This is a genomic window from Roseateles chitinivorans (assembly GCF_002761755.1).
Classification (GTDB): Bacteria; Pseudomonadota; Gammaproteobacteria; order Burkholderiales; family Burkholderiaceae_C; genus Roseateles; species Roseateles chitinivorans.
In genome coordinates this window covers 1-51,766 of record NZ_PEOG01000040.1, presented here as the reverse complement: position 1 = coordinate 51,766, position 51,766 = coordinate 1, and the positions used below count along the sequence as shown (strand labels likewise).

At 67.6% G+C, this 51,766-nt stretch carries 36 protein-coding genes and 6 tRNA genes; 30 read left to right on the top strand and 12 right to left on the bottom strand.

Features of this window, described 5'->3' with window-relative positions:
- From CS062_RS25855 to CS062_RS15410, 3 genes are all read right to left on the bottom strand, one after another.
- On the bottom strand, positions 1-681 hold a 681-nt coding region (locus CS062_RS25855), incomplete at its 3' end, for a DUF3106 domain-containing protein (RefSeq protein WP_143742359.1).
- Between the two features lie 8 nt (positions 682-689).
- Positions 690-1,208 (bottom strand): DUF3619 family protein, encoded by a 519-nt coding sequence (locus CS062_RS15415; RefSeq protein ID WP_099862489.1) that lies wholly within the window; start codon positions 1,206-1,208, stop codon positions 690-692.
- Positions 1,205-1,771 carry an RNA polymerase sigma factor gene (locus tag CS062_RS15410; protein WP_091722747.1) on the bottom strand — a complete coding sequence of 189 codons (567 nt, stop codon included), beginning with the start codon at positions 1,769-1,771 and terminating at the stop codon, positions 1,205-1,207. Before CS062_RS15410 ends, CS062_RS15415 begins: the two co-directional genes overlap by 4 nt.
- Before the next feature lie 259 nt (positions 1,772-2,030).
- On the opposite strand from CS062_RS15410, the gene CS062_RS15405 reads away from it, so the two are divergent.
- The 7 genes from CS062_RS15405 (at position 2,031) to pbpG (ending at position 11,318) form a co-directional block, all read left to right on the top strand.
- On the top strand, positions 2,031-3,827 hold the full coding sequence (locus tag CS062_RS15405) for an acetolactate synthase 3 catalytic subunit (RefSeq protein ID WP_099862488.1): 1,797 nt from the start codon (positions 2,031-2,033) through the stop codon (positions 3,825-3,827).
- Positions 3,828-4,004: 177 nt separating this feature from the next.
- Complete coding sequence (gene ilvN, locus CS062_RS15400) at positions 4,005-4,496, top strand: acetolactate synthase small subunit (protein ID WP_099862487.1); 492 nt, start codon at positions 4,005-4,007, stop codon at positions 4,494-4,496.
- Between the two features lie 50 nt (positions 4,497-4,546).
- Positions 4,547-5,563: a ketol-acid reductoisomerase gene (gene ilvC / locus CS062_RS15395; protein WP_099862486.1), complete on the top strand. Its 1,017-nt coding sequence runs from the start codon at positions 4,547-4,549 to the stop codon at positions 5,561-5,563.
- Positions 5,564-5,655: 92 nt separating this feature from the next.
- Positions 5,656-6,504 carry a CDP-diacylglycerol--serine O-phosphatidyltransferase gene (pssA, locus tag CS062_RS15390; RefSeq protein WP_099862485.1) on the top strand — a complete coding sequence of 283 codons (849 nt, stop codon included), beginning with the start codon at positions 5,656-5,658 and terminating at the stop codon, positions 6,502-6,504.
- A 276-nt stretch (positions 6,505-6,780) separates the two neighbouring features.
- On the top strand, positions 6,781-8,475 hold the full coding sequence (leuA, locus tag CS062_RS15385) for a 2-isopropylmalate synthase (protein ID WP_099862484.1): 1,695 nt from the start codon (positions 6,781-6,783) through the stop codon (positions 8,473-8,475).
- Positions 8,476-8,562: 87 nt separating this feature from the next.
- Complete coding sequence (locus CS062_RS15380; RefSeq protein WP_099862483.1) at positions 8,563-10,104, top strand: 2-isopropylmalate synthase; 1,542 nt, start codon at positions 8,563-8,565, stop codon at positions 10,102-10,104.
- A gap of 182 nt (positions 10,105-10,286) precedes the next feature.
- Positions 10,287-11,318: a D-alanyl-D-alanine endopeptidase gene (gene pbpG, locus CS062_RS15375; RefSeq protein ID WP_099862491.1), complete on the top strand. Its 1,032-nt coding sequence runs from the start codon at positions 10,287-10,289 to the stop codon at positions 11,316-11,318.
- Positions 11,319-11,387: 69 nt separating this feature from the next.
- Here the strand turns inward: pbpG and CS062_RS15370 are convergent, their stop codons facing one another.
- From CS062_RS15370 to hpnC, 4 genes are all read right to left on the bottom strand, one after another.
- Entirely contained in the window at positions 11,388-12,155 is a 768-nt protein-coding gene (locus CS062_RS15370) for an IclR family transcriptional regulator (RefSeq protein ID WP_099862482.1), read from the bottom strand.
- A 120-nt stretch (positions 12,156-12,275) separates the two neighbouring features.
- Entirely contained in the window at positions 12,276-13,559 is a 1,284-nt protein-coding gene (hpnE, locus tag CS062_RS15365; RefSeq protein ID WP_099862481.1) for a hydroxysqualene dehydroxylase HpnE, read from the bottom strand.
- Position 13,560: 1 nt separating this feature from the next.
- Positions 13,561-14,463: a presqualene diphosphate synthase HpnD gene (hpnD, locus tag CS062_RS15360; protein ID WP_099862480.1), complete on the bottom strand. Its 903-nt coding sequence runs from the start codon at positions 14,461-14,463 to the stop codon at positions 13,561-13,563.
- Positions 14,460-15,332 carry a squalene synthase HpnC gene (gene hpnC / locus CS062_RS15355; protein ID WP_099862479.1) on the bottom strand — a complete coding sequence of 291 codons (873 nt, stop codon included), beginning with the start codon at positions 15,330-15,332 and terminating at the stop codon, positions 14,460-14,462. Before hpnC ends, hpnD begins: the two co-directional genes overlap by 4 nt.
- A 212-nt stretch (positions 15,333-15,544) precedes the next feature.
- Here hpnC and CS062_RS15350 point away from each other — a divergent pair, with 212 nt between their 5' ends.
- The 13 genes from CS062_RS15350 to CS062_RS15290 all read left to right on the top strand — a co-directional run bounded on the left by CS062_RS15350 (position 15,545) and on the right by CS062_RS15290 (position 28,750).
- Positions 15,545-16,768 (top strand): efflux RND transporter periplasmic adaptor subunit, encoded by a 1,224-nt coding sequence (locus CS062_RS15350; RefSeq protein WP_099862478.1) that lies wholly within the window; start codon positions 15,545-15,547, stop codon positions 16,766-16,768.
- A gap of 16 nt (positions 16,769-16,784) precedes the next feature.
- On the top strand, positions 16,785-19,925 hold the full coding sequence (locus tag CS062_RS15345; protein ID WP_099862477.1) for an efflux RND transporter permease subunit: 3,141 nt from the start codon (positions 16,785-16,787) through the stop codon (positions 19,923-19,925).
- A gap of 222 nt (positions 19,926-20,147) precedes the next feature.
- Positions 20,148-20,234 (top strand) — tRNA-Leu (locus tag CS062_RS15340).
- Positions 20,235-20,260: 26 nt separating this feature from the next.
- Positions 20,261-21,571 carry a trigger factor gene (gene tig / locus CS062_RS15335; protein WP_099862476.1) on the top strand — a complete coding sequence of 437 codons (1,311 nt, stop codon included), beginning with the start codon at positions 20,261-20,263 and terminating at the stop codon, positions 21,569-21,571.
- 222 nt (positions 21,572-21,793) lie between these two features.
- Positions 21,794-22,402, top strand: a complete 609-nt coding sequence (gene clpP / locus CS062_RS15330; RefSeq protein WP_091722797.1) for an ATP-dependent Clp endopeptidase proteolytic subunit ClpP — start codon at positions 21,794-21,796, stop codon at positions 22,400-22,402.
- A gap of 305 nt (positions 22,403-22,707) precedes the next feature.
- Positions 22,708-23,976 carry an ATP-dependent Clp protease ATP-binding subunit ClpX gene (gene clpX, locus CS062_RS15325; RefSeq protein WP_099862475.1) on the top strand — a complete coding sequence of 423 codons (1,269 nt, stop codon included), beginning with the start codon at positions 22,708-22,710 and terminating at the stop codon, positions 23,974-23,976.
- A 130-nt stretch (positions 23,977-24,106) separates the two neighbouring features.
- A complete protein-coding gene (gene lon, locus CS062_RS15320; RefSeq protein ID WP_099862474.1) occupies positions 24,107-26,533 on the top strand; it encodes an endopeptidase La in 2,427 nt (808 codons plus the stop codon).
- 252 nt (positions 26,534-26,785) lie between these two features.
- Positions 26,786-26,861 (top strand) — tRNA-Gly (locus CS062_RS15315).
- Between the two features lie 92 nt (positions 26,862-26,953).
- Positions 26,954-27,027 (top strand) — tRNA-Cys (locus CS062_RS15310).
- A gap of 13 nt (positions 27,028-27,040) precedes the next feature.
- A tRNA-Gly gene (locus CS062_RS15305) sits at positions 27,041-27,116 on the top strand.
- A 46-nt stretch (positions 27,117-27,162) separates the two neighbouring features.
- Positions 27,163-27,238 (top strand) — tRNA-Gly (locus tag CS062_RS15300).
- A gap of 103 nt (positions 27,239-27,341) precedes the next feature.
- Positions 27,342-27,429, top strand: a tRNA-Leu gene (locus tag CS062_RS15295).
- 28 nt (positions 27,430-27,457) lie between these two features.
- Positions 27,458-28,750, top strand: coding sequence for an MFS transporter (locus CS062_RS15290; protein ID WP_099862473.1), 1,293 nt, complete (start codon positions 27,458-27,460; stop codon positions 28,748-28,750).
- A gap of 55 nt (positions 28,751-28,805) precedes the next feature.
- Here the strand turns inward: CS062_RS15290 and murI are convergent, their stop codons facing one another.
- The gene (gene murI, locus CS062_RS15285) at positions 28,806-29,657 is read right to left on the bottom strand and encodes a glutamate racemase (protein ID WP_099862472.1); all 852 of its coding nucleotides are present in this window, start codon (positions 29,655-29,657) and stop codon (positions 28,806-28,808) included.
- A gap of 258 nt (positions 29,658-29,915) precedes the next feature.
- On the opposite strand from murI, the gene CS062_RS15280 reads away from it, so the two are divergent.
- The 7 genes from CS062_RS15280 (at position 29,916) to CS062_RS15250 (ending at position 42,052) form a co-directional block, all read left to right on the top strand.
- Positions 29,916-30,665: an electron transfer flavoprotein subunit beta/FixA family protein gene (locus CS062_RS15280; protein WP_099862471.1), complete on the top strand. Its 750-nt coding sequence runs from the start codon at positions 29,916-29,918 to the stop codon at positions 30,663-30,665.
- Between the two features lie 29 nt (positions 30,666-30,694).
- The gene (locus tag CS062_RS15275) at positions 30,695-31,624 is read left to right on the top strand and encodes an electron transfer flavoprotein subunit alpha/FixB family protein (protein ID WP_099862470.1); all 930 of its coding nucleotides are present in this window, start codon (positions 30,695-30,697) and stop codon (positions 31,622-31,624) included.
- A 101-nt stretch (positions 31,625-31,725) separates the two neighbouring features.
- A complete protein-coding gene (locus tag CS062_RS15270; protein WP_099862469.1) occupies positions 31,726-33,519 on the top strand; it encodes an acyl-CoA dehydrogenase in 1,794 nt (597 codons plus the stop codon).
- Between the two features lie 67 nt (positions 33,520-33,586).
- Positions 33,587-34,585 carry an NAD(P)H-dependent flavin oxidoreductase gene (locus tag CS062_RS15265; RefSeq protein ID WP_099862468.1) on the top strand — a complete coding sequence of 333 codons (999 nt, stop codon included), beginning with the start codon at positions 33,587-33,589 and terminating at the stop codon, positions 34,583-34,585.
- 279 nt (positions 34,586-34,864) lie between these two features.
- On the top strand, positions 34,865-36,406 hold the full coding sequence (locus tag CS062_RS27295) for a methyl-accepting chemotaxis protein (RefSeq protein WP_099862467.1): 1,542 nt from the start codon (positions 34,865-34,867) through the stop codon (positions 36,404-36,406).
- Positions 36,407-36,636: 230 nt separating this feature from the next.
- Complete coding sequence (locus CS062_RS15255) at positions 36,637-39,318, top strand: 2-oxoglutarate dehydrogenase E1 component (RefSeq protein ID WP_233218078.1); 2,682 nt, start codon at positions 36,637-36,639, stop codon at positions 39,316-39,318.
- Between the two features lie 274 nt (positions 39,319-39,592).
- On the top strand, positions 39,593-42,052 hold the full coding sequence (locus tag CS062_RS15250) for a hybrid sensor histidine kinase/response regulator (RefSeq protein ID WP_143742358.1): 2,460 nt from the start codon (positions 39,593-39,595) through the stop codon (positions 42,050-42,052).
- A 114-nt stretch (positions 42,053-42,166) separates the two neighbouring features.
- Here the strand turns inward: CS062_RS15250 and CS062_RS15245 are convergent, their stop codons facing one another.
- From CS062_RS15245 to CS062_RS15235, 3 genes are all read right to left on the bottom strand, one after another.
- Positions 42,167-43,789, bottom strand: a complete 1,623-nt coding sequence (locus tag CS062_RS15245) for an ABC transporter substrate-binding protein (protein ID WP_099862465.1) — start codon at positions 43,787-43,789, stop codon at positions 42,167-42,169.
- Positions 43,790-43,967: 178 nt separating this feature from the next.
- On the bottom strand, positions 43,968-45,587 hold the full coding sequence (locus tag CS062_RS15240) for an ABC transporter substrate-binding protein (protein ID WP_099862464.1): 1,620 nt from the start codon (positions 45,585-45,587) through the stop codon (positions 43,968-43,970).
- Positions 45,588-45,658: 71 nt separating this feature from the next.
- Positions 45,659-46,081: a hypothetical protein gene (locus CS062_RS15235; protein ID WP_368372858.1), complete on the bottom strand. Its 423-nt coding sequence runs from the start codon at positions 46,079-46,081 to the stop codon at positions 45,659-45,661.
- 113 nt (positions 46,082-46,194) lie between these two features.
- On the opposite strand from CS062_RS15235, the gene CS062_RS15230 reads away from it, so the two are divergent.
- Positions 46,195-47,322 carry a branched-chain amino acid ABC transporter substrate-binding protein gene (locus tag CS062_RS15230; RefSeq protein ID WP_099862463.1) on the top strand — a complete coding sequence of 376 codons (1,128 nt, stop codon included), beginning with the start codon at positions 46,195-46,197 and terminating at the stop codon, positions 47,320-47,322.
- 55 nt (positions 47,323-47,377) lie between these two features.
- On the opposite strand, the gene CS062_RS15225 is transcribed toward CS062_RS15230, so the two are convergent.
- Complete coding sequence (locus CS062_RS15225; protein ID WP_099862462.1) at positions 47,378-48,220, bottom strand: isopenicillin N synthase family dioxygenase; 843 nt, start codon at positions 48,218-48,220, stop codon at positions 47,378-47,380.
- A 345-nt stretch (positions 48,221-48,565) separates the two neighbouring features.
- Here CS062_RS15225 and CS062_RS15220 point away from each other — a divergent pair, with 345 nt between their 5' ends.
- Positions 48,566-51,418: a 2-oxoglutarate dehydrogenase E1 component gene (locus CS062_RS15220; RefSeq protein WP_099862461.1), complete on the top strand. Its 2,853-nt coding sequence runs from the start codon at positions 48,566-48,568 to the stop codon at positions 51,416-51,418.
- Between the two features lie 118 nt (positions 51,419-51,536).
- Positions 51,537-51,766 (top strand): biotin/lipoyl-containing protein (locus CS062_RS15215; RefSeq protein WP_303645159.1); only part of this gene is annotated, 230 nt, incomplete at its 3' end.

Genomic DNA, 51,766 nt, shown 5'->3' with positions numbered 1-51,766 from the left:
GACGATGGTCGGCCCGGTGGCGGCGGTCAGCGGTGCGCGCTGGATCGGAGCTTTGGCACGATGCGACACGGCGGAGGCCGGCACATCGCGGCCGGCGGCGGAGGCCTTCTCGGCTGCGCGCTCGGCCAGGCGCTGGCGCTTCTCCGCGGGCAGCGCCTGATAGGCGTCCCACTTCTCGCGCAGCTTCGATTCCTGCTCAGGGGCGCGCAGTTCGCCGGCATGCTGGTATCCGATGCGCGCGCGCTGGCGCTCGGCGGGCGACATGCGGGTCCACTCGACCATCCGCTCGCGCAGCCGCCGTTGTTGCTCGGCGGGGAGCGTCGGATAGCGGGCGGCGATTTCCAGCCATTTGCCCTTGCGGGCGCCGTCCAGCTGGTCCCATTCCTTCGACAAGGGGGCGAGCGCTTCCTTCTGCGAAGCGCTCAGGGACGCCCAATTCACGTTGGCGACGAGCACGCCGGGGGCGGCGGGTCGCACGGCAGCGGACGCCGAGGGCGGCGGGGAGGAGGAGGCGACAGAGGAGGGTGCGGGTGCGGAAGCTTCGCCCTCCTGCGCCGAGGCGGAAGCACAGGCCAACGCGGCGCAGACCGCAGTCGTCATCAGCCGACGCATCGTCGAGAAATCAGGGAAAACGCCGAGACGGGCGAGCAGACTCGAAGAGAGGCAGAACGATCGGGCCACGCGCCGCCTCACTGCGACGATTTCGCTTCGTCGGACTTCTCGCCCTCGTCTGGGCTGTTGGCGTTGCTCGGATCATTCGGAGTCTCGTTGAGGTACTCGCGGAAGCCCGGGTCGCTGTATGCCGCGGGAGGCAGCGGCTTGGAGAGCATCTCGGTGTCGAGTTCAGCCGCGCTGCGGATCTGCTCGTACCACTGGCTGTGCTGGATCAGCAGCAGCCCACCCAGCAGCAGCGCCAGGGGCAGGAGCGCCGCGGCCTTGCGCCAGCGCGGCGTCTTCTCGCCGCCGCCTAGGGCCAGGGTGGCGTTGCCCACATGGCGGGTTTCGGACGCGGTCCGGGTCGGTGCGGCGGCGCGTGCGGCCATTGCCTTGGCGAGCGCCTGCTCACGCGCGAAGCGCAATCTTTCCTGGATGTCTCCGGACAGGGTCTCGCTCTGCTCCGTCAAACCCGCAGCGACGCGGAGGCCGAAACGGGTCACGCGCGCGTCCGCCTCCAGCGGCAGCGGCGTTCCTGGCGTGTTCTTCTTCATAGCGAGATTCCCTTGGCTTTCAGCGTTTTGGCCAGCGCATGCACGGCGCGGGAGCAGTGTGTCTTGACGCTGCCCTCCGAGCAACCCATGACCGCCGCCGTTTCGGCAACGTCGAGTTCTTCCCAGTAACGCAGGAGGAAGGCTTCCCGTTGACGCGCGGGCAATGCTGCAACCTCCTGTTCGATGGCGGCCAGCACCTGAACGCGCGAGACCTCGTCCGCGGCGGACAGGGCTCCCATCGAGCCTTCCTGCGTTTCCAGCATTTCCAGCAGGTCGAAGTCCTCGCCGGACTCGCCTCCCTCGAAATCCGACAGGTTGCTGAAAACCGCGTTGCGGACCTTCTGACGCCGGAACCAGTCCATCGTCGCGTTCGACAGGATGCGCTGGAACAACAGCGGCAGCTCCGCCGCCGGGCGATCGAAGTATTTCTCCGCCAACCGGATCATGGCGTCCTGGACGATGTCCAGTGCGGCATCCTCGTCTCGCACCATGTACACGGTGCGCTTGAAGGCGCGCCGGTCGACGGTCTTGAGAAAGTCGTTGAGTTCTTTGTCTGTGGCCAATGGGCTGGCGCCGGAAAGGGCGGTCGGGCAGGCAAAACGGCGCGGATTATCGCACCAGCGCTACAGATCGCCACCGGTGCCCGAGTCTTCGCGGGTTTGCGTGCATAATCGGCCCCTCGCACACCGCAGTTTTTGTCTCAAGTAGGCCGCCCGACCCGGGCGCCCCTGTTTTTGACGCGACGTTTCAAGTCCGCCTCACAAGGGCGAGAGGAGAAGCACCGATGGTTTTTCGTCAGAGAAAATCTCAGAGGTTCGACATATGGACATGTCTGCCGCGGACATCAAACGTGCAGCGATCACGGAAGCTCGCTCACAACCGCACCCCCATTCCGTCAGTTCCGGACAGGAACTGAATGGCTCCGAAATCCTGGTTCAGAGTCTTCAGGCCGAAGGCGTGAAGTTCCTCTGGGGCTATCCAGGCGGTGCCGTTCTCTACATCTACGACGCGCTCTACAAGCAGGACGCCATCCAGCATGTGCTGGTCCGTCATGAGCAGGCCGCCGTGCACGCCGCCGACGGCTACGCCCGGGCGACCGGCGAAGTCGGCGTGGCGCTGGTGACCTCCGGCCCAGGCGTCACCAACGCGATCACCGGCATCGCGACGGCGTACATGGACTCGATCCCGATGGTGATCATCACCGGTCAGGTCCCGACGCCCGCCATCGGGCTGGACGCCTTCCAGGAGTGCGACACCGTCGGCATCACGCGCCCGATCGTCAAGCACAACTTCCTGGTCAAGGATGTCCGCGATCTCGCCACGACGCTGAAGAAGGCGTTCCACATCGCGCGCACCGGCCGGCCCGGCCCGGTCGTCGTGGATATCCCCAAGGACGTCTCGCTCAACCGCACCGCGTTCCACTACCCGGAGCGTGTGGAGATGCGCTCGTACAACCCGGTGAAGAAGGGCCACAGCGGCCAGATCCGCAAGGCGGTCCAACTGCTGATGGGCGCCAAGCGGCCTTATATCTATACCGGTGGCGGCGTGATCCTGGGCGAGGCCACGGCCGAACTGCGCCAGCTGGTCGAACTGCTGGGCTATCCCTGCACCAACACGCTGATGGGCCTGGGCGCGATGCCCGGCACCGATCCGCGCTTCCTCGGCATGCTCGGCATGCACGGCACCTACGAGGCCAACATGACGATGCAGCACTGCGACGTGCTGCTGGCCGTGGGCGCGCGCTTCGATGACCGCGTCATCGGCAATCCGAAGCACTTCGCGTCGGTCGATCGCAAGATCATCCACATCGACATCGACCCGTCGTCCATCTCCAAGCGCGTGCGCGTGGACATCCCGATCGTGGGCGACGTCAAGGACGTGCTGCAGGAGCTGATCGCGCAGATCAAGGAGGCGCAGGCACGACCCGACGCGGACTCGATCAACGCCTGGTGGAGCCAGATCAACGACTGGCGCAAGCGCGACTGCCTGGCCTACAAGCATTCGACGGATGTCATCAAGCCGCAGCACGTCGTCGAGACGCTGTGGAACCTGACCCGCGACCGCGACACGTACATCACCTCCGACGTCGGTCAGCACCAGATGTGGGCCGCGCAGTTCTACCGCTTCAACGAGCCGCGCCGCTGGATCAACTCCGGCGGTCTGGGGACGATGGGCGTGGGGCTGCCCTATGCGATGGGCATCAAGCTGGCCAAGCCGGAGGCGGACGTGTTCTGCATCACCGGCGAGGGCAGCATCCAGATGAACATCCAGGAACTGTCCACCTGCCAGCAGTACAAGACCCCTGTGAAGGTGGTCTCGCTGAACAACCGCTACCTGGGCATGGTGCGGCAGTGGCAGGAGCTGGACTACGGCAAGCGCTACTCGCACAGCTACATGGATGCGCTGCCTGACTTCGTCAAGCTGGCCGAGTCCTATGGGCATGTGGGACTGCTGGTGGAGAGACCTTCGGATGTCGAGCCCGCGCTGCGCGAGGCGATGCGGTTGAAGGACCGCACCGTCTTCCTGGACGTGCGCACCGACCCGACCGAGAACGTCTGGCCGATGGTCCAGGCGGGCAAGGGCATCTCCGAAATGCTGCTGGGGTCCGAGGACCTCTGAGACTGGCGACGGCCTGAAGCCGTGTCCGGCGTGCCGCGCGTTACCGCGTGCGGCGCGACCGGCGGCGGACGGCCTGAACCGCTCGGAGCGATCCGGCCCATTCCCTGAATCGAAGAGCGTGGCCAAGGGCCGCCCGGTTACCGCCGGCGGTCTGAAGAGCGCGAAGGACGAGATTCCATGAAACACATCATTGCTTTGCTCATCGAGAACGAGCCGGGCGCGCTGTCGCGCGTCGTGGCGCTGTTCTCCGCCCGGGGCTACAACATCGAGAGCCTGACCGTGGCGCCGACCGAGGACCCGTCGCTGTCGCGAATGACCATCGTCACCAGCGGCAGCGATGACGTGATCGAGCAGATCACCAAGCACCTGAACCGGCTGATCGAGGTCGTCAAGGTCGTCGACCTGACCGAGGGCCGCTACATCGAGCGCGAGCTCATGCTGATCAAGGTGCGCGCCGTCGGCAAGGAGCGCGAGGAGCTCAAGCGCACCTCCGACATCTTCCGCGGCCACGTGATCGATGTCACCGAGAAGACCTACACCATCGAACTGACCGGCGACGCCAGCAAGCTCGATGCCTTCATCGATGCGATCGACCGCACGGCGATCCTCGAGACGGTGCGCACCGGCACCAGCGGCATCGGCCGCGGCGAACGCATCCTGCGCGTCTGAACGCGCGCTTCACTGAACCCCCTGTACTGATTTCCCCCGGAGAGACCACCATGAACGTGTATTACGACAAGGACGCCGACCTCAGCCTGATCAAGGGCAAGAACGTCACCATCATCGGCTACGGCTCACAAGGCCACGCCCATGCCCAGAACCTGAACGACAGCGGCGTGAAGGTCACCGTGGGCCTGCGCCGCGGTGGCGCGTCCTGGGCCAAGGCCGAAGGAGCCGGCCTGAAGGTCGCCGAGATCGCCGAGGCGGTGAAGGCCGCCGATGTGGTCATGATCCTGCTGCCGGACGAGCAGATCGCCGACGTCTACAAGAAGGACGTCGAACCGAACATCAAGCAAGGCGCGTCGCTCGCCTTCGCCCACGGCTTCAACGTCCATTACGGTCAGGTGCAGCCGCGCGAGGACCTGGACGTGTGGATGGTCGCCCCGAAGGCCCCCGGCCACACCGTGCGCAACACCTATCGCCAGGGTGGCGGCGTGCCGCACCTGATCGCCGTCTATGCCGACAAGACCGGCAAGGCGCGCGACCTGGCCCTGAGCTATGCCGCGGCCAACGGCGGCGGCAAGGCCGGCATCATCCAGACCTCGTTCCGTGAAGAGACCGAGACCGACCTGTTCGGCGAGCAGGCCGTGCTGTGCGGCGGCGCCGTCGAACTGATCAAGGCGGGTTTCGAGACGCTGACCGAAGCGGGTTACGCGCCGGAGATGGCCTACTTCGAGTGCCTGCACGAGCTCAAGCTGATCGTCGACCTGATCTATGAGGGCGGCATTGGCAACATGAACTACTCGATCTCCAACAACGCGGAGTACGGCGAGTACGTCACCGGCCCGCGCGTGGTGACCGCCGCGACGAAGGAAGCGATGCGCCAGTGCCTGAAGGACATCCAGACCGGCGAGTACGCCAAGTCCTTCATCCTGGAGAACAAGGCCGGCGCCCCGACGCTGATCAGCCGCCGCCGCCTGACCGCGGAGCACCCGATCGAGCAGGTCGGCGAGCAGCTGCGCGCGATGATGCCCTGGATCAAGGCCAACAAGCTGGTCGACAAGTCCAAGAACTGATCCGCGCAGATCGCGTCAGATCAGTCCAGAAGGCCGCGCGGGTCGCACCGCGCGGCCTTTTCCATTGATGTGGTGAGTTATCCTCGCGCCCCATGAATTCGACCGAAAACAAGAACGTGGACCTGCTCGACGAGGACGAGGCGGATGCCCTCGACGCCCCGCAGCGCCCGCGCCACAAGGGCATCTACCTGCTCCCCAACCTTTTCACCCTGGCCGCGCTGTTCAGCGGTTTCTACGCGATCGTGATGGGCATCGGCGGCCGCTTCGAGCAGGCGGTCTACGGCATCTTCGCTGCGATGGTGCTCGACAGCCTGGACGGCCGCGTCGCGCGCATGACCAACACGCAAAGCACCTTCGGCGAGCAGATGGATTCGCTGTCGGACATGGTGTCCTTCGGCGCGGCCCCGGCGCTGATCATGTATTCCTGGGCGCTGCAGGGCCTGGGCAAGTGGGGCTGGTTCGCCGCCTTCGTCTACATCGCCGGCGCGGCGCTGCGCCTGGCCCGCTTCAACACCAACATCGCGGTCGTGGACCGGCGCTTCTTCCAGGGCGTGCCCAGCCCCGCGGCCGCGGCACTGGTGATGAGCCTCATCTGGGCGCTCGACAGCGCCGGCTACAAGGACATCCATCGAGATCCGTCGCTGGCCTGGCTCGCTTTCGGCTTCACGCTCTACGCGGGTTTGACGATGGTGACCAACGCGCCGTTCTACAGCTTCAAGGACATCACCTTCAAGCGCTCGGTGCCCTTCATCGTGCTGGTGGTGATCATGCTAGCCATCGCGGCGATCAACATCGACCCGCCGCGGGTGCTGTTCGGCGTGTTCTGCGCCTATGGCATCTCGGGCTACATCGTCTACGCGGTGCGGCGCGCCAAGGGCAAGCCGGCCAGCGTGATCGCGATGTCGACCGACGAGCCGGATGAAGCGGGCCTTCACCGATAGCGAATGCTTGCGGCGCGTGCATTCGCCCATCCGCGTTGACGCCTGTCGTGCCGCGCCCCTATATTCGACGCCCATGACGTTCGTGTCCGCCTCCACCAGCAATGCCTCCGGCATTTCGCTGCTACTACTAGGTGAACCTCGGGTTCGCTAGATCGCGCACGTCCGTCCATCCAGACGCTCATCCCAGATCAACGGCCCGAATGCAACTCGCAGCGGGCCGTTTCTGTTTCTGGAGAGTCTGCGAGTTGCGCCCCTGAACCCACCAGGAACGCTTCCATGCTCAAGCAACCGCAGACCAAGTACCGCGCCTTCGCCCCCATCGCCCTCCCGGACCGCCGCTGGCCCGACGCGCAGATCACGCAGGCGCCGCTGTGGCTGAGCACCGACCTGCGCGACGGCAACCAGGCGCTGATCGAGCCGATGGACCCGGAGCGCAAGCTGCGCATGTTCCAGATGCTGGTGAAGATCGGCTTCAAGGAGATCGAAGTCGGTTTTCCGTCCGCGTCGCAGACCGACTTCGATTTCGTCCGGCTGCTGATCGAGCAGGGCCACATCCCCGACGACGTCACGATCCAGGTGCTGACACAGGCCCGCCAGCCGCTGATCGAGCGCACCTTCGAGTCGCTGGTCGGCGCCAAACGCGTGATCGTGCATCTGTACAACGCGGTCGCGCCGGTGATGCGGCGCGTGGTCCTGGGCATGAGCGAGGACGAGATCGTCGAGCTGGCCGTCACGCACACGAAGCTGATCCGCGACATGGCCGATCGACAGGCCGCGGAGACCGGGACGGACTTCCGTTTCGAGTACTCGCCGGAGATGTTCTCGGGCACCGAGCTGAGCTTCTCCAAGCGCGTGGTGGATGCGGTCACCGCCGCCTGGGGGCCGACGCCCGAGCGCAAGATCATCATCAACCTGCCGACGACGGTCGAGCATTCCACGCCCAACATCTATGCCGACATGATCGAGTGGATGGGCCGTCATATCGAGTCTCGTGACAGCGTGATCCTGTCGGTGCATCCGCATAACGACCGTGGCACCGGCACGGCCGCTGCCGAGCTCGCGATCATGGCCGGCGCCGACCGCGTCGAGGGCTGCCTGTTCGGCAACGGCGAGCGCACCGGCAACCTCGACCTGGTCAACGTCGCGCTGAACCTGTACACCCAGGGCGTGCATCCGGGCCTGGACTTCTCCGACATCGACGAAATCCGTCGCTGCGTCGAGCACTGCAACCAGCTGCCGGTGCATCCGCGCCACCCGTATGTGGGTGAACTGGTCTACACCTCGTTCTCGGGTTCGCACCAGGACGCGATCAAGAAGGCCTTCGCCGCCCGCAAGGAGGGCGACATCTGGGAGATCCCCTATCTGCCGGTCGACCCGAAGGACCTGGGTCGCAGCTACGAGGCGGTGATCCGCGTCAACAGCCAGTCGGGCAAGGGCGGCATCTCCTACCTGCTCGAGGCCGAATACGGCATCGAGCTGCCGCGCCGCCTGCAGATCGAATTCAGCCAGATCGTCCAGGGCGTGATGGACACGAACGGCAAGGAACTCGGCGCGGCGGATCTGTGGCGCATCTTCGACCGCGAGTACGGCGTCAAGCAGGCGCCGGCGCTGCACCCGCAGATCGACACCGCCGAGGACGGCCAGACCCGCGTGCAGGCGCAGGCCGATCTCTGCGTGCGCATGGTCAGGATCGATGGCCACGGCAAGGGGCCGATCGACGCGTTCGTGGAGGGCCTGAACAAGCTGCTGAAGACCCAGGTCCGGGTGCTTGACTACCACGAGCATGCGATGGGCAGCGGCGCTGATGCGCAGGCCGTCGCCTACCTGGAACTGCGGGTGGGCGAGGCGACGCTGTTCGGCGTCGGCATGGACGGCAACATCGCCTCGGCCTCGCTGAAGGCGATCGTCTCGGGCCTGCGCCGCGCCTCGCAGCGGGGCGTGCTCAAGCTCGCTGACCGCATCGCCGCCTGAGGCGCCGGGGCGGCCCGTCGGCCGCCTAAACTCGCGAACCGGGGCCCGGATCACCGGGCCCGCGCCGCCATCGCAAGGAAGCATCCCATGTCCGACCAGCTGATCATCTTCGACACCACCCTGCGCGACGGTGAGCAGTCGCCCGGCGCGTCCATGACCAAGGACGAGAAGCTGCGCATCGCGCGGCAGCTGGAGCGGCTGAAGGTGGACGTGATCGAGGCCGGCTTCGCGGCGGCCAGCCACGGGGACTTCGAGGCGGTCAAGGCGATCGCCGACGCAATCCGCGACAGCACCGTCTGCTCGCTGGCGCGCGCGAACGACCGCGACATCGCCCGCGCCGCCGAGGCGCTCCAGGGCGCGGCACGCCGACGCATCCACACCTTCATCGCCACCAGCGAACTCCACATGGAGAAGAAGCTGCGCATGACCCGTGAGCAGGTGCTGGAGCAGGCGATCCAGGCGGTGCGTTTCGCCCGCAACCTGACCGACGACATCGAGTTCTCGCCCGAGGACGGTTACCGCTCCGATCCGGAGTTCCTCGCCCGTGTCGTCGAGGCGGTGATCCGCGAGGGCGCCCGCACGATCAACATCCCGGACACCGTCGGCTACGCGATCCCCGAGCTCTATGGCCAGTTCATCAAGACGCTGCGCGAGCGCGTGCCGAACTCGGACCAGGCGATCTGGAGCGTCCACTGCCACAACGACCTGGGCATGGCGGTGGCCAACTCGCTGGCCGGCGTGAAGATCGGCGGCGCGCGCCAGGTGGAGTGCACGATCAATGGGCTGGGCGAACGCGCCGGCAACTGCTCGCTGGAGGAGGTCGTGATGGCGGTGAAGACGCGCCGCGACTACTTCGGCTTGGAGGTGCGGGTCGATCCATCGCAGATCGTGCCGGCGTCCAAGATGGTGTCGCAGACGACCGGTTTCGTGATCCAGCCCAACAAGGCGGTGGTGGGCGCCAATGCCTTCGCGCATGCCTCGGGCATCCACCAGGACGGCGTGCTCAAGGCCCGCGACACCTACGAGATCATGCGCGCCGAGGACGTGGGCTGGAGCGCCAACAAGATCGTGCTGGGCAAGCTCTCGGGCCGCAATGCGTTCAAGCAGCGGCTGCAGGAACTGGGCGTGGTGCTGGAGTCGGAGGCGGAGATCAATGCCGCCTTCGTCCGCTTCAAGGACCTGGCCGACCGCAAGGCCGAGATCTTCGACGAAGACATCATCGCGCTGGTGATGGACGAGTCGGTCACCCAGGACCAGGAGCACTACCGGCTGGTGGCGCTGGCGCAGCGCTCCGAGACCGGTGAACGCCCGCAGGCGCAGGTCGTCTTCGCTGCGGGTGAGGTCGAGTACCGCACCGAGAGCGATGGCAACGGGCCGGTCGACGCGGTGCTCAAGGCGATCGAGAGCAAGGTCGGAAGTGGGGCGGAAATGCTGCTGTATTCGGTCAGCGCGATCACCAGCGGCAGCACAGAATCCCAGGGCGAAGTGACGGTGCGCCTGCAACATGCCGGACGCGTGGTGAACGGCGTGGGGGCAGACCCCGATATCGTCGTCGCCTCGGCGAAAGCATATTTGAGCGCTCTGAACAAGCTTCAAAGCAAAACGGAGCGGGTCGCCGCCCAAGGTTGACAGGACAGCGCACGCCGGCCGCCCGGCCGCGTCGGATGGCACGGATTCAGGCACTTTAAGAGCCTGCGTTAAGTCATTGATCTTGCCGGTCTTTCAGCGATCCCCTAAACTCGCGCCCACTTCTGGGGACTGGATTGAAGACCATTGCGACATTGCTGTCTGGTGCCGCGCTCAGCGGCGTCATGTTGCTGACGGGCCTGACCGCCAGTCTCGTGCCGGTTCAACCGGCGCAGGCGGCCACGGCGTCGTCCTCCAAAGCCAAGGTGAAGAGCGTGCGCAAGGCCAAACCGGCCCCGCGCTCTCCCCGCAAGGTGGCCGCCCGTGCGGCGGCACCGGCCCGGGAAGTCATCCCGTCCAAGCCGTCCTTCGGGACGATGTACGGCCTGCATGACACCGAAGACCCCCTCGACCTGAAATCCAGCGTCGCCTATGTCGTCGACCAGGACACGAACGAAGTCCTGTTCTCGAAGAACCCGTCGGCGGTGCTGCCGATCGCGTCGATCACCAAGCTGATGACCGCCTTGCTGGTGGTCGAGGCCAACCAGTCGCTCGACGAGAAGCTCGAGATCACCGACGAGGACAAGGACACCGAGAAGTTCACCGGTTCGCGGCTGGCGATCGGCACCGAGTTGACCCGCGGCGAACTGCTGCACCTGGCGCTGATGTCCTCGGAGAACCGCGCGGCCCATGCGCTCGGGCGCAACTACCCGGGCGGCCTGGAAGCTTTCGTCGCGGCCATGAACGCCAAGGCGCGCGCGCTGGGCATGATGGACACCCATTACGTCGAGCCCACCGGGTTGTCCAGTCGTAATCAGTCCAGCGCGGCCGACCTGGCCAAGCTGGTCAAGGTGGCCCATGCCTTCCCGCTGATCCGCGAGCTGTCGACCTCGTCCGAGTACACCGTCGCCCTGGGTCGCCGGCAGGTCCGCTTCGGCACCACCAATGGCCTCGTCCGCAAGGGCGATTGGGACATCGGCCTGCAGAAGACGGGCTTCATCAATGAAGCCGGACAGTGCCTGGTCATGCAGGCGCAGCTGGCCGGCCGCAAGCTGATCATGGTGTTCCTGGATTCCGCCGGAAAGTACTCCCGGATCGGCGATGCGGAACGCGTCCGCAAGTGGCTCACCGGGGCGGCCTCGCCGCTGGCGGGCGTGGCGACGGGCACCTCCGCCGCGACGACCTCGGCCGTGATTCCGGCGGTGTCGGCGAAGTAAGCGCCGGATCGACTCCGATCGAATGCAGAAGCGGACCCTCGGGTCCGCTTTTTCGTGGTCGCGTGGGGCTCAGCCGCGGAAGCCCAGCGCGGCGGAGATCCGCGTCGCGGTCTCCTTCAGACGCGGCAGCCAGCCTTCCTCAAGCCGGTCCGCGGGGGCGGAGATCGACAGCCCGGCCACCAGCTTGCCCTGGTCGTCATAGATGCCGGCCGCCATGCAGCGCACGCCGAGCTCCAGCTCTTCATCGTCGCGGGCGACGCCGCGCTGGCGGACCAGCGCCATCTCCCGCTCGAGCTGGCTGATCTCCGTCAGGCTGTTGCGGGTGTGGCCGGACAGCCCGGTGCGGGTCGCGTAGGCCCGCACCCGCTGGGGATCGTCGCTGGCCAGGAAGAGCTTGCCGACCGAGGTCAGATGCAGCGGTGCCCGACCGCCGACCGCGCGCACGACCTGCATGCCGCTGCGCTCGGAATAGGTCCGCTCGATGTAGACGATCTCGTCGCCCTGGCGCACCGAGAGGTTGACCGGCTGATGGGTCAGCTTGTGCAGCTCGCGCATCGGGCCGATCGCCGCCTCGCGGACGTCCAGCCGCGCCTTGACCAGGTTGCCGAGTTCCAGCAGGCGCATGCCGAGCCGATAGCTTCCGGCCTCCGGCCGGTCGACGAAGCGGCCCAGCGCCAGGTCGTTCAGGATGCGGTGGGCCGTCGACGGATGCAGGCCGGTGGTCTCGCTGATCAACTTCAGCGACACCGGATCCTGATGCTGGGCCAGGACGTCCAGCAGCGCGAAGGTGCGCTCGAGGACCTGGATCGCGGGGGTCTGGAGCTCCTTGGACTTCATGGCGGACGATTGTGAAGGATTTCGCTTGGTTTTTGCATGGCGAAACCGAGAGCCGCATCTAGCGGGCGCATTCCGTCGCTTTTGCCCATCAGCGGTGCGTCCCGCTGGGGCGGGAACTCCTTAGGAGGAGGCGTCGGCTCCCAATTGCCGCATTGCGGAACGTGCCGCGGCGAGGCCGCTGCGCACGGCGCCCTCCAGCGTCGCCGGGTAGGGGCCAGCGAGGTAGTCGCCGGCGGCCCACAACGCTGGCGCGATCGCGGCGTCGGGGCGGACCCGTCCGGGCGTGCAGGCGAAGGTCGCGCGCTTCTCGCTGAGCACGCGGACCAGCCGCGGCGGGTGCTCCCAGGGCAGGCGCCGGACGGCTTGCTCGAGCGCCGCGGCACCGGTCGCTTCCAGGCCGCGTTCGACCCAGGACGCCGCGCCGCTGACGACCAGGCTGAACAGCCCCGGGTGCTGGCCCAGTTGGCCGAGGTCAAAGGCGAATTGCGCCGGCTCGGTGGCCGATTCCCGCAGCGCGATCATCGGTGCGGGCAGCGCCGTGCCGGCGCTTTCCAGGTAGACGGTGACGATGGGCTGGAACTCGAAGGCGCCTGCGGTGGCGCTCCAGCGCGGTGCGAGGTCGCGCGTGAGCCGGGCCGCCTCCACCGAGCTGCACGCGATGATGACCGCATCGGCCGGCTCATCGTCGACCCGCCAGCCGCGTCCCGACGCTGCCAGCCGTTGCACGCGCTGCGTGCGGAGCTGGGCGCCGCGCGCAAGCAGCCAGTCGCGCGCCGGTGACGGCAGCAGCGCGCTCAGGCCGCGCCGCGGGAGCAGCAGGTCGGCGCTGCCCGGACCGCTGAACAGCGCATCCTTCAGCACGCGCAGGAAGACCTGCGCGCTCGCCTGCGTGGCCGGGGTATTCAAGGCCGCGACACACAGCGGGTCGATCAGGTCGTCGCGGATGGCGCGGGGCAGGCCGGCGCAGAGCTCGGCCACTGTCAGCGCGGGGTCGCAGCGGAAGCCGCGCATCGTCCAGCCGCTGCTGGCCTTGAGGAATTGGAGCCGGTCGCGCCATGACCAGGCAGCGCAGCCCAGCACGCCGCGGAGGAAGGCGAGGGTGGGCGGCCCGCCGGGCAGGCTGAGCGTCTCGCGGTCGGGATAGCGCAGCCGCAGCGGCATGCGCAGCAGATCCGCCTCGGGGTCGGCGCCGACACGTCGCATCAGCGCCAGCGCGTCCGTATAGGCGCCGATCAGGATGTGCTGGCCGTTGTCGAGCGCCGGCTCACTGCCTTCGAGGCTGCGCGCCCGGCCGCCGAGCGTCGGGGCCATCTCGAACAGGGTGACGGCGGCACCCAGCGAGACCGCCTCCGCGGCCGCGGCCAGGCCGGCCCAGCCGCCGCCGATGACGGCGATGCGGGTCACCTCAGCGCCCGCGCCAGTTGGTCTTCATCGCGATCCACAGCTTGCGCAGCGGCGTCAGCGCGATGCGTTGCTGCAGCACCTGGAACTGCTCCGCCTCGATCTCGCGCAGCAGCGTGCGGTAGATGTTGGCCATCATGAGGCCGGGCTTCTGCGCCTTGCGATCGGCCTCGGGCAGCAGCGCCATCGCCTCGTCGTAGAGGCGGTGCGCGCGCTCGGCCTGGAACTTCATCAACGCCAGGAAACGGTCGCTGTAGCCCCAGGGCGCGTCGCGCTTGAGGATCTCGTGCGCCTTGACGTCGAACTGCTGCAGCTCGCTCACCGGCAGGTAGATGCGACCGCGGCGGGCATCGTCGCCGACGTCGCGGATGATGTTGGTCAGCTGCATCGCCAGGCCGAGCTTGTGGGCGTAGGCGATGGTCTGGGCGTCGGTGCGGCCGAAGATGCCCGAGGCCACCTCGCCCACGACGCCCGCCACCAGGTGGCAATAGCGCTGCAGGCCGGCGAAGTCGAGGTAGCGCGTCTGTTCCAGGTCCATCTGGCAGCCGTCGATCACGGCCAGCAGATGCTCGACACGGATGTCGTAGGCCTGGACATGCGGCAGCAGCGCCTTCATCGCCGGATGCGAGGGCTGTCCGTTGAAGGCGCTCATGACCTCCTTGCGCCACCAGGCCAGCTTCGTGGCGGCCACGCCGGGGTCCGAGACCTCGTCCACGACATCGTCGACCTCGCGGCAGAACGCGTAGAACGCGGTGATCGCCGCGCGTCGCGGCGGCGGCAGGAAGAGGAAGGCGTAATAGAAGCTCGAGCCGCTCGCGGCGGCCTTCTGCTGGACGTACTGCTCCGGGGTGGAGGCGCCGCCGGCGGCGGCCGTCGCATCGGGGGTCTTGTCGGTCTTGGTGCTCATCGCGCCGTCCCTTCGCGGCGGGTGTTGCTGGGGTTCGCGTTCATCGTCAGCGCGCGCCACAGCAGAAGTGGCGCATCGGCGGCGCCGATGGCGGGACGCCGCAGCAGGGCGGCGAAGCGCATCGCCTGCAGCCTGTCGAGAATGCGAAGGCCGCCTTGTACCACCAAGCGCAGCTCCCAGCCGGCCCGGCCGGGGATCCGGTGGACCAGCGGCGCCCCGTCCATCATCAGCGCCCGGGCCCAGGCGCAGAGGTCGGCGATCAGCGCGCGGGCCGCCGGGCTGTCGCGCAACGACAGCAGGTCCTGTCCCTCGACGCCGTGACGCCGGCGGTCCTCCAGCGGCGCGTAGATCCGGCCGCGCGGACCGTCGACGGTGAAGTCCTGCCAGAAATTGATCAGCTGCAGCGCCGAGCAGATCGCATCCGATTGCCTCAGCGCGACCGCGTCATCGATGCCATACAGATGCAGCAGCAGCCGCCCGACCGGGTTGGCCGAGCGCCGGCAATAGTCCAGCAGTTCGGCGCGGGTGGCGTAATCCGTCTTGACCAGGTCCTGCTCGAAGGCGTCGAGGAAGTCCTCCAGCAAGGGCAGCGGCAACTGGTGCTGGGCGATCGCGCGCGCCAGCGGCGTGAACACGCGGGCAGCCCAGCGCGGCGAGGGCGCCCGGCCGGCCGCGACCGCCCGCAGGTCCGCGCGGTAGTCGGTCAGGTCGCGCAGGCGCTGGGCGGCGCCCGCGTCGCCTTCGTCGGCCAGGTCGTCGGCGGTGCGCGCGAAGCCGTAGATCGCCATGATCGCGGGACGCAGCGCCGGTGGACACAGCCAGGAAGCGACAGGAAAGTTTTCGTAGTGCTCTATGCTCACGGCCGGCATTCTCCGCTGAGCCAGCGATGCCGTTTCCGACAACTTGACGCCCCGACGACCGCGCCGTTTCCGGGGAACGTCAAAAACCGCAGTACACGAGCAGTACCCCGGCGAACCGTACGCCGTCGGTTTGACACGTCCGGACACGCTGAATACATTACTGACCGGTCAGTCAGTTACTCCGGTGCCCTGTGGGGCGCCGCGGCTTTGTCGAGGTGTTCATGCCCCAACGGTCTCTTGTGTCCCTGCCCGCCGCCGCGCCCGGCCTGGCGTCCATCGCGCCGTCCGGGCGCGCCGTTTCCGGAACCTGGAAGCGCGCGCTGGCCGGGGGCACCGCGGCGATCGCCGTCGTGGTCCTGGCGGCTTGCGGCAAGCAGGCGCCGCCGCCCGAACCGGAGCGCTATGTGCGCACGCTGGTGCTGACACCGCAATCGGCCGGCCTGCAGCGTGAATTCGCCGCCGAGGTCCGTGCTCGCGTCGAGTCCCGGCTGTCCTTCCGTGTCGCCGGCAAGATCCTGGAGCGCCGCGTGGACCTGGGCTCGGTGGTGAAGCCCGGCCAGACGCTGGCGCGCATCGACAGCTCGGACCTGGTGCTCGCGCAGGAGGCCGCCAAGGCCTCGGTGCTGGCCGCCCGTGTGAACCGCGACCAGCTCGGCGCCGATTACCGGCGCTACATCGATCTGCACCGGCAGGGCTTCATCAGCGCCGCCGAACTGGACCGTCGCGATGCCGCCTTCAAGGCTGCGCAGGCGCAATATGAATCGGCGCGCGCGCAATCCGACGTGCAACGCAACCAGGCGCAGTACTCCAGCCTGGTGGCGGACGCGCCGGGCGTCGTGACCGGCATCGACGCCGAGCCCGGCATGGTCGTGGCCGCTGGCACGCCGGTCGTGCGCGTTGCCAACGACGGCCCGCGGGATGTCGTCTTCTCCGTGTCCGAGGACCAGGTCGCGCTGGTACGCGCCGCCGCGGCCCGCCCCGACGGCCTGAAAGTGCGCCTGTGGGCCGACACCAAGGCCGAGCCGCAGCCGATCAAGCTGCGCGAGCTGGCGGCCGCCGCCGATCCGGTGACGCGGACCTTCCTGGTGAAGGCCGAACTGAACGATCAGAACGTCCGCCTGGGTCAGACCGCCACGGTGATCCTGACCGGCACGCCGTCGGACAACGCGATCAAGCTGCCGCTGAGCGCGGTGATGGAGTCGCAGGGCAAGAGCGCCGTGCTGCTGCTGGATCCCAAGACCATGACGGTGCAGCCGCGGCCGGTGACGGTGGTCGGCGCCGAAGGCAACGAGCTGGTGGTGCAGGGCCTGACGCCCGGCATGGAGATCGTGGCCGCGGGCGGTCATGTGCTGACGCCCGGCCAGAAGGTCAAGCGCTTCCGCCCGCCGGGCACGCCGACCGAGGGCTCGCCGTCGCCCGCGCCGGCCGCCGCCGCGTCTCGCTGATCCTCGGGAGCGCTGAATGAGCAACCCGAGCCGCGCCGGTTTCAACCTCTCGCGCTGGGCGCTGGAGCATGCCCCGCTGACGCGCTACCTGATGGTGGTGCTGATGGTGCTGGGCTTTGCCGCCTACTTCCAGCTGGGCCAGGACGAAGATCCCCCGTTCACCTTCCGCGCGATGGTTGTGCAGGCCTACTGGCCCGGCGCGACGCCGCAGCAGATGGCCGAGCAGGTCACCGACAAGATCGAGCGCACCCTCCAGGAGGTGCCGCATGCCGACAAGATCCGCAGCTACACCAAGCCGGGGGAGTCGCTGACCATCTTCCAGGTGAAGGACAACACCTCGCCGGGCGAGGTGCCCCAGCTCTGGTACACGGTCCGCAAGAAGATCGGCGATCTCAAGCCCACCCTGCCACAGGGCGTGATGGGGCCGTTCTTCAACGATGAATTCGGCGACGTCTACGGCTCGATCTTCGCGCTGTCCTCCGACGGCGGCTTCTCCCTCGAGGAATTGCGCCAGCAGGCCGAGGCGGTGCGCTCCGAGCTGCTCCGGGTGCAGGACGTGGCCAAGGTCGACCTGTTCGGCGTGCAGGCGGAGAAGCTGTTCATCGAGATCTCGCAGAAGCGCCTGGCCGAGCTCGGCCTGGACTTCAACCAGGTCGTCTCCCAGCTCAATGCGCAGAACGCGGTCGAGAGCGCCGGCGTCATGGATGCCAGCAGCGCCAATGTGCAGATCCGCATCGAGGGGCAGCTGAATTCCGTCCAGGCGCTGAGCGACTTCCCGATCCGCGGCACCAACCCGACGACCGGCGCCGCCAGCAGCCTGCGCCTGGGCGACATCGCCACGGTGCGCCGCGGCTATGTCGACCCGGCCACCACCATGGTCCGCTACAACGGCAAGCAGGTCGTGGCGCTGGGCGTGTCGATGGGCAAGGGCGGCGACATCATCGCCCTGGGCAAGGCGCTGCAGGCCACCGTCAAGCGGCTGCAGCAGCAGTTGCCGGCCGGCATCACGCTGCAGCAGATCCAGGACCAGCCCAGTGCCGTGAAGACCTCGGTCGGCGAATTCGTGCACGTGCTGATCGAGGCCGTCGTCGTGGTGCTGGGCGTGAGCTTCATCAGCCTGGGCCTGCACACCAAGCCGCTGCGCATCGATGTGTGGCCGGGCCTGGTCGTGGGCATCACGATCCCGCTGGTGCTCGCGATCACCTTCGTGGTGATGCTGTATGCCGGCGTGGGGCTGCACAAGATCTCGCTGGGGTCGCTGATCATCGCGCTCGGCCTGCTGGTCGACGACGCGATCATCGCGGTCGAGATGATGGTGCGGAAGCTGGAGGAGGGCTACGACAAGATGCATGCGGCGACGTATGCGTATGACGCCACCGCCAAGCCGATGCTGACCGGCACGCTGATCACCGCGGTGGGCTTCCTGCCGATCGGCCTGGCCAAGTCGACCGTCGGCGAGTACACCTTCGCGATCTTCGCGGTGACGGCCGCGGCGCTGGTGATCTCGTGGATCGTGTCGGTCTACTTCGTGCCCTACCTCGGCGCACTGCTGCTCAAGACCCGCGCGGGCCATGAGGGCGAGGCCCACGAGGTCTTCGACACGCCGTTCTACAACCGCTTCCGCCGCTGGGTCGCCTGGTGCGTGTACCACCGCTGGAAGACCATCGGCATCACCATCCTGGTGTTCGTGCTCGGCCTGGCCGGCATGGGCAAGGTGCAGCAGCAGTTCTTCCCGGACTCGAGCCGGCCGGAGATCCTGGTCGACCTGTGGCTGCCCGAGGGCGCCACGATCGAGCAGAGCAATGTCGTGGCCAAGCGCTTCGAGGCCCGCATGGCCAAGGAGCCGCTGGTGGGCAGTATCGCGACCTGGGTGGGCTCGGGCGTGCCGCGCTTCTACCTGCCGCTGGACCAGATCCTGCCCAACACCAACGTCAGCCAGGCCATCATCCTGCCCAAGACCCCGGCCGACCGCGAGACGCTGCGCCACAAGCTGCCGCAGATCCTGGCCGAGGAGTTCTCCGAAGTGCGCGGCCGCGTGAAGCTGCTGCCCAACGGCCCGCCGGTGCCGTACCCGGTGCAGTTCCGCATCGCCGGCGACGACCCCGCCCAGTTGCGGATCTACGCCGATCGCGCCAAGGAGCAGATGCGCGCCAACCCCAACATGGTCGGCGTCAACGACAACTGGAACGAGGCCATCAAGGTCCTGCGCCTGCAGGTCGACCAGGACAAGGCGCGGGCGCTGGGCGTGACCAGCCAGAGCATCGCGCAGGCGGCGCGCATCCTGGTGTCGGGCACCACGGTGTCGCAGTACCGCGAGGCCGACCGGCTGATCGACATCGTCCTGCGCCAGCCGGTGCAGGAGCGCGACACGCTGTCGGAACTCGCCAATGCCTACGTGCCCACCGCCTCGGGCCGCTCGGTGCCGCTGACACAGATCGCCAAGCCCCAGTTCACCTGGGAGCCGGGCGTCATGCATCGCGAGAGCCGCCAGTTCGCGATCACCGTGCAGGGCGACGTCATCGAGGGCCTGCAGGGCGCGACGGTGACCAGCCAGCTCTGGCCCGCGCTCGACGCGATGCAGAAGGAGATGCCGCCCGGCTATTCGATCTCGATCGCCGGTGCGGTGGAGGAAAGCAGCAAGGGCACCGGCTCGATCGCCGCCGGCGTGCCGATCATGCTGTTCATCACCTTCACGCTGCTGATGCTGCAGCTGCACAGCTTCTCGCGGGCGATGCTGGCCTTCCTGACCGGCTTCCTGGGCATCGCCGGCGTGTCCGCCGCGCTGCTGCTGCTGAACCGGCCTTTCGGCTTCGTCGCGCTGCTGGGCGTGATCGCGCTGATGGGCATGATCCAGCGGAACTCCGTCATCCTGATCGACCAGATCGAGCAGGACCGCGGTCGCGGCGTCCCGCCGGCGCAGGCGATCGTGGAGTCGGCCGTGCGGCGGCTGCGCCCGATCGCGCTGACGGCCGCCGCCGCGGTGCTGGCGATGGTGCCGCTGTCGCGCAGCGTGTTCTGGGGCCCGATGGCGGTGGCCATCATGGGCGGGCTGATCGTCGCCACCGTGCTGACGCTGTTGGCGCTGCCGGCGATGTACGCGGCCTGGTTCCGTGTCGAGCGCGACAAGGACGCCGGCATCGCTCCGTCGACGCATTGAGCCGGCGCCGCCGGAGGCTGCCGAGCCTCCGGCCTTCGGGGGTTAACCCCCGCCCGGGAGGGGCGGGGGCGGCCGTGGGAATCGGCCGAATCCTTGATTACAATCGCCGGTTTTCCGGATCGCGGACGGCAGGGCCCTGGGCTCTTCTCTCGCATCTCCGAATTACCAAGGGCCCGCCGCGCAGGACTGCGCGCAGCGATCGCGACGAGCCCCCATCACCCGGCGCGGGTGGCGAAATTGGTAGACGCACCAGGTTTAGGTCCTGACGCCTTCACGGGCGTGCCGGTTCGAGTCCGGCCCCGCGCACCACACTTCCAACTGATTCCGAGTCCACTATGGCTGTCACCGTCGAAACTCTCGAAAAGCTCGAACGCCGCATCACGCTCACGCTGGCGGCCGCCGACATCAACACCGAGGTCGAGTCCCGCCTGAAGAAGCTGGCCCGCACCGTCAAGGCCGACGGCTTCCGTCCCGGCAAGGTGCCGATGTCCTTCGTGGCGCAGCGCTACGGCGCGCAGGTTCAGTACGAGGTCGTCAACGACAAGCTGGGCGAGGCTTTCACCATCGCCGCCAACGAAGCCAAGCTGCGCGTCGCCGGCATGCCCAGCATCGCCCAGAAGGACACCGCCGCCGAAGGCGAACTGGCCTTCGACGCGACCTTCGAGGTCTATCCCGAAGTGAAGATCGCCGACCTGGCCGAGGCCGAGATCGAGCGCGTCGCCGCCGACGTGACCGATGAAGCCATCGACAAGACCGTCGAGATCCTGCGCAAGCAGCGCCGCTCGTTCGCCCAGCGCGGCGCGGCGGACGTGGCCGCCGACGGCGACCGCGTGACCATCGACTTCGAAGGCAAGATCGACGGCGAACCCTTCGCTGGCGGCAAGGCCGACGGCTTCCAGTTCCTGCTGGGCGAAGGCCAGATGCTCGAGGCCTTCGAGAAGGCGGTGCGCGGCATGAAGGCCGGCGAATCGAAGACCTTCCCGCTGGCCTTCCCGGCCGACTATCACGGCAAGGACGTCGCCGGCAAGGAAGCCGACTTCCTGGTCACGGTCAAGAAGATCGAGGCGCAGCACCTGCCCGAAGTGAACGAGGCCTTCGCCAAGGCCCTGGGCATCAAGGAAGGCACGGTCGAGGCGCTGCGCGCCGACATCAAGAAGAACCTCGAGCGTGAAGTGAAGTTCCGCGTGCTGGCCAAGAACAAGGGCGCCGCGATGGACGCGCTGGTCGGCAAGGCTGAACTGGACGTGCCGAAGGCGCTGGTGGCCGGCGAGGCCGAGCGCATGGTCGCCAACGCCCGCGAGGACCTGAAGAAGCGCGGCATCAAGGACGCCGACAAGGCCCCGATCCCCGCCGAGCTGTTCAACGAGCAGGCCGAGAAGCGCGTGCGCCTGGGCCTGGTCGTCGCCGAACTGGTCCGTTCGCAGAATCTGCAGGCCAAGCCCGAGCAGTTGCAGGCCCACATCGAGGAAATCTCGCAGAGCTACGAGAAGCCAGCGGAGGTGGTGCGCTGGTACCTGTCGGACCGCGAGCGCATGGCCGAGGTCGAAGCCGTCGTGATCGAGAACAACGTCACCGACTTCATCCTGGGCAAGGCCAAGGTCACCGACAAGCAGCTGCCCTTCGACGAACTGATGGCCACGGCCTGATCGGCCGGCTCGACGCCGTCTGGCGCGGGCTTTCCCGGCATCGCCCTTGATTCACCGGGAACTCATCGCCAAGTAAGGCGCCTGGCCGCGAGGCCGGCGCCTTTTTCTTTCCCCGGCGCAGCCGCTGGCGCGATCCCGCTTCGGAGGGGCCGCGCGGCGGCAAGGGGATGGAGCGCACGACATAATGGTTTGTCGTGATCTCGAACCAATTCAGAGGATTTCATGAGCGCGCTTGAAACCAGCAACCTGGGCATGGTGCCCATCGTCATCGAACAGTCGGGCCGCGGCGAGCGCGCCTACGACATCTACAGCCGCCTGCTGCGCGAGCGCATCGTCTTCCTGGTCGGCCCGGTGAACGATGCCGTCGCCAACCTCGTCGTCGCGCAGCTGCTGTTCCTGGAAAGCGAGAACCCGGACAAGGAGATTTCGCTGTACATCAACTCGCCGGGCGGCAGCGTCTCGGCGGGCATGTCGATCTACGACACGATGCAGTTCATCAAGCCGCAGGTCTCGACGCTGTGCATGGGCATGGCCGCCTCGATGGGCGCGTTCCTGCTGGCCGCCGGCGAGAAGGGCAAGCGCTTCGCGCTGCCGAACTCCAAGATCATGATCCACCAGCCGCTGGGTGGCGCCCAGGGCCAGGCCACGGACATCGAGATCCATGCCCGCGAGATCCTCAAGACCCGCGAGCAGCTCAACCGCATCCTGGCCGAGCGCACCGGCCAAAGCCTGGAGAAGATCCAGGCAGACACCGAGCGGGACTATTTCATGTCGGCCGCCGAGGCGTCGACCTATGGCCTGATCGACCAGGTCATCGAGAAGCGCCCCTGATCGCGACGCGGGATTCAGGCGACGGCGGCGCCCAGCGGGCGCCGCTGGCTTTGTCTGGATGCCTCTCGCCATCCTCTTCCCGGCGCCGACGGGGGCGTCTCCCCGATGAAATCCACCGCCCGGCGATGCCAACGGGAACCGCCTTGGCGGTGCCGCAACTGACCGCCGGTCGACCGCGCCAACTGACCACTCTTAGGGGCTTTTATCCCCCCAAGGGTGGTGCCGGCAATTGAACTATCATCAATGCAGGCACTTGCCTGTATTCCCCGCAGCCCTCCAGCAGCCCCAGCCCCAGCAGCACTCCCATGGCCGAGAAAAAAGGCAATTCCAGCGAAAAAGTCTTGTACTGCTCCTTCTGCGGCAAGAGCCAGCACGAGGTCAAGAAGCTGATCGCGGGCCCGTCGGTGTTCATCTGCGACGAATGCATCGAGCTGTGCAACGACATCATCCGTGACGAGGTTCCGGCCGAGGCCGCGACCGGCGGTCGCGCGAGCAAGTCGGACCTCCCCGTGCCCAGCGAGATCAAGACGACGCTGGACCAGTACGTGATTGGTCAGGACGTCGCCAAACGCACGCTGTCCGTCGCGGTCTACAACCACTACAAGCGGCTGCGCCACGCGGCCGACACCAAGGATGGCGTCGAGCTGTCCAAGAGCAACATCCTGCTGATCGGACCGACCGGCTCGGGCAAGACCCTGCTGGCGCAGACGCTGGCCCGCGTGCTGAACGTCCCGTTCGTGATCGCCGATGCGACGACGCTGACCGAGGCCGGCTATGTCGGCGAGGACGTCGAGAACATCATCCAGAAGCTGCTCCAGAACTGCAATTACGACGTCGAGCGCGCCCAGCGCGGCATCGTCTACATCGACGAGATCGACAAGATCAGCCGCAAGGCGGACAACCCATCGATCACCCGCGACGTGTCGGGCGAGGGCGTGCAGCAGGCGCTGCTGAAGCTGGTCGAAGGCACGATGGCGTCGGTCCCCCCGCAAGGCGGTCGCAAGCATCCGAACCAGGACTTCCTCCAGATCGACACGACCAACATCCTGTTCATCTGCGGGGGCGCGTTCGACGGCCTGGAGAAGGTCATCCAGAACCGCTCGGAGAAGTCGGGCATCGGCTTCGGTGCCGCGGTCAAGAGCAAGAGCGAGAAGAAGGTCGGCGAGCTGTTCCGCGAAGTGGAGCCGGGCGACCTGATCAAGTTCGGCCTGATTCCGGAACTGGTGGGCCGTCTGCCGGTCATCGCCACGCTCGGCGAGCTGACCGAGGACGCCCTGGTGCAGATCCTGACCGAGCCGCGCAATGCGCTGGTCAAGCAGTACCAGCAACTGTTCTCGATGGACGGCGTCGAACTGGAAGTGCGGCCATCGGCGCTGAGCGCCGTCGCGCGCAAGGCGCTGGCGCGCAAGACGGGCGCCCGCGGCCTGCGCTCGATCGTCGAGCATGCGCTGATCGACACCATGTTCGAGTTGCCTTCGCTGGACAGCGTCGCCAAGGTCGTGCTGGACGAGCACAACATCGACGAGGACACCAAGCCGTTGCTGGTCTATCGCGAAACCAAGGCGAGCGCCTGAGGTCGCGATCAAACACCGGGCGATCTGCTTGCCATCAGTCCTTGTGGAAAGCAATTGCTCAAAGGCTATTGAACGGCACCTTGTAATTGGTAGCTCGGGCCCTAGATGGGCCTGAGAAAGAGAGGTTTTCATGTCCGGTCATCCGATCCTCCCCGCGGAACCCATCACCCTGCCGCTGCTGCCGCTGCGCGACGTGGTCGTGTTCCCGCACATGGTGATCCCGCTGTTCGTGGGCCGTCCCAAGTCCATCAAGGCCTTGGAAGCGGCGATGGAGGCGGGGCGCCAGATCATGCTGGTCGCGCAGAAGGCGGCCGGCAAGGACGAGCCCAAGCCCGACGACATGTTCGAGATGGGTTGCGTCTCCAGCATCCTGCAGATGCTGAAGCTGCCCGACGGCACGGTGAAGGTGCTGGTCGAGGGCCTGCAGCGCGCCACGACCAACAAGATCGAGGACGGCGAGGAGCATTTCACCGCCGAGGTGCTGCCGATTCCGCCGGAAGCCGATGACCAGCCCGAGGTGGAGGCCCTGCGCCGCGCGGTGACGCAGCAGTTCGACCAGTACGTCAAGCTGAACAAGAAGATCCCGCCGGAGATCCTGACGTCCATCGCCGGCATCGACGATGCCGGTCGCCTGGCCGACACGATCGCGGCGCATCTGCCGCTCAAGCTCGATGCCAAGCAGTCGGTGCTGGACCTGTCCGAAGTGGGCAAGCGGCTCGAGAAGCTGCTGGACCTGCTCGAGCATGAGGTCGACATCCTCCAGGTGGAAAAGCGCATCCGTGGCCGCGTCAAGCGCCAGATGGAGAAGTCCCAGCGCGAGTACTACCTGAACGAGCAGGTCAAGGCGATCCAGAAGGAGCTGGGCGACGGCGAGGAAGGCGCCGACATGGAGGAGCTGGAGAAGAAGATCCAGGCTGCTCGCATGCCGAAGGAAGCGCGCAAGAAGGCCGAGGCCGAGCTCAAGAAGCTCAAGCTGATGTCGCCGATGTCGGCGGAAGCGACGGTCGTGCGCAACTACATCGACACGCTGGTCAACCTGCCGTGGTCGAAGAAGACCAAGATCAAGCACGACCTGGCCAATGCCGAGGCCGTGCTCAACGAGGACCACTACGGCCTGGACAAGGTCAAGGAACGCATCCTCGAGTACCTCGCGGTGCAGCAGCGCGTCGACAAGGTCAAGGCGCCGATCCTGTGCCTGGTCGGCCCTCCGGGCGTCGGCAAGACCTCGCTGGGGCAATCGGTGGCCCGTGCCACCGGTCGCAAGTTCGTCCGCATGGCGCTGGGCGGCGTGCGCGACGAGGCCGAGATCCGTGGTCACCGCCGCACCTACATCGGCTCGATGCCGGGCAAGGTGCTGCAGAGCCTGAGCAAGGTCGGCACCCGCAATCCGCTGTTCCTGCTGGACGAGATCGACAAGCTGGGCATGGACTTCCGCGGTGATCCGTCGTCGGCGCTGCTGGAAGTGCTGGACCCCGAGCAGAACCACACCTTCGCGGACCACTACATCGAGGTCGACTACGACCTGAGCGATGTGATGTTCGTGGCGACCTCGAACTCGCTGAACATTCCGCCGGCGCTGCTGGACCGGATGGAGGTCATCCGTCTGTCGGGTTATACCGAGGACGAGAAGGTCAACATCGCCCAGCGGTACCTGCTGCCGAAGCAACGCGGCAACAACGGCGTGAAGGAAGAGGAGCTCGAGGTCACCGAGGACGCGATCCGCGGCGTGATCCGCTACTACACCCGGGAAGCCGGCGTGCGCTCGCTGGAACGCGAGGTCTCGAAGATCTGCCGCAAGGTCGTCAAGGGCCTGCAGCTCAAGACCTTCACCGGCAAGGTGGTCGTCACCGAGGACAACCTCAACGAGTTCCTGGGCGTGCGCAAGTACGACTTCGGTCGTGCCGAGAAGAAGAACCAGGTCGGCCAGGTGGTCGGTCTGGCGTGGACGGAAGTGGGCGGCGACCTGCTGACCATCGAAGCCACCGCAATGCCGGGCAAGGGCAACATCATCCGCACCGGCTCGCTGGGCGACGTGATGAAGGAGTCGGTCGAGGCGGCCCGCACGGTGGTGCGTTCGCGGGCTCGGCGCCTGGGCATCAAGGACGAGCTCTTCGAGAAGCGCGATGTGCACATCCACGTGCCCGATGGCGCGACGCCGAAGGACGGCCCGAGTGCGGGTGCCGCGATGACGACGGCCTTCGTGTCGGCGCTGACCGGCATCCCGGTGCGCGCGGACGTCGCGATGACCGGTGAGATCACGCTTCGCGGCGAGGTGACGGCGATCGGCGGCCTGAAGGAGAAGCTGCTCGCGGCTCACCGCGGCGGCATCAAGACCGTGATGATCCCGGAAGAGAACGTCAAGGACCTGCAGGACATTCCCGAGAACGTGAAGAACCAGCTGGAGATCGTCCCGGTCCGCTGGATCGACCGCGTGCTGGAAGTGGCGCTGGAGGCTTATCCGCAGGCGCTGCCGGAAGAGGAGGCGGCGACGCCTCCGACCGAGAAGGTGGCGGAGGCCAAGCCGGCCGATGCGACCGGTGATTCGCTGAAGCACTGACCGGCACGCGTTCGCGAGCCGATGACGATGACGGCGCCTTCGGGCGCCGTTGTTCATTCCGGCGGGGCGGCGGATGGCGGGAGGACGATGCGTCCTGGTGTTTGGGCGATCTTCATAAAGAAGTCGCCGAACTCTTGCGAGCGGGTGAAAAACCGTTCTATACTCTCGGCTTCAGCGCAAACGGTGCTGCGACGACAAGGCGATTCGCAAGAGACGCCACGAAGTTGAAGCAGGCAGTGCGTTGAAGACCATGCGGGAATAGCTCAGTTGGTAGAGCGCAACCTTGCCAAGGTTGAGGTCGCGAGTTCGAGCCTCGTTTCCCGCTCCAGGTATTCAAAGGATGGAAGCTCCGGCTTCCATTTTTTATCGGAATCGGACACACCAAATCCGGTTTCAACAGAATCCCGTCCAGGGTTCTGGGGCGCGATAGCAAAGCGGTTATGCCCCGGATTGCAAATCCGGTCAGTCCGGTTCGACTCCGGATCGCGCCTCCAAAGAATGGACATTGCGGGAATAGCTCAGTTGGTAGAGCGCAACCTTGCCAAGGTTGAGGTCGCGAGTTCGAGCCTCGTTTCCCGCTCCAACGACACCAAAGGTCGGTGGAGTGATTCACTCCACTGTCCTGCGATGCGGGAATAGCTCAGTTGGTAGAGCGCAACCTTGCCAAGGTTGAGGTCGCGAGTTCGAGCCTCGTTTCCCGCTCCAAAATCTTCAAAAGGGAAGCCTCTTCGGCTTCCCTTTTTTCTTGCTCGGCGGCCCCGATAATGCCCGGTCACTTCGACATGGAACTCCTCGCGGAGCCGCCGTGGCCTGGATGGTGAAATCGGTAGACACAGCGGACTTAAAATCCGCCGCCCTCAACCGGCGTACGGGTTCGAGTCCCGTTCCAGGCACCACGCGCACGGCAACGGGAGACCGCATCGCATGGGCATGTTTGCGCAGGAACTGTTGAACCCGGGGGTCCGCAAACGCGAGGTCCTTGGCTGGTCGATGTACGACTTTGCCAACTCGGGCTACACGACCGTTGTCCTGACCGCCGTCTACAACGCCTATTTCGTCGGCGTCATCGCCAAGGGCCAGCCGTCGGCGACGCTGCTCTGGACCGTGTTGATCGCGGTTTCCAGCTTCCTGGTGATGGTGACGATGCCGGGGCTCGGCGCGTGGGCCGACGCGCACGGCGCGAAGAAGAAGCTGCTTGGCTTCTGCACGGTCGGTTGCGTGCTTTCGACCGGGGCGCTCGCGGTCTTCGGGCCTGACCAGCTGTGGTGGGCCGCGGCCGCCGTCGTGCTCTCCAACGTCTTCTTCTCCTATGGAGAATCGCTGATCGCGGCGTTCCTGCCCGAACTCGCCCGACGCGACGCGCTGGGCCGAGTGTCGGGCTGGGGCTGGGCCTTCGGCTACCTGGGCGGCATGCTGGCGCTGGGGCTGTGCCTGGGTTATGTGCTGAGCGCCCAGTCGCGCGGCGACCCCCCCAGTCAATTCGTGCCGGTCACGATGCTCATCACGGCTGGCCTTTACCTGCTGGCCGCGCTCCCGACCTTCCTGCTCCTGCGCGAGCGCGCCGATCCGTGCTCGACGCGCCGGGCCGCCCGCATGGGGTCGGGGCTCTCGCAACTGTGGGCCTCATGGCAGCGGGCGCGCGCCTATCCAGATTTCCTGCGTCTGCTGGCCTGCGGCACCAGCTACCAGGCCGGCATCGCCGTCGTCATCGCACTGGCCGCCGTCTACGCCGAGCAGGCGCTCGGTTTCACCCAGGCGCAGACGATGACGCTGGTGTTCCTGGTCAACATCGCGTCGGCCGTCGGCGCGTTCGTGTTCGGCTATTACGAGGACCGCATCGGGCACCAGCCCGCGCTCGCGGTCACGCTGGTGGGCTGGATGGTCATGACGCTGCTGGCCTTCCTGGCGGCCAGTGCCTGGTTGTTCTGGATCGCCGCGGTGATCGCCGGCCTGTGCATGGGGTCGAGCCAGTCTTGCGGCCGCGCGCTGGCCGGCGCGCTCGCGCCGCATGATCGGCTGGCTGAATTCTTCGGCCTGTGGACCTTCGCCACGCGTCTGGCCGCGATCATCGGGCCGCTGACCTACGGCGCGGTCACCGTGCTGACGGCGGGCAACCACCGGCTCGCGATCCTGGCCACCGGGGTGTTCTTCGTGCTGGGCTACTGGCTGCTGCGGCGGGTGGACATGACGAGAGGGCTCGCGCGCGCGCTGATCTGAACGCCGGGCGCTCAGGCACCCCGCGTGGTGGGAGGCGTGCCCGCGTCGCCCGGCTTCAGGCGGTGGCGCGCGTGGCGACGATGTCGCGCCAGCCCAGCGCTTCGCGGGCCAGGTGCTGCAGTGGCACAGGATCGCCAGTGCTTTCGAGCACCACGCGCGCCGGCCCAGTCGAGGGGATCCCCAGTCCCTCCCAGACCCGCCGCGCCTGGCGTGCGACCGCGTCCTCGATGTTGAGCAACTGCACGTCATCACCCAGCGCCGCCTGGATGCGCGACTGCACCAGCGGGTAATGCGTGCAACCCAGCAGCACCGTGTCGACGCCGGCTTCGCGCAGCGGCGCGCAGAAGCGCTCGATCAGCGCGCCGAGCGCGTCGCTGTCCAGATCGCCTTGCTCGATCAGGGTGACCAGGCCCGGGCAGGGCTGGCTGACCAGCTCCACATCGCCCGCATGCGCGGCGACCAGTTGCTCGAAGCGTCGGCTCGCGATCGTGGCCGTCGTCGCCATCACGCCGATGCGGCCGTTGCGCGTCGCCGCGACGGCGGGCTTCACGCCGGGTTCGATGCCGACGACCGGCCAGTCCGGCCAGCGTTCCCGCATCGCTTGCACCGCATGCGCGGTGGCGGTGTTGCAGGCCACGACCGCCATCCGCGCGCCGACCTCGCGCAGGCGCTCGGCCACCCGCACGCTGCGTTCGACGATGTACTCGCTGCTGCGGTCGCCGTAAGGCGCGTGCGCGGTGTCGGCGAGGTAATGCAGCGGCGCGTGCGGAAGCTGCTCCCGCAGCGCCTTCAGCACCGTCAATCCGCCCACGCCGGAGTCGAAGACCCCGATGCAGGGGAGGTGGGGCTCATGCCCAAGGGGGACGGACGGGGCGGCGGCGAAGGGCGCTGAACTCAAGATCGTCATCGTGGGGTGTCGTGTCGGGAGCGGAGTCTAGAGGGATTCCCTCATTCCCGGCCGGAGCCGCTTGGCAGCCGCGATTCGATGGCTAGAATAGAACGATCGTTCGTTTTATTTTCGAGCCGGCGCCGAGGCGACGCTCGCTGGTCCGCCGGGATTCCGGGACGGCAGCAGGGGCGCATGACGGCTGGGAGACATGGGCTGGCCCCGGGGCTCCCATAGAATCGAATTAACGTTAACGTCAATCCAGCTTGGAGTGCTTCGATGAAGGTATTGGTCCCCGTCAAACGAGTCGTCGATTACAACGTCAAGGTGCGCGTCAAGAGTGACGGAACCGGCGTGGACATCGCCAACGTGAAGATGTCCATGAACCCGTTCGACGAGATCGCCGTCGAAGAAGCCGTCCGCCTGAAGGAGAAGGGCGTGGTCACCGAAGTGATCGCCGTCTCCTGCGGCGTCACGCAGTGCCAGGAAACGCTGCGCACCGCGATGGCCATCGGCGCTGACCGCGCCATCCTCGTCGAGACCGATGCCGACCTGCAGCCGCTGGCCGTGGCCAAGCTGCTCAAGGCCCTGGTCGACAAGGAACAGCCGCAGTTGGTGATCCTGGGCAAGCAGGCCATCGACGACGATTGCAACCAGACCGGCCAGATGCTGGCCGCGCTGACGGGCATGCCGCAGGGCACCTTCGCCTCGAAGGTCGAGGTCGCCGACGGCAAGGTCGCGGTGACCCGCGAAGTGGACGGCGGCCTGGAGACGGTCAGCCTGACGCTGCCGGCGGTCGTGACGACCGACCTGCGCCTGAACGAGCCGCGCTACGTGACGCTGCCCAACATCATGAAGGCCAAGAAGAAGCCGCTCGACGTGGTCAAGCCCGCCGACCTGGGCGTGGACGTGGCGCCGCGCATCAAGACGCTGTCGGTGGCCGAGCCGCCCAAGCGCAGCGCCGGCATCAAGGTGCCGGACGTGGCCACCCTGGTCACCAAGCTGAAGACCGAGGCCAAGGTCATCTGAGCCCCCAGAACAAGATTCGGAGATAAGACATGACCACCCTCGTCATCGCTGAACACGACAACGCCTCGCTGAAGGGCGCCACCCATCACGTCGTCACCGCGGCCGCCGCCATCGGCGGCGACGTGCACGTCCTGGTCGTCGGCTCCAACGCTGGCGCGGCCGCGCAGGCCGCCGCCAGGATTTCGGGCGTCGCCAAGGTGCTGCATGCCGACGGCGCGCCCTTCGCCGACGGCCTGGCCGAGAACGTCGCCGCCCAGGTGATCGCCATCGCCAAGGACTATTCGCACCTCCTGTTCCCGGCCACCGCCGCCGGCAAGAACGTCGCGCCGCGCGTCGCCGCGCTGCTGGACGTCGGCCAGGTGAGCGACATCACCAAGGTCATCTCGGCCGACACCTTCGAGCGCCCGATCTACGCCGGCAACGCGATCGCCACCGTGCAGTCGACCGATGCCGTCAAGGTCATCACCGTGCGCACGACCGGTTTCGACTCGGCAGCCGAAGGCGGCAGCGCCGCCGTCGAATCGCTGACGGCGGTGGCCGACAGCGGCAAGAGCAGCTTCGTCGGCCGGGAGGTCACCAAGAGCGACCGCCCCGAGCTGACCGCCGCCAAGATCATCGTGTCGGGTGGCCGCGCGCTGGGCAGCAGCGACAAGTTCAATGAAGTGCTGACGCCGCTGGCCGACAAGCTGAACGCCGCGCTGGGTGCCTCGCGTGCCGCGGTCGACGCCGGCTACGCGCCCAACGACTGGCAGGTCGGCCAGACCGGCAAGATCGTCGCGCCGCAGCTGTACATCGCCGCCGGCATCTCCGGCGCGATCCAGCACCTGGCCGGCATGAAGGACTCCAAGGTGATCGTCGCGATCAACAAGGATCCGGAAGCGCCGATCTTCTCGGTGGCCGACTACGGCCTGGAAGCCGACCTGTTCACGGCGGTGCCGGAACTGGTGAAGGCGCTCTGAGCCGACGCTGACGACCCGCGGTGGAGGGATCCTCCGCCGCCAGGATCCAGGGCGCCCGCCGACGAAGCGCGGCGCCCTTTTTTCATCCGGAGACAACCCCCATGACCTACCGCGCCCCGATCAAGGACATGCTGTTCGACATGCAGGCCCTGGCTGGCCTGCAGGACCTCGCCGCGCAGATCCCCGCCTTCGCCGATCACGGCCTGGACACCGCCCAGGCGGTGCTCGAGGAATCGGCCAAGCTCAACGAGGACGTCATTGCCCCACTGAACGTCGAAGGCGACAAGAACCCGTCGACCTGGAAGAACGGCGAGGTCTTCGCGACGCCGGGCTTCAAGGCCGCGTTCAGGCAGTACGTCGAGGGCGGCTGGCAGGGGCTGCAGCATCCGGAGGCCTACGGCGGCCAGGGCCTGCCCAAGACGATCGGCGCCGCCTGCGGCGAGATCGTGCAGGCCGCCAACGTCAGCTTCGCGCTGTGCCCGCTGCTGACCGACGGCGCGATCGAGGCGCTGCTGGTCGCGGGCTCCGAGGAGCAGAAGCAGACCTTCATCCCCAAGCTGATCTCCGGCGAGTGGACCGGCACGATGAACCTGACCGAGCCGCAGGCCGGCTCGGACCTGGCGATGGTGCGCACCCGCGCCGAGCCGCAGGGCGACGGCACCTACAAGGTCTTCGGCACCAAGATCTTCATCACCTGGGGCGAGCACGACATGGCGGACAACATCGTCCACCTGGTGCTGGCGCGCATCCCCGGCGCGCCGGAGGGCGTGAAGGGCATCAGCCTGTTCCTGGTCCCCAAGTTCCTGGTCAATGCGGACGGCTCGCTGGGCGCGCGCAACGACGCGCACTGCGTGTCGATCGAGCACAAGCTCGGCATCAAGGCCAGCCCGACCGCAGTGCTGCAGTTCGGCGATCACGGCGGCGCCATCGGCACCCTGATCGGCGAGGAGAACCGCGGCCTCGAGTACATGTTCATCATGATGAACGCCGCGCGTTTCGGCGTCGGCGTGCAGGGCATCGCGGTGGCGGATCGCGCCTACCAGAAGGCGGTCGAGTATGCCAAGGACCGGGTGCAGTCGCGGCCGGTGGACGGCTCGTCCAAGGAGGCCGCGGCGATCATCCATCACCCCGACGTGCGCCGCATGCTGATGACGCAGCGGGCGCTGGTCGAGGGCTGCCGCGCGATGGCCATCGACGCGGCCGCGGCCTACGACATGGCGCATCACCATGAGGATGTCGAGACCCGCAAGCAGGCGCAGGCCTTCTATGAATTCATGGTGCCGCTGGTCAAGGGCTACAGCACCGAGATGAGCCTGGAGGTCACCTCGCTGGGCGTGCAGGTGCACGGCGGCATGGGCTTCATCGAGGAAACCGGCGCGGCGCAGTACTACCGCGACGCGCGCATCCTGCCGATCTACGAAGGGACGACGGCCATCCAGGCCAACGACCTGGTCGGCCGCAAGACGGTGCGCGACGGCGGCGCGTTCGCCCGCAGCGTCGCGGCGCAGGTCGAGGAGACCGAGGGCGCGCTGGCCGCCAGCGGCAGTGCCGACGCGCTGGCGGTGCGGGCGCAGCTGGCGGCGGCGCGCGCGGCCTTCGTCGAGGTCGTCGACTTCATCGCGGCCAACGGCAAGGCCAATCCCAATGCGGCCTTCGCGGGCTCGGTGCCCTACCTGATGGTGGGCGGCAACCTGATGGCCGGCTGGCAGCTGGCGCGCTCGCTGCTGGCGGCGCAGGAGCTCAAGGCCGCCGGCCAGGACGTCGCCTTCATGGAGGCCAAGATCGCCACCGCGCGCTTCTACGCCGAGCACATCCTGCCGCGCTGCGCCGCGCAGCGCGACGCCGTGGTGAACGGCGCGGGCAGCGTGATGGCGCTGCCGGTCGACGCCTTCTGAGCCGCCGCGCCCCGACCTGATCGCAACGTCCCCTGCGCGACGCCGCGTCGCGCGCGCAGGGGCCACCATGGGACGGCAACGATCCGTCGACTTGACCCGAGGAGATTCCGAGGTGGCACTTCCCCCGCTGTTCAACACCCTGCGTCTGCCGGTGATCGGCTCGCCGCTGTTCATCATCAGCAATCCGAAGCTGGTGATCGCGCAATGCAAGGCCGGGATCGTCGGCTCGATGCCGGCGCTCAACGCGCGTCCGGCCGAGCTGCTCGACGAGTGGCTGGCCGAGATCACCGAGACGCTGGCCGCCCATGACCGCGCGCATCCGGAGTCGCCGGCGGCGCCGTTCGCGATCAACCAGATCGTGCACAAGAGCAACGACCGGCTCGAGCACGACATGGCCCTGTGCGCCAAGTACAAGGTGCCGATCGTGATCACCTCGCTGGGGGCGCGCGAGGACGTCAATGCCGCGGTGCATGGCTGGGGCGGCATCGTGCTGCACGACATCATCAACAACAAGTTCGCGCGCAAGGCCATCGAGAAGGGCGCCGACGGCCTGATCGCCGTGGCGGCCGGCGCGGGCGGCCATGCCGGCGTGAAGAGCCCGTTCGCGCTGATCCAGGAGATCCGCGAGTGGTTCGACGGCCCGCTGGCGCTGTCGGGCTCGATGGCCAGCGGCGACGCGATCCTGGCGGCGCAGGCGATGGGCGCGGACCTCGCGTACATCGGCTCGGCCTTCATCGCGACCGAGGAGGCGCGCGCGGCCGACGAGTACAAGCAGATGATCGTCGAGAGCAACAGCGACGACATCGTGTACAGCAACCTGTTTACCGGCGTGCACGGCAACTACCTGAAGGGCTCGATCGTGAAGGCCGGCCTCGATCCGGAGAACCTGCCCGAGAGCGACCCGACGAAGATGAACTTCGGCGGCAACGGCGCGAAGGCCTGGAAGGACGTGTGGGGTAGCGGCCAGGGCATCGGCGCGATCCGCGAGGTGCTGCCCGCCGGCGAGCTCGTCGCGCGCTTCGGCCGCGAGTACCACGCCGCCCGTCAACGCCTCGCGCTGACCTGACCGACCGCTGACGCGCTCCCTCCAACGCCCCGCTTTGCGGGGCGTTGTCGTTTGTGCCCGCGCTTTTCCGTGCGACCTGCGGTGTCCGTGGGCGCTTGTCGGAATGCTCCCACCTCTCCCACCGGGCGTGATTCGTTGAAAAGTTCTCGACTTTCCAATTTCATAGTGTGAATCAACGTCCCACATTGTCGGAAGAGATGGACCGGAAATGTAAGGAATGGTTAGATCGAAAGACATTCCAACAGGCAAACCGCCTTTTTCGTCCAGGGAGAGTGATTCATGAAATTGGCCGACGTCCGGATCGGATCGCGCCTCGCCGGCGCCTTCGCCGTCGTTTTCATCCTGCTGCTGGTGATCCTCGGGGTAGGCATCCGTGTGATCGATGGCGTCAACGACACGATGGGTCGCGTGGTCGAGGACCGTTATGCGCTGATCGCGCTGACCAACCAGGTCAAGAGCGTCGGGGACCGCGGCGCGACCACGATCGGGCGCCTGCTGCTGGCAAGCACGCCTGAGGCCGCCAAGAAGTACATGGACGACTACGCCGTCATCCGCCAGACCAATTCGGAGAACCTGGCGCGACTGGAGAAGATGCTGGGTGACGAGGACAGCAAGCGGCTCTTCGCCGAGCAGTCCGATGCGCGCAAGGCTTATGGCGCGGTGGTGCGCAAGGTCTTCGACCTGCTGGCGGCAGGCGATCGCGATGGCGCGATGGCCGCGTACCAGGAGCAGATGGCGGGACCGCAGGCGCGGTACTACGCGCTGATCGACAAGATGGTCGACTTCCAGGCCGCGCGCATGGCCGCCGACGTGGCGCAGGCCAATGAGCGCTCGCGCGCCGCCAAGGTGGACATGGTGGTCGCCTCGGCGCTGGCCCTGCTGGTGGGCGCGGTGACCGCGTTCTTCATCACGCGCTCGATCACGCAGCCGATCGAGCGCGCGATCGAACTGGCCGAGCGGGTCGCCGCCGGCGACCTCACCGCGCGCGTGCGCGCCAGCGGCAAGGACGAGGTGGCGCGCCTGACCGCCGCTTTGCAGCACATGGTCGAGAACCTGCACCGCATCGTTACCGAGGTGCGCAGCGGCGCCGACACGATCGCCAACGCGGCGCAGGAAGTCGCGCAGGGCAACCAGGACCTGGCGGCGCGCACCGAGCAGCAGGCCGCGGCGCTGCAGCAGACGGCATCGGCCATGGAGCAGCTGACCTCGTCGGTGCGGCTGAGTGCCGACAACGCCGGCGAGGCCGATCGCTCGGCGTCGTCCGCCTCCGGCATTGCCACCCAGGGGGGCGAGGTCGTCGGCCAGGTGGTCGAGACGATGAGCTCGATCTCCGCGGCCTCGCGCCGCATCGTCGAGATCATCGGCGTCATCGACGGCATCGCGTTCCAGACCAACATCCTGGCGCTCAACGCGGCGGTCGAGGCGGCGCGCGCCGGCGAGCAGGGGCGCGGCTTCGCAGTGGTGGCCTCGGAGGTCCGCAGCCTGGCGCAGCGCAGCGCGACCGCTGCCAAGGAGATCAAGCGGCTGATCGACGACTCGGTCGAGCAGGTCGAGGCCGGCGGCCGCATGGTCGAGCAGGCCGGCGAAACGATGCAGCAGGTGGTGGGCAGCATCCGCCAGGTGAGCCACATCGTGGCGGAGATCAGCAGCTCCAGCCGCGAGCAGAGCGCCGGCATCGAGCAGGTGAATGTGGCGGTGGTCCAGATGGACGACTCGACGCAGAAGAACGCCGCCATGGTGGAGCAGAGCACCGCCGCGGCGCGCGCGCTGCAGGCGCAGGCGCAGCAACTGAACGACGCGGTGCGCGCCTTCGCGCTGTGACACCGCGGGCGGCCCGCGCAGGGCCGCCGACAGGTTGGAGGGGACTGGAGACAGGACCGGCCGCAGAGCCGGATGTCGCGCAGTCCGGGAGGATCCGACCGCCGGCTGACCGCCGCCTTGCCCAAAGGTGGCGGTGCAGCGGCACAGGCGCCGCAGAGCGCCACGGGCCGTCCGGAGGCGTGACGAGCAGGCTCATCCGAGCCACCTCAGTCAACGTCAAGGGAGTCGACATGTCCGTGAATACCTCGTTCGGGCGCCATGCCTGGGCCCATCGCTGCCGCTTCGATCGCGATACCGATCCATCGGAGGCAGGCGCATCGCCAGCGGCCGCCGGGCCGCGCCTTCGGCCCGGCGTCGCCGCGTTGATCGACGCGTTCCGCGATCAAGGGCATCGCCAGGCCCGGCTCGATCCGCTGAGTCAAGGTGAATGCCCGGCGGAAGGGGAGGGCGTCGCCGCTGGCGGCGTAGACGGTGAGGACGCAACGCCGGTCGATCCGCTCGCGTTGGAGAACTTCGGGTTGGGGCGCGACGACGCGCTCACCGACGATGGCGCGAGGGTGCTGGGCGCCGTCGATGCGCAGTCGCTGCACGCGCGGCTGAATGCGCTGTACTGCGGCGCCTTGTCGCTCGACCTGTCCGCGGTGCGCGATGAGGTGCGGCGCCATTGGTGGCGATCGCGCTTCGAGGCCGACGGCGAGCCGCTCGCGCCGGACGCGGCCCGTGCGTTGCTGGAGCGCCTCGCGCGCGTGGAGGGCTGGGAGCGCCATCTGGCGCGGCGCTTTCCCCATGGCAAGCGCTTCTCGCTCGAGGGCTGCGAAGCGTTGCTCCCGCTGCTCGACACGCTGTTCGACGCCGCGGCGGCAAAAGGGGTGGACCAGGTGATGATGGGCATGCCGCATCGGGGGCGGGTGAACGTGCTGGTCAACCTGCTGGGCCATCCGGTGGAGGAGATCCTCGACTACTTCGAAGCGGTGCCCGCGCGGCCCGAGCGCCAGCGCGACCTGGTGTATCACCTCGGCGGGACCTATCGCGTCCGCACGGACGCAGGCGCCCTCCGCGTGCGGCTCGCCAGCAATCCCTCGCACCTGCAGAGCGTCTATCCCGTCGTGGTGGGCATGGCCCGGGCGGCCCGCTCGGCCGCCGGCGAACGCCCGGAGCGCTGCCTGGCGATCGTGTTGCACGGCGATGCCGCGTTCGCGGGGCAGGGGGTCGTGATGGAAACGCTCGCGCTGGGGCAGAAGGCCGGCTACGGCGTGGGCGGGGTGGTTCACGTCGTGATCAACAACCAGCTCGGCTTCACCGAGCCGAATCCGATGAACGCGGCAGCGGCGCGCTATTGCACCGATGCGACGCGGAGCGTGGACGCGCCGGTGCTGAGGGTCAGCGCCGACGATCCCGAGGCCGTGCTGCGCGCCGCGAGGCTGGCGAGCGACTACCGGGCGCGCTTCGGCACCGATGTCGTGATCGATCTGGTCGGGTATCGGCGTCAGGGACATTCGGAGCACGACGTGCCGCAACTGACCAGTCCGGCGCTGTATCGGCGCATGCCGGCGAAAGCCGGCATCACCGACCTGTATGCGGCGCGGTTGCGCGAGGAGGGCCAGCTCCTCGCCGAGGAGACGGCCCTGATCGCCGCTCGAGTGGACGCCTTCGACCCGGCGCGGCCGCTGCCGGGCGCCGCGCCCATGGACGAGGCGCCGGCGCCGCTCTCCGACAAGCGCGCTCCGCGGGTCGATCTGCCCGACGTGCTGGAAGCGCTGGCGGACCTCCCGCCGGATTTCGAGCCGCATCCGCTGCTGCGCGACCTGGCCACGCGCTGGCGCGCGATGGCCGCCGACGCTCGACAGCCCGCCGACTGGTGTACCGCGGAGACGCTGGCCTGGGCCCAGGTCTTGCGCGCGGGTACCGACGTCCGCATCTCGGGCCTGGACGTGCAACGGGGGACCTTCCTCCATCGTCACGCGGTGTGGCACCACCAGGGCGAGGCCGGCGCCGACGTGCCGCCGAGGTGGATGCCGTTGACGCGCTTCTCGGGGCCGGGCGGGCGCTTCGAGGTCCACAACTCGGTGCTGTCGGAAGAGGCGGTGCTGGGCTTCGAGTACGGCCACAGCATTCAGGCCCGCGACGCGATGACGGTCTGGGAGGCGCAGTTCGGCGACTTCGTGAACGGCGCGCAGGTCTATCTCGACCAGTACATCAGCTCCGGCGAGGAGAAGTGGGGCGACGCGTCGGCGTTGACGGTGCTGCTGCCTCATGGCTACGAGGGCGTCGGGCCGGAGCACTCGAACGGTTTCCTCGCGCGGCTGCTGCTGCTGTGCGGCGCGGACAACCTGCGCGTGGCGATGCCGTCGACCTCCGGCCAATACGCCTCGCTGCTGTTGCGCCAGGCCTTCGACCCGGTGCGCAAGCCGCTGATCGTGATGACGCCCAAGGCGGTGCTGCTGGCCGAGCCGCGCAGTCACACGCCGGTCGGCGCGCTCGCGGCGGGGCGTTTCGAGCCGGTGCTGGACGACACGGCGATCGATGCCGCCGCGGCGGCGCAGGTGCGGCGCGTCGTGCTGTGCAGCGGCAAGGTCGTGTACGACTTGCTCCGCGGGCGCGAGGCGCGGGGCGACACGACGATCGCCGTGGTGCGCGTCGAGCAGCTCCATCCCTTTCCGCGTGACGCGCTCGCGGCGGTGCTTCGCCGTTATCCGTCCGTGCAGGACCTTGTCTGGGTGCAGGAAGAGACCCGCAATCAGGGGGCGTGGCTGTTCATCCGCGATGAGCTCGACGCACTGCGGCCGCCCGGCGTGCGCCTTGTCGAGGTCTCGCGCGAGGTGACGGCGGCGGGCGCCACCGCATCGCCGGTGATCCATCGGCGTCAGCAGGCGGCGTTGGTCGAGCGCGCGCTTGGAGGGGTGCCCGGCTGACGCGGTTGCTTTCTGAAGGCCGATCGGCAAACATCCGTCCACACAAGTCGATCGGGCATGCCTTCAGGGAGGCAGCGTGGGCGAAAACGATGCAGGGCGTGACGCATCCGTCGATGCGCGCAGCGACACACGACGCAGCGGAGAGGTCCGGGCCGCTGAGTTGCCACAGGCGGAGTCGCCCGGGACGGCGGGCGACTCCCCGCCGTCCTTCCTCGCCATTCAGCCCGCCGGCCACCGCGCGCGTGTGCGGGCGCTGGCGACGGTGGCATTGTCCGTGGCCGTGTGCATCGCGCTGGCGCCGTTCGCGAAGCTCCAGTTGCCGGCGGTGGCGGCCTTCATTCCGATCTATGAATCGGCGCTGGTCCTCAATGACCTGATCACGGCGGCGCTGCTTTACGGGCAGTGGCGGATCACGCGGCTGCGGGCGCTGTCGGTGCTGGCCAGCGGCTACCTGTTCACGGCCGTGATCACCGTCGGCCATGCGCTGTCGTTTCCCGGCCTCTTCGCACCGGGCGGCGCGCTCGGCGCCGGGCCGCAATCGACGGCGTGGATCTACATGTTCTGGCACGGCGGCTTTCCGCTGTTCGTGATCGCCTATGCATGGATGCGGCGGGCGAGCCCGCCCGGTGCCGACGCGGGCCGCGAGCGCGGCTCGCAACCGGACCGGGAGGGCGACGTCGGGGACGATGTGACGCGCGGTCGCCGGACCGCCCTCGGCGCAACGCTCGTGGCGCTGGCACTGGGCGTCGGCCTCACCGCGCTGGCCACCGCCGGTCATGCGTGGTTGCCGGCGATCATGAGCGGTCATCGCTACACGCCGGCGATGATGTTCACCGTCGGCTCCGTGTGGCTGCTCTGCATGGCGGCGCTCGCCGTGCTGCTGCCGCGCCGTCGGGCGGCGAGCATGCTGGACCTGGGCCTGATGGTCGTCATGGTGGCCTGGCTGTGCGACATCGCGCTGTCGGCGATGCTCAACGGCGGTCGCTACGACCTGGGCTTCTATGCGGGCCGCATCTTCGGTCTGCTGGCCTGCAGCGCGGTGCTGGCGGAACTGCTGTTCGAGAACGCCGTGCTGTATGCGCGCCTGGCGCAGGCCCACGGTCGCGAGCGGCAACGCGCCGCGGAACTGGCGCTGGCGCGCGACGAAGCGCAGCGGGCCAACGCGGCCAAGAGCCTGTTCCTGGCCAGCATGAGCCACGAGATCCGCACACCGATGAATGCGGTGATCGGGCTGACCCATCTGGCGCTGCAGGGCCCGCTGGAAGGGAGGCAGCGCGACTATGTCGCCAAGGCCCACACCTCGTCGAAGGCGCTGCTCGCGCTGCTGAACGACATCCTGGACTACTCCAAGGTCGAGGCCGGCAAGATCAGCCTGGAGGCCGAGGAGTTCGGCATCGAGGAGGTCGTCGAGAACGTCGGCGAGCTGTTCTCGGCGCGGCTGGAGGAGACCGGCCTCGACCTGGTCTTCGACATCGACCGGGACGTGCCGCCACGCGTCGTCGGCGATGCCTTCCGGCTGACGCAGGTGCTGAACAACCTGGTCGGCAATGCGATCAAGTTCACGCCGCGCGGCGAGGTCGTGATCCGCGTGGAACTGATCGAGCGCACGCCCGAGCGCGTCGGTCTGCGGCTGGCGGTGCGCGACACCGGCATCGGCATGAGTCGCGAGACGCGCGAGCGGCTCTTCGAGGCCTTCGCGCAGGGCGAGACCGGCACCGCGCGTCGCTTCGGCGGCACCGGCCTCGGACTGGCGATCTGTCGGCGGCTGGTGGCGCTGATGGGCGGCGAGATCGCGGTCGACAGTGAACTGGGGAGCGGCTCGACCTTCCGGTTCAGCGCCTGGTTCGGGCTGACGGCGGCGGGCGAGCCGCGGCGCGACCTGCATCGGATCCGCGGCATGCGCGCGCTGGTGATGGACGGCCCGCCGACCGAGCGCGAGGCCTGGGTCAGCATGCTGTCGAGCTGGCGCTTCCAGGTGAGCGCGGCCGCCTTCGTCGACGACGCGGTCTTCAAGTTCCAGCGCGCCGCGAGCCACGAACTGCCGTACGAGCTGCTGGTGCTGGACGGCAAGACCGGGGCCGCGGCGGTGCTGGAGAAGGTGGAGATGCTCTGCGCCGAGCGGGGCCTGTCGACGCCGCGGGTGCTGGTGCTGACGGGGCAGCATCATGTCGACGCGCTCGAGCGCGAGCTGGGGCCGCGCGAGGGCCTGCAGGTGCTGGTCAAGCCGGTGATGCCGTCACGGCTGTTCGAGGCGATCGTGCGGCTGCAGCACGGCACCGCGGCGCCGCCGATGGCGCGGCCGCTGGAGAAGACGCTGGACGAGGCGCTGCGGCCCTTGCGCGGCGCGCAGGTGCTGCTGGTCGAGGACGACCCGGTCAACCAGCAGGTGGCCCAGGCCTTCCTGGAACTGGGCGGGCTGGCGGTGACGATCGCCGGGAACGGGCTGCAGGCGGTGGACCTGGTGCGCGAGCGCGCCTTCGACCTCGTGCTGATGGACATGCAGATGCCGGAGATGGGCGGCATCGAGGCCACGCGCTGCATCCGGCTGCTGCCGCAGGGGCAGGGCTTGCCGATCGTGGCGATGACCGCGGCGGCGATGGACGAGGATCGTCAGGCCTGCCTGGCGGCAGGCATGGATGCGCACATCGGCAAGCCGATCGTGCCGGCGGAACTGGTCGAGGTGCTGCTGCAGTGGGCCAAGCCGCCGCGGACCGCCGCGGGCAGCGCGGCCTGAGGCGAGCCGGGTCCTTCAGGGCACAACAGCCGACGCGCCGCAGCGGTGCCGAAGGCGTCCGCCGCAGCGGACGCCTCCCGATCATTTCCCGATCACCGGGCGATCACCGGGCGATCACTTGATCGTCGTGAAGCGGGCTTCCGGCCGGTCGTCGGAGCGGTGGGGCGTGGTGACGCCCTTCTTCATCGCCCACGGACGCACCTGGTGGTGCAGCGGGATGAAGAACACCTCGTCGCGGATGCGCACCAGGCCGTCCTTCAGCAGCGCGTTGCGCTTGGCGACATCGCCCTCGACCTTCGCCGCGTCGATGATCTGGTCGAGCTTGGCATCGCTGAGACGGAAGTAGTTGCCGCTGCCGTCCGCGCCGCCGACGCGGGTGCGCGCCAGCGACTGCATCGTGTACAGCGCGTCATAGGTGGGCACGCCCCAGCCGTACAGGAACAGCGGGTACTCGAAGGCCTGCAGCTTCGGGCTGAAGGTGCTGAAGGACTCGGTCTGCAGCCGCGCCTTGATGCCGACCTTGCTCCACATCGACACCACCGCGAGGCAGATCTCCTCGTCGTTGACGTAGCGGTTGTTGGGGCAGTTCATCGGCACCTCGAAGCCGTTCGGGTAGCCGGCATCGGCCAGCAGCTTCCGGGCGCGCTCGGCATCGACCTTGGTCGGCACGTCGATGTCCGGCGCATTGCCGTTGACGCCGGGGGCGACCATGATGCCCGCAGGCACCGACAAGCCGCGCATCGTCGCGCGCTTGATCGCCTCGCGGTCGATGGCCAGGGACATCGCCTCGCGCACCCGCTTGTCCTTGAAGGGGTTCTTGCCGGTGATGTTGCTGCCCTTGAGCTGCTCGCTGCCCTGGTCCATGCCGATGAAGATCGTGCGGGTCTCGCTGCCTTCCAGCACCGTCAGCTTGCCGTCGGCCTTCAGGCGGCCCACGTCCTGGGTCGGGATGTCGGACAGCAGGTCCACATCGCCCGACAGCAGCGCGGCGACGCGCGTGGGGTCCGACTTGATCGGCGTGTAGATCACCTCGTCGACATTGGTGGCGTTCTTCGCGTCCCACCAGTCCTTGTTCTGGACCATCGTGATGCGCTGGTCCGGCTGCCAGCCGGTGATCCGGTACGGGCCGGTGCCGTTGGCATTGCGCGTGGCGAAGGTCTCCTCCTTGGCCTTGAAGTCCGGCAGGTTGATCGCCTTGTTCTTCTCCGCCCAGGTCCTGCTCATGATGCGGAAGTCGACGAACTGCCGCAGCACGATCGGATTGGGCGCGGACAGGATCACGTCGACGGTGTGGCTGTCGACCTTCTTGATGTCGGCGACGCCGGCCACGAACGGGTGCATCGTGCCCACCGGCTGCTTGATGCGGTGGAAGGAGAACACCACGTCGTCGGCGGTGAACGGCGAGCCGTCATGGAATTTGACGCCCTTGCGCAGCTCGAAGCGCCAGCTCGTGGGCCCCCTCTGCGTCCACTTGGTGGCCAGCGCGGGCTCGACCTGGTACTGGCGGTCGTACCTCGTCAGGCCTTCATAGGCATGCATCGAGATGGCGTTGGTCGTGCTGTGGTTCTGCGAATGCGGGTCCAGGGTCAGCACGTCGTTCTGCGCGGCCCAGCGCAGCGGGGCGGCGAGCGCCTCATGGGCGGGCAGGGCCGCGCCCATCAGGGCGGCGGCACCGACGGCGGCGGCGGACAGCAGCAGGCGCGCGGACCGGTTCGGTCCGATGGATTTCCTCGACATGAGCGGTAGCTCCCTTGGCAACGTCGTTAAGCAAACGTGAAGTCGCCTGGATGCTAGCCGTCGGGACCCGGTCCGGGAGAGCCGTCCACCCTGGGGATTGCCCCAGGGGTGGACCGGAAAACCCAGCTGTCGCGACCGGTCCGTCAGGACGCGCGCCGGACCGGGAGCGCCGCGCCGGTCACTTGATGGTGGTGAAGCGGGCCTCGGGCCGGTCGTTGGAGCGGTGCAGCGTCTGCAGGTTGGCGCGCATCGCCCACGGACGGACCTGGTGGTGCAGCGGGATGAAGAGGTACTGGTCGCGGATCCGCACCAGACCGTCGCGCAGCAGCGCGTCGCGCTTGGCGGTGTCGCTCTCGCTCTTGGCGGCGTCGATCAGCCGGTCCAGCGCGGGATCGCTGACCTTGGAGAAGTTGAAGCTGCCATCCGCGCCGCCGCTGCGGGTGCGGGCCAGCGCCTGCATCGCATACAGCGCGTCGCGGGTGGAGACGCCCCAGCCCAGCATGTACAGCGGCGCCTCGAAGCGCTGGAACAGCTGGCTGTGCTGGGACATCGGCTGCGCCGTCAGCCGCGCGGTGATGCCGATCTTGCTCCACATCGACACGACGGCCAGGCAGATCTTCTCGTCGTTGACGTAGCGGTTGTTGGGGCAGTTCAGCGGGACCTCGAAGCCGCTGGGATAGCCGGCGTCGGCCAGCAGTTTCTTCGCCTTCGCGAGGTCGGGCGTCCGCGGCTTGTCCAGCGCGGCGTCGTAGCCATGGACGCCGGGGGCGACCATCAGCGCGGCGGGCACCGACAGCCCGCGCATGATGCTGCGCTTGATCGCCTCGCGGTCGATGGCCAGCGACAGTGCCTCGCGCACCCGCACGTCCTTGAACGGGTTCTTGCCCTTGACCGACGCGCCGCGCAGCTCGTCGCTGCCCAGGTCCATCGCGAAGAAGATGGTGCGGGTCTCGGGGCCGTCGATCGACTTGAGCTTGGCATCCGCCTTGAGCGCGCCGACGTCCTGCGTGGGCACGTCGGTCAGCAGGTCCACGTCGCCGGAGGTGAGCGCCGCGACGCGCGTCGGGTCGGACTTGATCGGGATGTAGCTGACCTCGGTGATGTTGCCCTTGTTCTTGTCCCACCAGCCCTTGTTGATGACCATCGAGACCTTCTGGTCCGGCTGCCACGAGGTGATCTCGTAGGGGCCGGTGCCCGAGGCATGGCGGCTGGCGTAGTTCTCGTCCTTGGCCTTGTAATCGGCCATCTGGGTGGCCTTGTTCTTCTCGGACCAGGCCTTGCTCATGATCCGGAAGTCGACCAGGTTGCGCAGTAGGATCGGCTGCGGCGATTCGAGGATCAGGTCCACGGTGAAGTCGTCGACCTTCCTGATCTCCTTGATGCCGGTGACGTAGATCTGCATCGTGCCCTGCGGCTGGCGGATGCGGTCGAAGCTGAAGACCACGTCGTCCGCGGTGAAGGGCGAGCCGTCGTGGAACTTCACGCCCTTGCGCAGCTCGAAGCGCACCTGCGTCGGGCTGATCTGCGTCCACTTCGTGGCCAGGCAGGGCTCGATCTCCCACTGCTCGTTGTAGCGGGTCAGGCCCTCGTAGGCGTGCTGCAGGATGGCGCTGGTGGTGGTGTGGTCCTGCGAATGCGGATCCAGCGTCAGCACGTCGTTCTGCGCCGTCCAGCGCAGCGGCACGGCGTGGGCGGACGAGGCGGCGAGGGTGGCGGCGGTCGCCGCGCCGAGCGCGATCGCCAGGGACAGCGCCGCGTGGGCGCGAGCGAAGCGCGGAGCGCTCGGCAGACGAGTCATGGGGAACCTCCGATCAAGCCCGGATCAGGCGATGCGCGGACCATGCTATGCCCGGTGGTGCCGGGTGTTGCTTAGCGCTTCTCCGGAGGCGTCGTGCCGGCGGGAGCCTCGATGTCGATCGCGGCGTCGCAGCCGATGCCGGCGGCGATCATGCGGCGCGCGTAGCGACGGATCAGGCGGTTGACCAGGCCCTCCGGCCGGAATGTGCGCAGCCCCACATAGCGGCTCGGATGCACCAGCATGCCGCAGCGGTACTGGCGGTCGGCCTCGGACCACACCAGCGCGCGGCAGGCGCCTTCGCGCTTGAGGCTCACCAGCATGCCCAGCGGGCAGGGCTCGACCAGGCAGCACACGCCGCAGCCATTGCAGGGCGCGCCGACGGCGGGCTTGGGGGGTGCCTCCGGCTGGATCCAGATGACGCTGCCGGAGAGGGGGCGGACCATGCGCCACTGTAGACGCAAGGGATGGGTGAGGACGGTGGTCTCGTTGCGCACTTCGGTGCGGTGCTCGGTCGGGTGCTGGCGTCTTTACGTAGACTCGCGTTTCCCCTATCGGGGAAGACCCCTCCCGGGAATCGATCCCGGGACGACCTGACCGAGGAAGACCCATGAAGAAGATCTCGTTGAAGTTGCTGGTGCTGGCCGCCGGCCTGGTGGCGCTGGGCGCCCAGGCGCAGGAGCGCGTGCGCATCGGTTTCATGAGCCCGATCACCGGCCCGCAGGCCGGCTACGGCACGGACAACCGCGACGGCGCCGCGCTGGCCATCAAGGAACTCAATGCCAAGGGCATGAAGATCGGCGGCAAGCCGGTGATCTTCGAGCTCGACGTCAACGACGATGTCGCCGATCCGCGCCAGGGCGTGCAGGTGGCCCAGGCGCTGGTGGACAAGAAGGTCCGCTTCGTGCTCGGCCCGTACAACTCGGGCGTGACGATGCCGGCCTCGCGCGTGTTCTCCGACGGTGGCGTGATCGTGCTGACCGTGGCCTCCAATCCGCGCATCACGCAGCAGCCCAACCAGTCCAACCTGTTCCGCATCGGCGCGACCGACAACCAGCTCGGCGCCAAGATGGCCGTCTACGCGGCGCAGGACCTGAAGGTCAAGACCGTCGCGGTCATCGACGACCGCACCGCCTACGGCCAGGGCGTCGCCCAGGAGTTCACCGCGCAGGCCGCCAAGCTGGGCCTGAAGGTGGTGGCCAAGGAATTCACCAACGACAAGGCGACGGACTTCAGCAGCATCCTGACCGCGGTCAAGGCCGCCAAGCCGGACGCGGTGTTCTACGGCGGCTACTCCGCGCAAGGCGGTCCGCTGCTGCGCCAGATGCGCGGCCTGGGCATCACCGCGCCGCTGCTGGGCGGCGACGGCATCTGCTCGACCGAGACGGCGACGCTGTCGCAGATCACGACCGAGCTGAATGCCTACTGCACCCAGGGCGGCGCGCTGATCGACCGCAGCGACAAGGGCAAGAAGTTCCTCGAGAAGTACAAGGCCGAGTTCAAGCGCGATCCGCTGACCTACGCGGCGGCCTTCTACGACGGCGCTTACCTGCTGGCCGGCGCGATGGAAGCGACGCAGTCCACCGATCCCAAGAAGGTCGGCGAGCATCTGGCCAAGTCGAGCTACGCGGGCGTGGCCGGCGAGTACGCCTATGACGACAAGCACGACCTGAAGTCGTCCGCCGTCACGGTGTTCACCTTCAAGGGCAAGGATGTGGTGCCGTTGAAGAGCCTGTAAGGAGAAAGGGCCCGTTCCCGCCATGGAATGGGCCCGTCTTGTCGGGGGAAGGGCGTCAGGCCTTGACGCCCAGCTCCCGCAAACGCTCTTCCAGGTAGGTGTGCGCGGTGTAGCGGTCCGACAGCACCACGTCCTCGCGCGGATGCAGGAACAGCGGCAGCGACACGCGGCTCTTCTTCGCGCCTTCGCCGGTCGGGTTCACCACGCGGTGCTGCGTCGACGGGTAATAGCCTTGCGAGGCCTCCTGCAGCATGTCGCCGATGTTGATGATCAGCATGCCGAAGTCGCCGGGCACGTCCACCCACTCGCCGTCCTTGCCCTGCACCTGCAGGCCGGGCTCGTTGGCCGCCGGCAGGATGGTCAGCAGGTTGATGTCGCCATGCGCGGCCGCCCGCAGCGAGCCGGCCGGCTCGTTGCCCGTCAGCGGCGGATAACGCAGCACCCGCAGCAGCGTCAGCCGGCTGTCCTTGATCATGTTGGACAGCGGCTCGCGGTAGTTCTTCGCGATCTCGGCCGGGGTGTGCTTCTCCACCCAGGACAGCAGTTCCGCCGCCAGGTCGTTGGCGATGCGGTAGTAGCGCATCGCGTCGTCCTTCAGCGAAGCCGGAATGCGTCCCCACGGGTAGATGTGGAAGTACTCCTTGATGTCCTTCTGCGTGTGGCCCTTGGCGGTTTCCGAGATCTCGGTGGAGAAGTAGCCGTCCTGCGTCTCCTTGGAGAACGCCAGCTCATGCTTCTCGCTGCCATTGAAATAGGCCAGCCAGTCGGCGTAGATCTTCTCGACCAGTTCCTGCGGCAGGGGGTGGTTCACCAGGACGCCGAAGCCTGTCTCGTGCAGGGAGCGGGTGAATTGCTCGGCCGCATCCGCGGCGCGGTAGTCGACGACTCGAACTTGCATGTGGGATCTCCTGTGGTCCCGGGCAGTCCGCCATTCAATCTCGGGGCGGTACGCCAGCGCGCAGTCTACTTCTATGGGCTATTTCATCGCAAACGTTTGTATGACGTGAAGCGCTGCTCGCTTGATTCCCGTCATGGACAGCCCGCACAACAATTGGGCGAACCCGCAACAACGCTGGAACCGGCGTGGTGCTACAGTCCTGCGCTTGTGACTTTGAGGTCCTTCCCGTCCCCTTTTCTGGCAACAGCAAAGGCGGGTCGCAATCCGCCAACCGGTCAAGCCGTGTCGCGGAAGGTTTGTTAACCAGCCGATCGCCCTGGAAGCCGGGGCAGAGGTGAGCGAAAGATGATGCAGCAATACAGCTCGAACTCCTATCTGTTCGGGGGCAATGCGCCCTACGTCGAGGAGATGTACGAGCAATACCTGGACAACCCGGGCGCCGTGCCCGACAACTGGCGCGCCTACTTCGACGCGCTGCAGCATGTCCCCGCCGTCGACGGCAGCGACAAGCGCGACGTCCCCCACGCCCCCGTCGTCGAGTCCTTCGCGCAGCGCGCCAAGGCCAATGCCCTGGGCAACAAGGTGTCCTCGGCCGAGCTGGAAGTCGCCAGCAAGCAGGTTCATGTCCAGTCGCTGATCGCCGCGTACCGCACGCTGGGCTCGCGCTGGGCCGACCTGGACCCGCTCAAGCGCACCGAGCGTCCCAAGATCCTCGAACTGGACCCCGCGTCCTACGGTCTGACCGAGACCGACATGGATCGCACCTTCAGTGCGACCAACACCTATTTCACCAAGGCCGAGCGCATGACCCTGCGCGAGATCGTGCAGGCCTTGCGTGAGACCTACTGCGGCTCCGTCGGCGCCGAGTTCATGCACGTCACCGAGCCGACCGAGAAGCGCTGGTGGCAGGAGCGCCTGGAGGCGATCCGCAGCAAGCCGACCTACACGGCCGAGAAGAAGCAGCAGATCCTGGAGCGCCTGACGGCCGCCGAAGGCCTGGAGCGCTACCTGCACACCAAGTACGTCGGCCAGAAGCGTTTCTCGCTGGAAGGCGGCGAGAGCTTCATCGTGTCGATGGACGAGCTGGTCAAGTGCGCCGGCATCAAGGGTGTGCAGGAGATCGTCATCGGCATGGCCCACCGCGGCCGCCTGAACGTGCTGGTGAACACCCTGGGCAAGATGCCCAAGGACCTGTTCGCCGAGTTCGATCACACCGCCCCCGAGGACCTGCCGTCCGGCGACGTGAAGTACCACCAGGGCTTCTCCAGCGACGTGACCACCCCTGGCGGCCCGGTCCACCTGAGCCTGGCCTTCAACCCGTCGCACCTGGAGATCGTGAATCCGGTCGTCGAGGGCTCGGTCAAGGCCCGCATGGATCGCCGCGGCGACAAGACCGGCGAGCAGGTGCTGCCCGTGCTGGTGCACGGTGACGCGGCCTTCGCCGGCCAGGGCGTCGTGATGGAAACGCTGGCGCTGGCGCAGACGCGCGGCTACTACACCGGCGGCACCGTCCACATCGTCATCAACAACCAGATCGGTTTCACCACCAGCGACCCGCGCGACACCCGCTCGACGCTGTACTGCTCCGACGTCGTCAAGATGATCGAGGCCCCGGTGCTGCACGTGAACGGTGACGATCCCGAAGCGGTCGTGCTGTGCACGCAGCTGGCGCTGGAGTACCGCCAGCAGTTCAAGAAGGACGTGGTCGTCGACATCGTCTGCTTCCGCAAGCTCGGCCACAACGAGCAGGACACGCCCGCGCTGACGCAGCCGCTGATGTACAAGAAGATCGGCCAGCACCCCGGCACGCGCAAGCTGTACGGCGAGAAGCTGGTGGCCCAGGGGGTCCTGGCCGCCGATGGTCCGGACGGCATGGTCAAGGCCTTCCGCGCCGCGATGGACGAAGGCCGCCACACCGTCGACCCGGTGCTGACCAACTTCAAGAGCAAGTACGCCACCGACTGGACCCCGTTCCTCGGCAAGAAGTGGACCGACAGCTGCGACACCGCGCTGCCGGTGGCCGAGTGGAAGCGCCTGTCCGAGAAGATCACCACGCTGCCGGCCGGCTTCAAGGCCCACACGCTGGTGGAGAAGGTCATCGCCGATCGCGCCGCGATGGGCCGGGGCGACATCAACGTCGACTGGGGCATGGGCGAGCACATGGCCTTCGCGTCGCTGGTGGCCTCGGGCTATCCGGTGCGGCTGTCCGGTGAAGACTGCGGCCGTGGCACGTTCACCCACCGCCATGCGGTGCTGCACGACCAGAACCGCGAGCGCTTCGACGAAGGCACCTACATCCCGCTGCAGAACGTCGCGGAAGGCCAGGCCCCGTTCGTCGTGATCGACTCGATCCTGTCGGAAGAGGCGGTGCTGGGCTTCGAGTACGGCTACGCCGCCGCGGATCCGCAGACGCTGACGATCTGGGAAGCCCAGTTCGGCGACTTCGTCAACGGCGCGCAGGTCGTCATCGACCAGTTCATCGCCTCCGGCGAAGTGAAGTGGGGCCGTGCCAACGGCCTGACGATGATGCTGCCGCACGGCTATGAAGGCCAGGGCCCCGAGCACAGCTCGGCCCGCCTGGAGCGCTTCATGCAGCTGGCCGCCGACAACAACATGCAGATCGTCCAGCCGACGAGCGCGTCGCAGATCTTCCATCTGCTGCGCCGCCAGATGCTGCGCATGTTCCGCAAGCCGCTGGTCATCCTGACGCCGAAGTCGCTGCTGCGCGCCAAGGACGCCACCTCGCCGGTGAGCGAGTTCACCAAGGGTGAGTTCCGCACCGTGATCGGCGAAGTGAACGCCGAGATCGACGCCAGCAAGGTCAAGCGCGTGATCGCCTGCTCGGGCAAGGTCGCCTACGACCTGATGAAGGCCCGCGGCGACAAGAAGGACGTCGCGATCGTCCGCGTCGAGCAGCTGTATCCGTTCCCCCACAAGGCGTTCGCCGCCGAACTCAAGAAGTACCCGAACCTGGCCGAGATCGTGTGGTGCCAGGACGAGCCGCAGAACCAGGGTGCCTGGTTCTTCGTCCAGCACTACATCCACGAGAACATGGCCGACGGCCAGAAGCTCGGCTACGCCGGTCGTCCCGCGTCGGCATCGCCGGCCGTGGGCTACGCCCACCTGCACCAGGAGCAGCAGAAGGCGCTGCTGGAGCAGGCCTTCGGCAAGCTGAAGGGTTTCGTGCTGACCAAGTGAGTCATTGCGGACGCCAAGCGCCGCAATGACACCGGCGCCGGGCGCCGCCCTCGGGGCGGCCCGGCGACCGGCAGGCGCAAGGCTCCGGTTTACTGAAAAAACCGAGAGAACAAACATCATGGCAATCGTTGAAGTCAAAGTCCCCCAGCTGTCCGAGTCGGTCGCCGAAGCGACGCTGCTGCAATGGAAGAAGAAGCCCGGCGAAGCCGTGGCCATCGATGAAATCCTGATCGAGATCGAGACCGACAAGGTCGTGCTCGAAGTGCCGGCCCCGTCCGCCGGCGTGCTGTCCGAGCTGGTCGTCGGCGACGGCGGCACGGTGACCTCGGACCAGGTCATCGCCAAGAT

Coding starts and splice junctions, on each gene's coding strand:
- CS062_RS15220 (WP_099862461.1), top strand. CDS start 48,566: ATGATGCAGCAATACAGCTCGAACTCCTATCTGTTCGGGGGCAATGCG.
- CS062_RS15370 (WP_099862482.1), bottom strand. CDS start 12,155: ATGAAGTCCAAGGAGCTCCAGACCCCCGCGATCCAGGTCCTCGAGCGC.
- CS062_RS15415 (WP_099862489.1), bottom strand. CDS start 1,208: ATGAAGAAGAACACGCCAGGAACGCCGCTGCCGCTGGAGGCGGACGCG.
- CS062_RS15345 (WP_099862477.1), top strand. CDS start 16,785: ATGAGCAACCCGAGCCGCGCCGGTTTCAACCTCTCGCGCTGGGCGCTG.
- CS062_RS15225 (WP_099862462.1), bottom strand. CDS start 48,220: ATGCAAGTTCGAGTCGTCGACTACCGCGCCGCGGATGCGGCCGAGCAA.
- CS062_RS15405 (WP_099862488.1), top strand. CDS start 2,031: ATGGACATGTCTGCCGCGGACATCAAACGTGCAGCGATCACGGAAGCT.
- CS062_RS15275 (WP_099862470.1), top strand. CDS start 30,695: ATGACCACCCTCGTCATCGCTGAACACGACAACGCCTCGCTGAAGGGC.
- CS062_RS15230 (WP_099862463.1), top strand. CDS start 46,195: ATGAAGAAGATCTCGTTGAAGTTGCTGGTGCTGGCCGCCGGCCTGGTG.
- CS062_RS15255 (WP_233218078.1), top strand. CDS start 36,637: ATGTCCGTGAATACCTCGTTCGGGCGCCATGCCTGGGCCCATCGCTGC.
- hpnC (WP_099862479.1), bottom strand. CDS start 15,332: ATGCCGGCCGTGAGCATAGAGCACTACGAAAACTTTCCTGTCGCTTCC.
- CS062_RS15350 (WP_099862478.1), top strand. CDS start 15,545: ATGCCCCAACGGTCTCTTGTGTCCCTGCCCGCCGCCGCGCCCGGCCTG.
- CS062_RS15265 (WP_099862468.1), top strand. CDS start 33,587: ATGGGACGGCAACGATCCGTCGACTTGACCCGAGGAGATTCCGAGGTG.
- CS062_RS15240 (WP_099862464.1), bottom strand. CDS start 45,587: ATGACTCGTCTGCCGAGCGCTCCGCGCTTCGCTCGCGCCCACGCGGCG.
- hpnD (WP_099862480.1), bottom strand. CDS start 14,463: ATGAGCACCAAGACCGACAAGACCCCCGATGCGACGGCCGCCGCCGGC.
- CS062_RS15280 (WP_099862471.1), top strand. CDS start 29,916: ATGAAGGTATTGGTCCCCGTCAAACGAGTCGTCGATTACAACGTCAAG.
- CS062_RS15380 (WP_099862483.1), top strand. CDS start 8,563: ATGTCCGACCAGCTGATCATCTTCGACACCACCCTGCGCGACGGTGAG.
- CS062_RS15270 (WP_099862469.1), top strand. CDS start 31,726: ATGACCTACCGCGCCCCGATCAAGGACATGCTGTTCGACATGCAGGCC.
- pbpG (WP_099862491.1), top strand. CDS start 10,287: ATGTTGCTGACGGGCCTGACCGCCAGTCTCGTGCCGGTTCAACCGGCG.
- ilvC (WP_099862486.1), top strand. CDS start 4,547: ATGAACGTGTATTACGACAAGGACGCCGACCTCAGCCTGATCAAGGGC.
- clpP (WP_091722797.1), top strand. CDS start 21,794: ATGAGCGCGCTTGAAACCAGCAACCTGGGCATGGTGCCCATCGTCATC.
- pssA (WP_099862485.1), top strand. CDS start 5,656: ATGAATTCGACCGAAAACAAGAACGTGGACCTGCTCGACGAGGACGAG.
- CS062_RS15290 (WP_099862473.1), top strand. CDS start 27,458: ATGGGCATGTTTGCGCAGGAACTGTTGAACCCGGGGGTCCGCAAACGC.
- clpX (WP_099862475.1), top strand. CDS start 22,708: ATGGCCGAGAAAAAAGGCAATTCCAGCGAAAAAGTCTTGTACTGCTCC.
- murI (WP_099862472.1), bottom strand. CDS start 29,657: ATGACGATCTTGAGTTCAGCGCCCTTCGCCGCCGCCCCGTCCGTCCCC.
- CS062_RS27295 (WP_099862467.1), top strand. CDS start 34,865: ATGAAATTGGCCGACGTCCGGATCGGATCGCGCCTCGCCGGCGCCTTC.
- ilvN (WP_099862487.1), top strand. CDS start 4,005: ATGAAACACATCATTGCTTTGCTCATCGAGAACGAGCCGGGCGCGCTG.
- tig (WP_099862476.1), top strand. CDS start 20,261: ATGGCTGTCACCGTCGAAACTCTCGAAAAGCTCGAACGCCGCATCACG.
- leuA (WP_099862484.1), top strand. CDS start 6,781: ATGCTCAAGCAACCGCAGACCAAGTACCGCGCCTTCGCCCCCATCGCC.
- CS062_RS15245 (WP_099862465.1), bottom strand. CDS start 43,789: ATGTCGAGGAAATCCATCGGACCGAACCGGTCCGCGCGCCTGCTGCTG.
- lon (WP_099862474.1), top strand. CDS start 24,107: ATGTCCGGTCATCCGATCCTCCCCGCGGAACCCATCACCCTGCCGCTG.